At 67.6% G+C, this 40,825-nt stretch carries 50 protein-coding genes (1 of these 50 only partly in view); 23 read left to right on the forward strand and 27 right to left on the reverse strand.

Annotation, left to right across the window (positions count from 1 at the left end; translation table 11 throughout):
- The 8 genes from arfB to RMO01_RS08830 form a co-directional block, all read right to left on the reverse strand.
- Positions 1–350: the 5' portion of an alternative ribosome rescue aminoacyl-tRNA hydrolase ArfB gene (arfB, locus tag RMO01_RS08795; protein ID WP_309628668.1), read on the reverse strand. It extends 52 nt beyond the left edge of the window; only the first 350 of its 402 coding nucleotides appear in the window; the start codon lies at positions 348–350; the stop codon falls past the left edge of the window.
- Positions 347–808, reverse strand: a complete 462-nt coding sequence (locus RMO01_RS08800) for a YaiI/YqxD family protein (protein WP_309628669.1) — start codon at positions 806–808, stop codon at positions 347–349. The genes arfB and RMO01_RS08800 overlap by 4 nt, the downstream gene beginning before the upstream one ends.
- A gap of 476 nt (positions 809–1,284) precedes the next feature.
- On the reverse strand, positions 1,285–1,722 hold the full coding sequence (locus RMO01_RS08805; RefSeq protein WP_309628670.1) for a hypothetical protein: 438 nt from the start codon (positions 1,720–1,722) through the stop codon (positions 1,285–1,287).
- 201 nt (positions 1,723–1,923) lie between these two features.
- Positions 1,924–3,276: an amidohydrolase family protein gene (locus RMO01_RS08810; protein ID WP_309628671.1), complete on the reverse strand. Its 1,353-nt coding sequence runs from the start codon at positions 3,274–3,276 to the stop codon at positions 1,924–1,926.
- Positions 3,276–4,766 carry an amidohydrolase gene (locus RMO01_RS08815; protein WP_309628672.1) on the reverse strand — a complete coding sequence of 497 codons (1,491 nt, stop codon included), beginning with the start codon at positions 4,764–4,766 and terminating at the stop codon, positions 3,276–3,278. Before RMO01_RS08815 ends, RMO01_RS08810 begins: the two co-directional genes overlap by 1 nt.
- Positions 4,767–4,851: 85 nt before the next feature.
- Positions 4,852–5,130, reverse strand: coding sequence for a DUF167 family protein (locus RMO01_RS08820; protein WP_309628673.1), 279 nt, complete (start codon positions 5,128–5,130; stop codon positions 4,852–4,854).
- A gap of 9 nt (positions 5,131–5,139) precedes the next feature.
- Positions 5,140–5,517: an ammonium transporter gene (locus tag RMO01_RS08825; protein WP_309628674.1), complete on the reverse strand. Its 378-nt coding sequence runs from the start codon at positions 5,515–5,517 to the stop codon at positions 5,140–5,142.
- On the reverse strand, positions 5,514–5,810 hold the full coding sequence (locus RMO01_RS08830; RefSeq protein ID WP_309628675.1) for an autorepressor SdpR family transcription factor: 297 nt from the start codon (positions 5,808–5,810) through the stop codon (positions 5,514–5,516). Before RMO01_RS08830 ends, RMO01_RS08825 begins: the two co-directional genes overlap by 4 nt.
- 111 nt (positions 5,811–5,921) lie before the next feature.
- Between RMO01_RS08830 and RMO01_RS08835 the strand changes: the two genes are divergently transcribed.
- Both RMO01_RS08835 and RMO01_RS08840 read left to right on the forward strand, forming a co-directional pair.
- Entirely contained in the window at positions 5,922–6,272 is a 351-nt protein-coding gene (locus RMO01_RS08835; RefSeq protein ID WP_309628676.1) for a metalloregulator ArsR/SmtB family transcription factor, read from the forward strand.
- Positions 6,265–6,738 carry an SRPBCC family protein gene (locus tag RMO01_RS08840; RefSeq protein WP_309628677.1) on the forward strand — a complete coding sequence of 158 codons (474 nt, stop codon included), beginning with the start codon at positions 6,265–6,267 and terminating at the stop codon, positions 6,736–6,738. The genes RMO01_RS08835 and RMO01_RS08840 overlap by 8 nt, the downstream gene beginning before the upstream one ends.
- Before the next feature lie 81 nt (positions 6,739–6,819).
- On the opposite strand, the gene RMO01_RS08845 is transcribed toward RMO01_RS08840, so the two are convergent.
- Positions 6,820–7,749: an electron transfer flavoprotein subunit alpha/FixB family protein gene (locus RMO01_RS08845; RefSeq protein WP_309628678.1), complete on the reverse strand. Its 930-nt coding sequence runs from the start codon at positions 7,747–7,749 to the stop codon at positions 6,820–6,822.
- Positions 7,749–8,513 carry an electron transfer flavoprotein subunit beta/FixA family protein gene (locus RMO01_RS08850; RefSeq protein ID WP_309628679.1) on the reverse strand — a complete coding sequence of 255 codons (765 nt, stop codon included), beginning with the start codon at positions 8,511–8,513 and terminating at the stop codon, positions 7,749–7,751. The genes RMO01_RS08845 and RMO01_RS08850 overlap by 1 nt, the downstream gene beginning before the upstream one ends.
- 111 nt (positions 8,514–8,624) lie before the next feature.
- Here RMO01_RS08850 and RMO01_RS08855 point away from each other — a divergent pair, with 111 nt between their 5' ends.
- Positions 8,625–8,966: a hypothetical protein gene (locus RMO01_RS08855; RefSeq protein WP_309628680.1), complete on the forward strand. Its 342-nt coding sequence runs from the start codon at positions 8,625–8,627 to the stop codon at positions 8,964–8,966.
- Position 8,967: 1 nt separating this feature from the next.
- Here RMO01_RS08855 and RMO01_RS08860 read toward each other — a convergent pair whose 3' ends face one another.
- Together RMO01_RS08860 and RMO01_RS08865 are read right to left on the reverse strand one after the other, a co-directional pair.
- Complete coding sequence (locus tag RMO01_RS08860; protein WP_309628681.1) at positions 8,968–9,855, reverse strand: alpha/beta hydrolase; 888 nt, start codon at positions 9,853–9,855, stop codon at positions 8,968–8,970.
- A gap of 71 nt (positions 9,856–9,926) precedes the next feature.
- Positions 9,927–10,412 carry a transcriptional repressor gene (locus tag RMO01_RS08865; protein WP_309628682.1) on the reverse strand — a complete coding sequence of 162 codons (486 nt, stop codon included), beginning with the start codon at positions 10,410–10,412 and terminating at the stop codon, positions 9,927–9,929.
- 104 nt (positions 10,413–10,516) lie between these two features.
- Between RMO01_RS08865 and RMO01_RS08870 the strand changes: the two genes are divergently transcribed.
- Together RMO01_RS08870 and RMO01_RS08875 are read left to right on the forward strand one after the other, a co-directional pair.
- A complete protein-coding gene (locus RMO01_RS08870; protein WP_309628683.1) occupies positions 10,517–12,565 on the forward strand; it encodes a TonB-dependent receptor domain-containing protein in 2,049 nt (682 codons plus the stop codon).
- Positions 12,566–12,649: 84 nt separating this feature from the next.
- Entirely contained in the window at positions 12,650–13,450 is an 801-nt protein-coding gene (locus RMO01_RS08875; protein ID WP_309628684.1) for a SapC family protein, read from the forward strand.
- A gap of 69 nt (positions 13,451–13,519) precedes the next feature.
- Here the strand turns inward: RMO01_RS08875 and RMO01_RS08880 are convergent, their stop codons facing one another.
- Both RMO01_RS08880 and RMO01_RS08885 read right to left on the reverse strand, forming a co-directional pair.
- Entirely contained in the window at positions 13,520–13,927 is a 408-nt protein-coding gene (locus RMO01_RS08880; protein WP_309628685.1) for an acyl dehydratase, read from the reverse strand.
- 18 nt (positions 13,928–13,945) lie between these two features.
- On the reverse strand, positions 13,946–14,965 hold the full coding sequence (locus RMO01_RS08885; RefSeq protein WP_309628686.1) for an NADP-dependent oxidoreductase: 1,020 nt from the start codon (positions 14,963–14,965) through the stop codon (positions 13,946–13,948).
- Positions 14,966–15,416: 451 nt separating this feature from the next.
- Here RMO01_RS08885 and RMO01_RS08890 point away from each other — a divergent pair, with 451 nt between their 5' ends.
- A complete protein-coding gene (locus RMO01_RS08890) occupies positions 15,417–15,722 on the forward strand; it encodes a hypothetical protein (protein ID WP_309628687.1) in 306 nt (101 codons plus the stop codon).
- 72 nt (positions 15,723–15,794) lie between these two features.
- Here RMO01_RS08890 and RMO01_RS08895 read toward each other — a convergent pair whose 3' ends face one another.
- On the reverse strand, positions 15,795–16,589 hold the full coding sequence (locus RMO01_RS08895) for a response regulator (RefSeq protein WP_309628688.1): 795 nt from the start codon (positions 16,587–16,589) through the stop codon (positions 15,795–15,797).
- A 237-nt stretch (positions 16,590–16,826) separates the two neighbouring features.
- On the opposite strand from RMO01_RS08895, the gene RMO01_RS08900 reads away from it, so the two are divergent.
- From RMO01_RS08900 to RMO01_RS08930, 7 genes are all read left to right on the forward strand, one after another.
- Complete coding sequence (locus tag RMO01_RS08900; RefSeq protein ID WP_309628689.1) at positions 16,827–17,036, forward strand: NepR family anti-sigma factor; 210 nt, start codon at positions 16,827–16,829, stop codon at positions 17,034–17,036.
- Entirely contained in the window at positions 17,033–17,650 is a 618-nt protein-coding gene (locus RMO01_RS08905) for a sigma-70 family RNA polymerase sigma factor (RefSeq protein WP_309628690.1), read from the forward strand. Before RMO01_RS08900 ends, RMO01_RS08905 begins: the two co-directional genes overlap by 4 nt.
- Before the next feature lie 2 nt (positions 17,651–17,652).
- Entirely contained in the window at positions 17,653–19,494 is a 1,842-nt protein-coding gene (locus RMO01_RS08910) for a sensor histidine kinase (protein ID WP_309628691.1), read from the forward strand.
- Between the two features lie 50 nt (positions 19,495–19,544).
- Complete coding sequence (locus tag RMO01_RS08915; RefSeq protein WP_303696671.1) at positions 19,545–19,682, forward strand: entericidin A/B family lipoprotein; 138 nt, start codon at positions 19,545–19,547, stop codon at positions 19,680–19,682.
- Positions 19,683–19,907: 225 nt separating this feature from the next.
- Entirely contained in the window at positions 19,908–21,572 is a 1,665-nt protein-coding gene (locus RMO01_RS08920) for an MFS transporter (RefSeq protein ID WP_309628692.1), read from the forward strand.
- Between the two features lie 108 nt (positions 21,573–21,680).
- Entirely contained in the window at positions 21,681–23,135 is a 1,455-nt protein-coding gene (locus tag RMO01_RS08925) for an NAD-dependent succinate-semialdehyde dehydrogenase (protein ID WP_309628693.1), read from the forward strand.
- Positions 23,136–23,145: 10 nt separating this feature from the next.
- The gene (locus RMO01_RS08930; protein ID WP_309628694.1) at positions 23,146–23,358 is read left to right on the forward strand and encodes a hypothetical protein; all 213 of its coding nucleotides are present in this window, start codon (positions 23,146–23,148) and stop codon (positions 23,356–23,358) included.
- Here the strand turns inward: RMO01_RS08930 and RMO01_RS08935 are convergent.
- The 3 genes from RMO01_RS08935 to RMO01_RS08945 all read right to left on the reverse strand — a co-directional run bounded on the left by RMO01_RS08935 (position 23,355) and on the right by RMO01_RS08945 (position 24,390).
- Entirely contained in the window at positions 23,355–23,594 is a 240-nt protein-coding gene (locus RMO01_RS08935; protein WP_309628695.1) for a hypothetical protein, read from the reverse strand. The genes RMO01_RS08930 and RMO01_RS08935 overlap by 4 nt on opposite strands.
- Positions 23,591–23,767, reverse strand: coding sequence for a hypothetical protein (locus RMO01_RS08940; RefSeq protein ID WP_309628696.1), 177 nt, complete (start codon positions 23,765–23,767; stop codon positions 23,591–23,593). The genes RMO01_RS08935 and RMO01_RS08940 overlap by 4 nt, the downstream gene beginning before the upstream one ends.
- A gap of 146 nt (positions 23,768–23,913) precedes the next feature.
- Complete coding sequence (locus RMO01_RS08945) at positions 23,914–24,390, reverse strand: Lrp/AsnC family transcriptional regulator (RefSeq protein WP_309628697.1); 477 nt, start codon at positions 24,388–24,390, stop codon at positions 23,914–23,916.
- Between the two features lie 151 nt (positions 24,391–24,541).
- Here RMO01_RS08945 and ald point away from each other — a divergent pair, with 151 nt between their 5' ends.
- Positions 24,542–25,660, forward strand: coding sequence for an alanine dehydrogenase (gene ald, locus RMO01_RS08950; RefSeq protein WP_309628698.1), 1,119 nt, complete (start codon positions 24,542–24,544; stop codon positions 25,658–25,660).
- 34 nt (positions 25,661–25,694) lie between these two features.
- Here ald and RMO01_RS08955 read toward each other — a convergent pair whose 3' ends face one another.
- A complete protein-coding gene (locus RMO01_RS08955) occupies positions 25,695–26,477 on the reverse strand; it encodes a hypothetical protein (RefSeq protein ID WP_309628699.1) in 783 nt (260 codons plus the stop codon).
- Between the two features lie 172 nt (positions 26,478–26,649).
- Between RMO01_RS08955 and obgE the strand changes: the two genes are divergently transcribed.
- The 9 genes from obgE to RMO01_RS09000 all read left to right on the forward strand — a co-directional run bounded on the left by obgE (position 26,650) and on the right by RMO01_RS09000 (position 34,512).
- Complete coding sequence (gene obgE / locus RMO01_RS08960) at positions 26,650–27,702, forward strand: GTPase ObgE (protein WP_309628700.1); 1,053 nt, start codon at positions 26,650–26,652, stop codon at positions 27,700–27,702.
- A gap of 53 nt (positions 27,703–27,755) precedes the next feature.
- A complete protein-coding gene (locus RMO01_RS08965) occupies positions 27,756–27,950 on the forward strand; it encodes a hypothetical protein (protein ID WP_309628701.1) in 195 nt (64 codons plus the stop codon).
- 83 nt (positions 27,951–28,033) lie between these two features.
- Positions 28,034–28,687: a nicotinate-nucleotide adenylyltransferase gene (locus RMO01_RS08970; protein WP_309628702.1), complete on the forward strand. Its 654-nt coding sequence runs from the start codon at positions 28,034–28,036 to the stop codon at positions 28,685–28,687.
- Between the two features lie 145 nt (positions 28,688–28,832).
- Positions 28,833–29,318, forward strand: a complete 486-nt coding sequence (gene rsfS / locus RMO01_RS08975; RefSeq protein ID WP_309628703.1) for a ribosome silencing factor — start codon at positions 28,833–28,835, stop codon at positions 29,316–29,318.
- 61 nt (positions 29,319–29,379) lie between these two features.
- Positions 29,380–29,844 (forward strand): 23S rRNA (pseudouridine(1915)-N(3))-methyltransferase RlmH, encoded by a 465-nt coding sequence (gene rlmH / locus RMO01_RS08980; protein ID WP_309628704.1) that lies wholly within the window; start codon positions 29,380–29,382, stop codon positions 29,842–29,844.
- Positions 29,844–30,905: a peptidoglycan DD-metalloendopeptidase family protein gene (locus tag RMO01_RS08985; RefSeq protein WP_309628705.1), complete on the forward strand. Its 1,062-nt coding sequence runs from the start codon at positions 29,844–29,846 to the stop codon at positions 30,903–30,905. The genes rlmH and RMO01_RS08985 overlap by 1 nt, the downstream gene beginning before the upstream one ends.
- Positions 30,906–31,053: 148 nt before the next feature.
- Positions 31,054–32,415: a S41 family peptidase gene (locus RMO01_RS08990; protein ID WP_309628706.1), complete on the forward strand. Its 1,362-nt coding sequence runs from the start codon at positions 31,054–31,056 to the stop codon at positions 32,413–32,415.
- A gap of 302 nt (positions 32,416–32,717) precedes the next feature.
- On the forward strand, positions 32,718–33,917 hold the full coding sequence (locus RMO01_RS08995; RefSeq protein WP_309628707.1) for a divergent polysaccharide deacetylase family protein: 1,200 nt from the start codon (positions 32,718–32,720) through the stop codon (positions 33,915–33,917).
- 100 nt (positions 33,918–34,017) lie between these two features.
- Positions 34,018–34,512 (forward strand): RNA pyrophosphohydrolase, encoded by a 495-nt coding sequence (locus tag RMO01_RS09000; RefSeq protein ID WP_309628708.1) that lies wholly within the window; start codon positions 34,018–34,020, stop codon positions 34,510–34,512.
- 78 nt (positions 34,513–34,590) lie between these two features.
- Here RMO01_RS09000 and RMO01_RS09005 read toward each other — a convergent pair whose 3' ends face one another.
- The 8 genes from RMO01_RS09005 to atpA form a co-directional block, all read right to left on the reverse strand.
- On the reverse strand, positions 34,591–35,151 hold the full coding sequence (locus RMO01_RS09005) for a hypothetical protein (protein WP_309628709.1): 561 nt from the start codon (positions 35,149–35,151) through the stop codon (positions 34,591–34,593).
- Positions 35,152–35,241: 90 nt separating this feature from the next.
- On the reverse strand, positions 35,242–35,808 hold the full coding sequence (locus RMO01_RS09010; RefSeq protein ID WP_309628710.1) for a hypothetical protein: 567 nt from the start codon (positions 35,806–35,808) through the stop codon (positions 35,242–35,244).
- A gap of 91 nt (positions 35,809–35,899) precedes the next feature.
- Positions 35,900–36,136: a DUF1272 domain-containing protein gene (locus RMO01_RS09015; protein ID WP_309628711.1), complete on the reverse strand. Its 237-nt coding sequence runs from the start codon at positions 36,134–36,136 to the stop codon at positions 35,900–35,902.
- Between the two features lie 19 nt (positions 36,137–36,155).
- Positions 36,156–36,485, reverse strand: coding sequence for a DMT family transporter (locus RMO01_RS09020; protein WP_409013058.1), 330 nt, complete (start codon positions 36,483–36,485; stop codon positions 36,156–36,158).
- 292 nt (positions 36,486–36,777) lie between these two features.
- On the reverse strand, positions 36,778–37,047 hold the full coding sequence (locus RMO01_RS09025) for an ATP synthase F1 subunit epsilon (protein WP_309628713.1): 270 nt from the start codon (positions 37,045–37,047) through the stop codon (positions 36,778–36,780).
- Positions 37,048–38,586 (reverse strand): F0F1 ATP synthase subunit beta, encoded by a 1,539-nt coding sequence (gene atpD, locus RMO01_RS09030; RefSeq protein WP_309628714.1) that lies wholly within the window; start codon positions 38,584–38,586, stop codon positions 37,048–37,050.
- Between the two features lie 43 nt (positions 38,587–38,629).
- The gene (locus RMO01_RS09035; protein ID WP_309628715.1) at positions 38,630–39,508 is read right to left on the reverse strand and encodes a F0F1 ATP synthase subunit gamma; all 879 of its coding nucleotides are present in this window, start codon (positions 39,506–39,508) and stop codon (positions 38,630–38,632) included.
- Between the two features lie 33 nt (positions 39,509–39,541).
- Positions 39,542–40,825 (reverse strand): F0F1 ATP synthase subunit alpha (gene atpA / locus RMO01_RS09040; RefSeq protein WP_309628716.1); only part of this gene is annotated, 1,284 nt, incomplete at its 5' end.

Consider the following 40,825-nt stretch of genomic DNA (forward strand, 5'->3'; position numbering starts at 1 on the left):
TTGGCCTGGAGGCGGCGTTCCTTCGATGCCCGGGTCGGGCGGGTGGGCACGCGGTAGGTCGGGGCGATCGAGGCCTTGTCGACCAGCTCCTGCAGCCGTTCGATGGCGTCGGCGCGGTTGCGTTCCTGGGTCCTGTGGCGGACGGCGGTGATCAGGATGACGCCGTCGAGCGTCAGCCGGCTGCCCGCCAGCTTCATCAGCCGCTCGCGCACGGGCTCGCGCAGCGACGGCGAGTTCTTCGCGTCGAACCGCATCTGGACGGCGGTCGAGACCTTGTTGACGTTCTGACCGCCCGGCCCGCCGGCGCGGTAGAAATGGAACTCCAGCTCGCTCTCGGGGATAGTCGTCATTGAGGCACGCGCTTCGCCCGCACGACCGCTTGATCCAGCGCCTGGAGGAAGGCGGAGCGATCCTTCGGGCCGAACGGCGGCGGGCCGGACGTGGCCACGCCCATGGACCGCAGATGCTCGCCCACCATCCGGCCGGCCAGGGCGGAGCCGATCGAGTCCGCCGTGAACGGCTGGCCGTTCGACTTCAACGCCTGGGCCCCGGACTTCAGACAGCGGTCGGCCAGCGGGATGTCGGCGGTGACGACAATGTCGCCCGGTCCCGCACGCTCGGCGATCCAGTCGTCGGCGATGTCGGGGCCCGCATCGACGACGATCTGTTCGATCCACTTTTCGCGCGGCGTGTTGATCCAGCTGTTGGAGACCACGAACACATGCAGGCCGTAGCGGGCCGCCACGCGATAGACCTCGTCCTTCACCGGACAGGCGTCGGCGTCGATGAAGATGCGGGGGGCGGACATAACGGGATCATAGCGCGTGCGCGGGCGGCCGCGAAGGATAGGCCAACTTGATAAAAAAGCCTCCCAACAGGGAGGCCTTTTGGATCGTTGGCGCTAACTCGTCTACTGCAGCGCCGGGGCGAAACCGTTTGGTTGCGACATAGGAAGGTCGCACGCGGGACCTGTGGCTTCGACCGGGGGATTCGTGATGTCGTAGAAAGGAACAAAATTCTCAGCATCGGCGATCGGAACCGCGACGAACGCCGTGCAGTGTTCCGCCCCTCGGCGGCATGCGGAATTCATGACGCGGTAAGACCGCTGCCTCGCCCCGTGGTTCATACAGACGGCGATATGCTCTCCGACGTTTTGACTCGACGTCAAGACCGGCAGGACAACGACGTCCGCAGGCGTGGGGGTCCAGGGCCAACCTTCGTCAGAAAGCCCGGCCGTCGTGAGTAGGAGGATGCTCGCTCCCCCGATCACTAGAGCAGTGTTTCTTACAACACCCATTCGGATGCTCTATCAGGGATGCCAAAATCAGCGATACCGAGCGCCATGCTTTCGAGATTTGGGCCAAAATTATCTAGAGCAGTTTGAGAATCAGCATCTCCGTCCGTAGAAACACTTGCGATGACAACATCATCGATTCCGGCAGAAAACTCTTCCTTGGCACCGCGCGGGTAGACAGTTTCCATTACCTCCCCGTTGGCATTTTTCCACTGAAATCCGTCGAATGTCCACCATTCTCCGAAGCCAACATCTAGGCGTCCGTAGTCAAACCATCCATCACCGTCAGTATCGAACCAGAAATAATCTGGATTACTGTCATAATTTCTGTACGAACCGTTCCCAAATTGAGAATCCGTATACGATCCGCTGAAGTTCTCGTTAACGTAACCAGTAACGACCCATTCGGTAGTTGAAACGTCCGGCATCTCGCCCTCCACGTGTTAAATTCGCGTGATGTTATCTAGTTTCTGCAGCCGGTCAATTCGATTGTGCAGTCCGCCTTTCACCCTCTAAGATTGTTTAACTTTAGGCTTCGGGTGATGCACGCACCCAATCCTCTCCGGACCAAATGTCTCCAGAAACCCACAGCCGATTCTGGTTCGGACCCCAAGCGGCTCGCCCGACGTTTATCGGGAATACGCCACCGGCATCCCCCCGGCCTGACGTCCGCCATTGCGATAGCGGTCGCGCAGCAGGATCTGGCGGCTGGTCAGGGACTGTTCCTGGCCGTTGATGAACTCGGCCGTCACCGAGGACAGGGGCTCCAGCGGGTCGCCGGACCAGACGACCACATCGGCCGCCGCGCCCGCACGAAGCTCGCCGAACTGGCCGGCCATGCCGAAGATGCGCGCCGGATTGACCGTCAGGGCCGCGATCGCCGCCTCGAACGGCAGGCCGTGCGAGACGGCGTTTCCGGCGTTGTAGCGGGCCTCGCGGGCCCGATGGACCGAACCCTCATTGCCCTTGATGGCGATGACCACCCCGGCCGCGTTGAGGGCCGCCGCGTTTTCCATCCGCGCGGCCCGGGTCTCGAGACTGCCTGGCAGGTTGGAGATGGGGTTCAGCAGCACCGGCACATCGGCTGCGGCGATGTCGGCTGCGACCAGCCAGCCTTCCTCGGCGCCGTCGAGGATCAGCTTGACCCCCTCTTCGCGGCCGAGGCGCAGGACCTGCTGGATGTCGGCCGCGCGGTGGACGGTGACGATCAGGGGCATGGTCCCGTTGGCGACGGGGATCAGGGCCTCCAGATCGGCGCGCGACAGGCTGAGGTCACGCAGGGCCGCGCGGTCGTAGGCGGCCTTGTTGCGGGCATAGAGGCGGACCTCGGCCAGGGTTTCCCTGAACTGGGTGAACTGGGCGCCGCGCGCGCCGCCGGCGACGCCCGCTCCGGCCTCGCCGAAGGGCGCGACCATGGCCACCCGCGGCCGGACCAGGATGTCGGTCCCGGCCGCCAGATGGATCACCGAGGCGGTCCCGGCGAACAGGCCGGGCGTCTGGAACCCGCCTTCGCCGGCGCCGGCGAAGTCACTGTCGTCCTGATGCTGATGACCGCCCGAGCCGCCCGCATGGTTCGGCACGACGATGGCCCGGGTGATGCCGCCCAAACGCGCCACCGGGATGGCGATCGACCACGGATCGAGGCCGTAGCTGACATCGAACGAGGCCGAGATGGTGTTGGCCGCGTTGGACTGGTCGTCGGACCCGTCGACGGAGGAGATCTCGGTCAGGCCGAGGCCGCTGTCGACCGCAACGAAGCCCGGCGTGATGACCTTGCCCCGCGCGTCGATGACGCGGGCGCCGGCCGGGGCCGCGCCGGTTCCGACCGACACGATCCGGCCCCCGTCGATGACGACGGTGCCGTTTTCGATCACCGACGTTCCGGTCAGGACGCGCCCGCCGGTGATCGCGGTCACCTGGGCCAGGACGGGCATGGCCGACAGAGCCAGAGCGGTCAGGGAAATGAGGGCAAGACGGCGCATCAGCGAGCTCCCGGAGCAATGTTGGCGGCGGCGATGCCGTAGCCGGGCTGGCCCAGCTCATAGTCGGAGACCGGCTGGTAGCGCGGATCCATGCGGTCGAAGGTCAGGGCGCCGTCGATGAAGACCTGATCGGCGCGGGCGTAGACCGAGAACGGATTGGCGCTCCAGATCACCACGTCGCCCCGCTTGCCGGCTTCCAGCGAACCGGTCTCGGCGCCGATGCCGATCGAACGGGCGGCGTTGGAGGTGATCCAGCTGATCGCATGTTCTTCACTGATGTTCAGTCCGGCGCGACGGCCGGCGGCCAGGGCGGCCGCGACCTCCTGGTTCAGGCGCTGGGTCAGCTGGGCGTCGTCGGAATGGATGACGGCGCAGCCACCCTCGGCGGCGTCGACCAGGGCGGCGTTCTCCTCGACCGCGTCGAGAGCCTCCATCTTGAAGCCCCACCAGCCGGTCCACATGTCGGCGCAGACGCCGGCGGCGGCCAGTTGCGGCGCGATCTTGTAGGCCTCGATGGCGTGGTGGAAGGCGGTGACGCGGTAGCCGAACTCATCGGCGATATCGAGCATCACCATCATTTCGTCAGCGCGGTAGCAGTGGTTCTGGACCAGGATCGAACCGTCCAGCACGCCCGCAAGGGTCTCGTTCTGCAGGTTGCGGGTCGGGGGCGAGCCCTCGCCCGTCTCGCGCCACTTGTCCCATTTCGAGCGGTATTCCTGGGCAGCGATGAAGGCGGCCCGATAGCCGGCGACATTGCCCATGCCGGTCGCCGGCGACTGGTTGCGGCCGCCATAGACACGGCTCGGGTTCTCGCCGCAGGCCATCTTCACCCCATAGGGGGCGCCGGGGAATTTCATCCCCTGCATGGTGATCGACGGGATGTTGCGCACCGTCACCGAGCGGCCGCCGAACAGGTTGGCCGAGCCGGGCAGGATCTGGAGGGTGGTGACGCCGCCGGCCCGGGCGGTGTTAAAGCCCGGGTCCTGGGGCCAGATCGAATGTTCGGCCCAGACCTGGGCCGTGTTCGGGCTGGTCGCCTCGTTGCCGTCGCTCATGCCGCTGACGCCGGGCGAGGGATAGACGCCGAGGTGGGAGTGCACGTCGATGATCCCGGGCGTCACGAATCTGCCGCGCGCGTCGACGACGCGGTAGCCGGCGGGTACGGGCGTCGAGGCCGGACCGACCGTTTCCACCTTGCCGTCCGACATCAGGACGATGCCGTTCTCGATCCTCTGGTCAGTCCCGGTCAGGACCGTGCCGCCGACGATGGCGACATTGTCGCGTGGCAGGGGCTGGTAGGTCGAGGGATAGGGATCGAGGTTGGCCGCCTGGTCGAGGCCTCGCGCCATGGTCCGGTCGGTGTCCGCTCCGCCGCTGTTCGACCCGTCATCCGACGGCGCACCTGGCCCGTCGGTCGTGGCGCAACTGGCCAGCGCGAGCGCGCAGGCGACGACGGCGAGGCTGGGCCCCCGCAAGGCGTGACGGATCATGGATGGACGCTCCCCTGTCGCGCCGACGGCGCGGAACGGGGCGGATTACAAAAGCGTCGCAAGCCGTCCGTCAAAGGCGGAAACATTACATTCCTGTAAGGCGAGCTCGCAGAACCTCGTCATCGATTCCCTCGATCACGATCATCTTCAGCCGGGACTGCCCTCCCCGCGCCAGGGACACCGACGAGCGCGACACACCGAGCGATTTCGAGAGGACCAGGATCAGGGCGGCGTTGGCCTCGCCCTCGACCGGGCGGGCGCGAACCCGGACCTTGAGGACGGGCCGACCATCGGCGTCCACATCCCAGCCGTCGATACGGTCGGCCGACGCGCCGGGCGTCAGCTTGACGGGGAGCCGCGCCACGCCCCCGCCTCAGGCCGCCGTCGTCCGGTCCCGCAGAGACAGGCAGTAGCCGAAGGTCACCGCCATCCCGGTGAGGATCGCACCGCACCCGATCACGATCGCGGTCATCATCGTCGGCGCCAGCACGAACGCCCCGGCATAGACGAGACCGCTGAGCACCATGGACCAGGCCGTCACGCGCTGGGCCTTGCGGGCGCAGGCGCTGGGTGCGAATTTCTTCGGAATGCGATTGCCGAACGAGGCGATCATCAGGCCTGTGGCGCCGAGCACGATCCGGAGCGTCGTCTCCTGTTCGAGATAGCCGAGGCTGCGGGCGAGACTGCAGGCCAGGGCCAGGGCGACGATGCCGCCGCCCCAGGCGAGACTCTGGATCATATCCTTGTTCATTTCGCAGGCTCCTCTGTGGACGTCGACGGCTCTGCGTCGAGGCCGAATGAATGGACGAAGCCCAACAGGGCCTCTTCGAGCACCGAGAGCTTCAGGTGATAGATGACGGACTTTCCGGCCTTCTCGGCGTGGACCAGGTCAGCCTCCTTCAGCACCGCAAAATGCGCCGACATGGTCGGTTTGGAGACGTCAAACCGGTCGCTGAGGTCGCCGGCGCTCATCGGCCCCTGACGCAGGAGTTGCAGCACCCGGCGGCGGGTCGGATCGGAAAGGGCCTTGAACACGGAGCTCATGAATCGACAATTAGCTAAACGTCGAAATGAATCAAGTCGAGAACGGCGGCGAGGCGCAGAGTTCAGGCATGCTCTTGCCAGCCGTGCACCTGCAGGCTAACACTGCACCATATGGTTCAGTATTCTTCCTCCCGTCTCAGCGACTCCTTCGCCGCCCTGTCCGACGTGACCCGTCGCGGGGTGCTGGAGCAGCTCGGGCGATCGGATGCCTCGATCACCGAGCTCGCCGACCGCTTCCACATGACCCTGACGGGCATGAAGAAACATGTCGGCGTCCTCGAACAGGCCGGGCTGGTGAAGACAGAGAAAGTCGGGCGCGTGCGAAGATGCAGCCTGGGTCTTCGTCGGTTGGAAGACGAGGCCGCCTGGATCGAGACCTATCGCCAGCTCTGGGCGGCGCGATTCATCGCGCTGGATCAGGTGGTCGAAGATTTGCAACGTAGGGAACAAAACAATGAGTAACCCCACGAAGATCGAACGGACGTCCGACCGCGAGCTCGTCGTCACCCGAACCTTCAATGCCCCGGCCCACGTCGTGTTCGAGGCCTGGACGAAGCCCGAGATGATGAAGCGGTGGTGGGCGCCGGCATCGATGCCCGTGCCGCTGCGGTCGCTGGAGATGGATGTGCGCGTCGGCGGGACCTACCGCCTCGTGTTCGGGCACAGTGACGCCGATGCCATGGCCTTCGTCGGGAAATACCTCGAGGTGCAGCCGCCGTCGCGCCTCGTCTGGACGAACGAGGAAGAGCCGGACGGTGCGGTGACCACGGTGACCTTCGAGGACAGGGACGGCCAGACGCTGCTGACCGTGTCCGAACTCTATCCGTCCAGGGAAGCCCTCGAAGCCGGCCGTGGGGCGGAGGAAGGGATGCCCGAACAGTTCGAACAGCTGGATGCAGTGCTGGTCGATCTGGCAGCGGAGGCCTGAATCCCCCAAGCCCGCTCTCGAAAAAGAAAAAGGGCGCGGAGCTCGCGGCGCCGCGCCCTCATTCGAAGTGCGTCGAACGTCTTAGCCCAGAGCGGCCATCAGCGCCGGCACGATGGTCTTGTAGTCGCCGACGATGCCGTAGTCCGCGACCTGGAAGATCGGGGCGTCGGCGTCCTTGTTGATGGCGACGATGATCTTGGAGTCCTTCATCCCGGCGAGGTGCTGGATGGCGCCCGAGATGCCGACGGCGATGTAGAGGGCCGGAGCCACCACCTTGCCGGTCTGGCCGACCTGATAGTCGTTGGGGGCGTAGCCGGCGTCGACGGCCGCGCGCGAGGCGCCGACGGCGGCGCCCAGCCTGTCGGCCAGGGGCTCGATCACCGCGTGGAATTCCTCGGCCGAGCCAAGGGCGCGACCGCCGGAGACGACGATCTTGGCGGCGCCCAGTTCGGGGCGATCCGATTTGACCATCTCCTCGCCGACGAACGAGGCCTTGCCGGCGTCAGAACCGGCGACGGTCTCGACCGGGGCCGAGCCGCCGTCGGCCGCAGGGGCGAAGGCGGTCGGGCGGACGGTGATGACCTTTTTGGCGTCCGAGGACTGGACGGTCTCCAGCGCGTTGCCGGCGTAGATCGGACGCACGAAGGTGTCGGCCGAGACGACCTCGACGATGTCGGAGATCGGGGCGACGTCCAGCTTGGCGGCGATGCGCGGCATGAAGTTCTTGCCGTCCATCGAGGCGGGCGACAGGAGGGCGTCATAGCCGCCGGCCAGACCCACAACGGTCGCGGTGACCGCCTCGGCCAGCTGGTGACCCAGCTCGCCGCTCTCGGCCAGCAGGACCTTGCGGACGCCGGCGATCTTCGCGGCCGAGTCGGCGGCGGCCTTGGAGCCGGAGCCCACGACCAGGACGTCGACGTCGGACGACAGGGCGAGGGCCGCGGTCACGGTCTTGTTGGTGCTGTCGCGGACGGTCGAACCGTCGTGGTCGGCGATGACGAGGACGGCCATTACAGGGCTCCCGCAGTCTTGAGTTTGGACACCAGTTCGGCGGCGTCGGCCACCTTGATCCCGGCCGAGCGGGTCGGCGGGGCCGTGACCTTGACCACCGTCAGGCGGTTGGCCGTATCGACGCCGTAGTCGGCGACCGCCTTCATGGCGATCTCCTTCTTCTTGGCCTTCATGATGTTGGGCAGGGAGGCGTAGCGCGGCGTGTTGAGGCGCAGGTCCACGGTGACCACGGCCGGAAGGGGGGCGGACAGGGTCTGGTTGCCGCCATCGACCTCACGGGTGACCTTGGCCGAGCCGCCGGCGATCTCGATCTTCGCGGCGAAGGTGGCCTGGGGCCAGTCGAGCAGGGCGGCCAGCATCTGGCCCACCGCATTGTTGTCGCCGTCGATGGACTGTTTGCCCATCAGGACCAGGTCCGGCTTCTCTTCAGCCACGACCGCCGCCAGCAGCTTGGCGACGGCCAGGGGCTCCAGGTCCGCGTCGGACTGGATCAGGATGCCGCGATCCGCGCCCATGGCCAGGGCGGTGCGGATGGTTTCCTGGGCCTGGGTCACGCCGATGGAGACGACCACGATCTCGGTCGCTGTTCCGGCGGCATGGTGTTCCTTGCCCTCTTTCAGGCGAACCGCCTCTTCGACGGCGATTTCGTCGAACGGATTCATGCTCATCTTGACGTTGGCCAGATCGACGCCGGTCTGGTCCGCCTTGACGCGGGCCTTGACGTTGTAGTCGATCACCCGTTTGACGGGGACGAGAACCTTCATGTTTGACTGTCCATAGGATCGCCGGAATGTTGCGGCAGGGAATGGAACGGGCGAAGGAGCCTGTCAACGTAACGCGACGTGAACTTGGGACGTCGCCGGGATGAGATTTCGATGAACCGCTTCCTGACCATGCGCCGCCTGTCGATCCTGTTCTTCGGACTGTTCGCCGTCTGCGTCGCCGGAGCCTTCGCCTTCCAGCGCTTCTATGTCGCGCCCGCCGACGCCTGCGAGCGGACGGGTCGCTGGTGGTACGAGGAAGGACGCGAGTGCGTCCAGCCGATCTACCTGCCAGACATCACGGGCCGTCCGGCAGGCGTGTCGCGGGCCGAGGCGTCGGATGAGCAGAACCGCGAACTGCTGGCCATCGAGGAGCGTCTTGCCGCCGAGAAGGCCGCCCGGGCCGCCGCCACCGAACGCGACCGCGCCGACTACGCCGCCAAGATCGGCAAATGATCTAGACGGCGGCGTCGAACAGGGCGTCGCGGGCGATATCGGGGCGCAGCATCGGGAAGAAATGCGTGCCGCCGGCCACCGTCTCGACCGAGACCAGCGGCAGGCCGCGCGGCGAGGCCTCGACCGCGCAAGTCGAGTGGGTCTCCGCCTTCAGGAGCCGGATCGGCCGCCCGCAGTCGCGCATCGCCTTCCACGGATCGTGCCCCTGGGCGGAATAGTTGGAGGCTTCCCACGTGGGAGGACAGGTCAGGCTGTACCCGTCGCCGTCCTCCGTCAGGCCGGCTCCGAGATAGTCGACCAGCATGATGTCGGACCAGCCCTTGAAGGCGCCCCGGCCGCGATAGGCCGCCAGCGCCTGTTCCCGGCTGTCGAACCGCGCACGACGCCTGAGCGCGCCCTTCACCAGCGGGATATGGCCGGGCAGCCGGTTCAGAAGCGGCAGATGCAGCATCGCCACCATCCAGCGCTTCCAGACGACCGGATCGAGGGCGACCACCTGGGACACCCTCTCCGGTCGTTCGGCCGTCGCGAGGATGGCGCTGGTCGCACCCATCGAATGGCCGGCCATGACCACCGGCGGTCCGTCCAGACTGTCGAGCAGGGAGACGAGGTCATCGCGGTGATCCTGCCAGCCCCTCCGGCCGGTCGTGACCGGCAGGGTGGTCGCCCCGTGCCCCCGCAGGTCAGGCGCAAGGATTCGCAGCGACGAGGCCAGCGGCGCCAGGATCGAGCGATAGGTGGCCGCATTGAACCCGTTCGCATGGCAGAAGATCAGATCCACCGGCCGCTTCGGATCGCCGAAATCGAGCACCGACAGATCTCCGTCGCCCCATCGATTGGCGACAGGCACGGTCAGGCGGCGGGGCGGGGAGAGCCGGGCAGCGTCCATATCGGGAAACTAGGGAGCCGGGGACCCCGGCGCCAGCATCTATTCGCCCATGCGGCGACGCGACGTCCCGGTTAAGCCGCTACACGGCAGGCCGGACAGCGGCCGTGGCCCTCGATCGTGGTCCGCTCCAGCGCATAGCCCGAAGCGATCGCGGCCTGATGCAGGGCCTCGCCCTCTGGCGGGGTGACCTCCTCGGTCGCGCCGCAGCAGTCGCAGATCAGGAAGGCGGCGGCGTGGGCCCGGTCGCCGACCGAACAGGCGACATAGGCGCTGATCGAGGCGATGCGGTGCGCCATCCCTGTCTTTTCGAGGAATTCCAGCGCGCGATAGACGGTCGGCGGCTTGGCCGCGACGCCGTCCACGCCGTAGCGGGCGATCAGGTCATAGGCCTTCACCGCCTCGCCGGCCTGCAGCAGCAGTTCCAGCACCCGACGACGGGGCGCGGTCATCCGCTCCCCCTGCTGGACGCACCGCGCCTCGGCCGAGGCCAGGGCGCGGCCGATCTCTCCGGCGTCGAGGCCGGTCTCATGGTGATCGTGGTCGCAGTGGGACGCCATGACCCAGAGCTAAGCCGCCTCGCTGCCCATCGCAACCGCGACCGCTTGACTATGCGTGATGTTATCTCATAACACTTGATCTCTTCCGTCCCCGAGAGATCGTTATGCGTCCTGCGTCCGTCACCCGTTCCGTCCTTCTCGCCGCCGTCTCGGCCGTCGCCCTGACCGGCACGGCCCATGCGCAGAGCGCGCCGCCGTCGCCCCAGGCGGACGAGGTGGACGACATCGTGGTGACAGGCCGGCCCTTCGGCGTCAGCGAGCGCGCCAGCCTGCTGGCCACCGACGTGATTGACGAGGCGGCCCTGACGGTCGCCCCCGCCGCCACGCTCGGCGATCTGGTCGCCGGCATCCCGGGCGTGCGCAGTTCCGCCTTCGCGCCGGGCGCGAGCCGCCCGGTAATCCGCGGCCTGTCGGGCCCGCGCGTCCAGGTCCTGACCAACGGGCTCGGGCAGATCGACGCCAGCTCGGTGTCGCCGGACCACCAGGTCGCGTCCGACCCCGCCGAGGCCCGTCGCATCGAGGTCGTGCGCGGCCCCTCGACCCTGGTCTTCGGCGGCTCGGCCATCGGCGGCGTGGTGAACATCATCGATGACCGGATCGCCTCGGAGCATCCCGAGGGCGGCATCGACGGCCACATCGGCGCCCAGGCCTCCAGTGTGGACGACGGGCGCAGCCTGGGCGGGCGCCTCGCCATGGATGTCGGTCCGCTGGTCGTCACCGTCGACGGCTTCACCCGCAGGTCCGAAGACTATGACGTCCCCGTCTTCCCGGAGTCCGCCCGCCAGCTGGCCGAAGAGGGCGAAGAGCCCGGCGAGGAACGGACGGTCGAGAACACCTTCGCCGAGATCGACCAGTACGGCGCGGGCCTGAGCTGGATCGGATCGCGCGGATTCCTGGGTCTATCGGTCAAGAAGCATGAGACCACCTACGGCGTGCCCGGCCACGAACATGGCGAGGAGGATCACGACCACGAGGAAGGCGAAGAGCACGAAGAGGCCGGCGTCTCCATCGGTCTGGAGCAGACCCGCTGGGACCTGCGCGGCGAACTGACGTTTGGGCATGGCCTGTTCGAACGCCTGAAGGGCTCGGCCGGCTGGGCCGACTATCAACACACGGAGTTCGAGGGCGACGAGGTCGGCACCCGGTTCTTCTCCGAGGGGTATGAGGCGCGCGCCGAACTGATCCAGCGCCAGAACGGCGGCCATCAGGGCGTGGTCGGCCTCCAGATTCTGGACCGCGACTTCGACGCCCAGGGCGACGAGGCCTATGTTCCGAGGACCAGTATCCAGGAGCAGGGCGTCTATACCGTCCAACGTTTCGACCTTGATCGCGTGGGCTTCGAAGCCGGCCTGCGCCTCGACAACCGCACGCTGGACAGTGCCCTGGCCGAGCGCGAGTTCACCAGCGTCTCCGGTTCGCTGGCCGGGTTCGTCCGTCCCTCGACCGAGACCTTCCTCGGCCTGAGCCTTTCGCGCACCTCCCGCGCGCCGTCCGAAGTCGAACTGTTCGCGCAAGGAGCCCACGCAGCGACGGGCGCTTTCGAACAGGGCGACGTCGATCTGGACAGTGAGTCCGTCTGGACGCTTGAGGGCACGGCCCACTATTCCCGCGGGGCCTTCAGCGCCGACCTTCACGCCTACGCCGCCCGCTACGACGGCTTCATCGACCTGCGTCCCACGGGCGACGAAGAGGATGGATTCCCGGTCTTCACCTATGTCCAGACGGACGCCGACTTCCATGGCTTCGAGGCCGAGGCGGATTACGATCTGTGGAGCGACGGGGACCGTACCCTGACGCTGACGGGCGCGGCCGATTTCGTGCGCGCCGAGACCGACCTCGGCCCTGCAGCGCGCATCCCGCCCTGGTCGGCGACGCTCGGTCTGGACTGGACCTCGACGCGGTTCGACGCCGGATTGAAGGTGCGCACCGTCGGCGAGCAGGACCGCACCGCCGGGTTCGAACTGCCCACGGACGGCTACACGACGATCGGCCTGACGGCCGCATGGCGTCCTCTGCAGGACCGGAACGTCACTGTTTTCGCCGCAGCGGACAATTTGACGGACGAGGAGGTTCGCGAACACGCCTCCTTCCAGAAGGACATCGCGCCCCAGCCCGGACGAAACCTGCGCGTCGGGGTCGCCTACCGCTTTTAAGCGTTACAGGAGCGTCGGTTTGCGGCGGCGGGCCGGTTCCGCTAGAAGGCCCGCCTTTCCGTCATTCCCAGAGCTCTCGCGTTCATGACCGACACCACCGCACCCCAAGACGCCGGCCTCGACGGCAACGTCCTGTTCTACGGCAAGCCCGAGCCGCTCTCGAGCGACCTTCACGGCAAGCTGGGCGTCAACCCGGTCGACAAGCCCTACGCCTTCGTCGCCGCCTCGCACGTCGTGCCGCTGACCGTGACCGAGTTCGCCCCGGCCGCTCTCAGCTACCCGGTCGTCTTCCTCGGCGATTCCAAGCAGCCCGTCGCCGTCATGGGCCTGCGCCAGTCCGAAAACCTCTATGTGACCGCCAAGGGCGACTTCCGCCCCGAGGCCTACATCCCGGCCTATGTCCGTCGCTATCCGTTCGTCTTCGCCAACGACCCGCAGAACCAGCGCCTGATCCTGTGCATCGACCGCGACGCCCCCTTCATCGTCGAAGGCGGCCAGGCTCCCCTGTTCAACGACGGCAAGCCCTCGGACTACGTCAACCAGGCCATGGAGTTCTGCAACAACTTCGAGCAGGAGCGCCAGCGCACCGACAGCTTCGTCAAACTGCTGACGGACCTGGATCTGTTCGACGTGCGTGAAGCCGTCTTCACCCCACGCAACGAGCGCGGCGAGCCGGGTCAGCCCCAGAAGCTGGCTGATTACTTCGCCGTTTCGGAAGAGAAGCTGAAGCTCCTGCCGGCCGAGAAGCTGGCCGAACTGCGCGACAATGGCGCTCTCGGCCAGATCTACGCCCACCTGGTGTCGCTGCTCGGCTGGGACCGCCTGATCGCCCTGGCCTTCCAGCGCGCGAACGACAGCGGCGAACTGGTCGCGGGCAACGCCTAGGCAGTGATTGGGGCTGGTGGCTGGTGGTCAGGGTTCGCCCAGCCACCAGTCACGAGCCGCCAGCCACCTCTACCGTCTGACGAACACGCCCCGCGTCAGGCATGAAAAGACAAGCCGGCCGCCCTCGTCGAGCAGGTCGTGCTGGGCGATGACGATGCCCTTGTCATCGCCCACGGGGTCCTTGCCCATCACCGTCATCCGCCCGCGCAGCAGTTCGCCCGCCGGCGGATTGCGCATGAAGCGCAGGCCGTCGACGGCCAGGACCTTGGACTGGGCCCAGCCGGCGGCCTTGTCGGTCGCAAGCCGGCTCCACAGCGCATAGACGAGCGCATCGGGCGCGCCGTAGGACGGGTCCCAGCCGGGCGCGAAATGCTCCACGAACAGGGTGATCGCCGCCTCGTCCACGGCGCAGGCGCCGAGCTGCAGCACCTGACCGTTCTCGATGTCCTCGAAGTGAACGTGCAGCGGATCGCTCATGGTGTCCCCTTGTTCCGGTCAGGCTGGCTCTTCGGACACCCGTACCAGAAGCTTGCCGTCGTGGTCGCCTGTGAACAGGCGGTTCAGCGAGGTGACCGCGCCTTCCAGGCCGTTGTCGACGTGGACCTTCCACTGGACCTTGCCCGAGGCCAGCCACGGCCCGACCTCGGCGATGAACTCCTTCGCGCGCGGCGAATAGTCCATGACCAGGAAGCCCTGCATCGTCATCCGGTGGGTGATCAGACGGCTGAGATCCGGCGAGGGCGGGCGTTTGGTGGCGTTGTAGGCCGAGACCATGCCGCAGACGGCCATCCGGGCGTGGATGTTGAGCCGGTTCCACACCGCGACCATGATGTCGCCGCCGACGTTCTCGAAATTCAGGTCGACGCCGTTGGGGGCCAGCCGGTCCAGCGCCTCGCCGACGTCCTCGTTCTTGTAGTCGATGGCCGCGTCGAACCCGAGGTCCCCGGTCAGCCAGCGGCATTTCTCGGGCCCGCCGGCGATGCCGATGACATGGGCGCCCTTCTGTTTGGCGATCTGGCCCGCGATCGAGCCGACAGCGCCGGCGGCGGCCGAGATGACCATGACCTGGCCGGGCTCGGGCTTGAGCACCTGGGTCACGCCCGCCCAGGCCGTCAGTCCGGTCATGCCGAGCACCGACATGTTCGCCGTCAGGGGCATGCCGGGGAACTGGTGCACCCGGCTGACTCCCGTATCCGGCACCACGCCGTAGTCGCTCCAGCCGCCCATGGCCGTGGTGACCAGGTCGCCTTCCCGGAACTTTTCGGACTTCGACTGCTCGATCACGCCCAGGGTCAGGCCGCGCATGACGTCGCCGAGGCCCACCGGCGGCAGATAGCCGACCGCGTCGTTCATCCAGGTCCGGTTGGTCGGGTCCAGCGACAGATAGATGGTGCGGATCAGCACCTCCCCGTCCTTCAGTTCCGGTACGACGTTTTCGACCAGCTCCAGGTCATCGTCCTTGATCAGACCCTGCGGCCGCTGGCGCAGCACCCACTGGCGGTTTTTGAGGCCCATGATCGTCATCTCCGGGTTGGTTTCTTTTGCAGACCCATCATGAAGCACACGCCGCGGGCAGAGCAAAGAAAAAGGCGACCCCTGCGGGATCGCCCAGACCGCCAAGAAAAAAGGCGGTCCCTTCGGACCGCCTTGAAGTGGCATCATCGAGAATGAGGCGCGGAGGCGGCAGGACCAGCTGTGGCCGGTCCAGGTCGGGGGGGCGTCGCCGCCTCCGCACATCAAGAACGGCGGCGTCTGACAACCGTTCCCCGTTCAGCGAACTTTTTCGTGTTTCGCCTGGACCAGGATCGTTTCCGGCGGGCCGCTTCGCGGGTCCGCCATGAAGCGTGAATCATGCTCTCGCTTGAATCTGAAGCGGTGAATCACGCGCTAGGGCCGCCCTGACGGAACGGCCACGCTGGCCGAAGCGTTGTCGAGGCCTGAGATTTCATCGTCGGAAGGACGCACCATGACCCACCACGACCCCCATTCCGAAGCGGCCGACGCGGTCCATGAGGGCCGCCCTGTGGATGCCCAGTATGTTCGGGGCGCCCGGCCAGGCAAACGCATCCTGCTGCTGCTGATCGTCTCGGCTGGCGCGGCGGCGATCCTGCTGCTGGGCATGTGGTTCGTATCCAATGGCGGCTTCGCGACCACCAACGCCAACACCGGCGATCAGGCCGTCGATACCGCGGCGTTCGACAACTCGGGGCCGCCGACGCCCACCGCCCCCACAGACTCCACCGGCCAGCCGCCGGCTCAGCCGGCCAACTGACCGCCAGACAAAAAGAGCCCCGCAGGATCACTCCGGCGGGGCTTTTAATTGGCCGTTGGAAGCCGCCTGGAATCAGGCGGCTTCCTTCTGGCGCGTGGGGTGGAAGAACAGGGCCTGGCTGATCGCCGCCTTCACCGTTTCCGGCTGGAAGGGCTTGGTGATCAGGAAGGTCGGTTCCGGACGCTCGCCGGTCAGCAGGCGCTCCGGGAAGGCCGTGATGAAGATCACCGGCACGTCGAACTTCTTGAGGATGTCCTTGACCGCGTCGATGCCGGACGAGCCGTCGGCCAGCTGGATGTCGGCCAGGACCAGACCCGGACGGTGACGGGCGACCGCGTCCACGGCCTCGTCATGGGTGGTGGCGGTGCCGGTGACGTTGTGGCCGAGCTCGCGAACCAGGCTCTCGATATCGGCAGAGATGATGGCCTCGTCTTCGATGATCAGGACGTCGGTGGCCAGTTCGGCGTCGATCTCGGCCTGGGCGTCTCCGATCAGCCGCTCGACCGAATGGGCGTCGGCCGACAGGATCTGCGCCGCTTCGGACGGGGTGAACCCCTCCAGGGCGGTCAGCAGGAAGGCCTGGCGCGAGCGCGGGGCGATCCGCATCAGGCGGCTGGAGGCGTCGTTCTGGCCATCGAGGCCGCTGGCGTCTTCCAGCTGGGCGCCGGTCGTGGACCAGATGGTGTGGAACACATGATAAAGCGCCACGCGCGGCGTCATATCGGGCGACAGCTGGCGCTCGCCTGCGGCCAGGGCTTCGAGCGCCACGCGCACATAGTTGTCGCCCGTCGCCTGATCCCCGGTGAGGGCTCGCGCGTAGCGGCGGACGTAGGGCAGGTGCGGCGCGAGTCTGGCCAGTAGGCTCATCTAGGTATTCCCCGACAAATTTCGACAGTGCGCGCCGTCCATGGCGGCTCGCTTGGCGGATCGAACGTACCACTACCGCCACGGTTCCCGACCCTTCCGATTTAGCTTCACCATAAAATGAGCTAGCCACGGAACTCGCGTCCGTCAGCGACGTTGACCGGGCTGAACAATCAAGCCCGGCGCGTGGAGCCGGCCCAGACGCGTGAATGAGATCAACGATTGGCGGCGCAGACATACATGATCGACTCTTCGGACTCCGGGCGTAAGTCCAACCCCGCCCGACCGGGCGCCGAGCCGCCGCTTGAAGAAGCGCGCCTGCGTCAGCAGGCCATCGGCGTGAAGCTGCGGCACATGTTCGACGAGGTCGTCAACGAACCCGTCCCGGACGAGTTTCTGGAAATCCTGCGCCGCGGCGACCAGCGCAAGGTCGATGAGGACAAGGCGTGAGCGCCTCCGGTCGTTCGACTGCGCCCAAGCCTCCCTCCGCCGACGACGAAGGATTCAAGCGCGAACTCGTCCAGCTTATCCCGCACCTGCGCGCCTTTGCGCGCACCCTGACGGGCGATCCGACGGCCGCCGATGACCTGGCGCAGGACGCCATGATGAAGGCCTGGGACGCCCGCGCGTCCTATCAGATGGGCACCAACATGAAGGCCTGGACCTTCATGATCCTGCGCAACCAGTTCTATTCGGAGAAGCGCCGTTCGTGGCGTTCGTCGCAGCTCGATCAGGAAGCCGCCGAACGCACCCTGGTCGCCGTCGATGATCCCGAGGCGCCCGTCGCCCTGGATGAACTGCGTCAGGCCCTGAACACCCTGCCCGAGGAACAGCGCGAAGCGCTGATCCTCGTCGGAGCGGGCGGCTTCGCCTACGAGGAGGCCGCCGAGATCTGCCAGTGCGCCGTCGGCACGGTGAAGAGCCGCGTCAGCCGCGCCCGCAAGGCCCTGCAGGCCACGCTGGAGCGGGGCGGCTACGGCCGTGACGGCCGAGCGGCCGGCGACGCCATGCGCTCCATCCTCGCCGACGCCGACCGTCTGAGCGGCGCGCGACAACAAGGCTGATCGTGGTTCCGAACGGGCCCGCGCGGGGCCGCATCGCCCGGCGCGCCGCCTCCTCCTTTGGACGGTTCTGGGCGTGCGGGGCCGGCAAGCCGCGAGTGCAGGGCATCCGCTTCCGTCTGGGCCTGGCCATGGCCATCGCCCTGTTGCCGATCCTCCTGCTCGGCGCCTTCGAGGCCCAGGTCGAGTTCCGGCGTCAGGCCGACGATCGCCGCAACGACCTCCAGTTCGCCGCTGAACGCACGGCTGAGGCGGCCCAGTCCCGGCTGGATTCCGTCAGCGTACTGCTCGGCGCCATAGCTCCGGAAGCGAGCGGGCCGGCCTGTGGCCCGCGGCTGGCGGCCCTGGTCCAGCGGCTCGACGGCTACGACTCCCTCTATCGCGTCGGCATGGGCGGCCAGACGATCTGCGATTCGAAAGGTGCGCCAAGGGTCGGTCAGGCCGTATCCTTCGCCGGCCACCCCTGGTTTCAGCGCCTTCGGCAGGGTGAAAGCGTCACGCTGGCCCGGGCCTCGGCAGATCTGAGCCATACCCCGGCCCTTGTTATCGGGGCGCGATGGGAAAGGCCGCGGGGCGTTTTCGCCGGAGCCATGGCTGCAGTTCTGCCCCTGTCCGAACTGCAGCCCGACATCACCGATCCGTCACTGCCCGCTGACACCCAGGCCGCCCTGACAGACGCCGACGGTCGGGTCCTTGTCGCCACGGACATTCGAGACTTCACCTTCGCCGAGGGCCCTGGCCTTCTCGGCTGGGTCGAGAGAGCACGCGAGGGCGGGGCGTCGGTATTCGAAGCCGACGACGCCAGCGGCGAACATCGCGACTACGCCGGGGCTGCCCTGGCCGGTCGCGACGTCTATCTGGTCATCTCCGCCCCCTCGCCGGGTCTCCTCTCCTGGGCGCGGCTGAACCCTATCGGCGTTCTCATTCTGCCGCTGGCCGCCTGGCTCACCGCCTTTTCGGCGGTCATGCTGGTGTCCGAGCGGATCGTGGTGCGCTGGCTCGACTATCTGGAGCGGATCGCCGCCCTCTACGCCCGCGGCCGCTATTCCGTCCGCCCGGTCCAGGCCGCTCACGCACCCGCCGAAATCCGGCTTCTGGCCCGGACGCTCGACGAGCTGGCCGAGGCGATCGCCGCCCGCGACCGCTCCCTCAATGAGAGTCTGTCGGAGAAGGACGCGCTGATGCGCGAGATCCACCACCGGGTGAAGAACAACCTTCAGATCATCTCGTCCCTGCTGTCGATGCAACAGCGGGCGCTGAAGGATGAACCGGCCAAGGCGGCGCTGGGCGATACCCGCCAGCGCATCTCGGCCCTCGCCCTGATCTACCGCACCCTCTACCAGTCAGACGACATCCGCCACGCCGATGCGCGGGAGTTCATGACCGAACTGGTCGGCCAGATGGTGGCCTCGGAATCCGGGCGCGGGTTCACAGTCACCTCGTCGATCGACGCCGACAGTCTGGTCGTCGATCCCGACAAGCTCGCGCCCCTCGCCCTCTGGCTCGTCGAGGCTATCACCAATGCACAGAAGCATGCTTTTGCGGGTCGCGGCGGGGCGCTTCAGGTTCGCTTCCGGGTCCATGGGGACACCTCGACCCTGGAGGTCCAGGACGACGGTCCGGGCTCATCCGACGAAGCCGTCCGCAGCGGAGTCGGCCGCACACTGATGGGCGCCTTCGCAAAACAGCTGCGCGGCGAGGCTGAACTTGTGCCCGCTCCGGGGGGCGGCACGATCGCGCGCATGGTCTTCGCAACGCCCGAGGCTGTCGTCCCGACCAACCCCGACGATCTGAAGCCCAGCGACGCCAGGGTGACGCCCGGAACCCTCAGCCGCACATCGCGTTGATCTCTCACTGGGCGGGCCTCATCTCCGCCCGCGAGTTTCAGGAGTCTCCCATGCGCAAGATTTTCGTACTGATCGCCGCCGCCGCCGCCCTGACCACCGCCGCCTGCAACACCATCTCGGGCGTGGGCCGCGACACCTCGGCCGCAGGCCAGGCCGTCACAGGCGCTGCGGAAGAAGCCAAGAACTGATCCTGTTTCCTGACCGCGTCCCGTTGGATGCGGAACGGTGAAGAAGGCCCGCTGGCCCCCCGTCCAGCGGGCTTTCGCTTGTCCGGCGACGGGCGATTACCTCCCTGTCAGCCGACGCGGCGCGTGACGGCGCGGCTGTTGCCCGCTTGCCCTGACGCAAACCGCCGCTAGGCTGACAGTGAGGCGTCCGCCAGACGACGCCCGGGCTCACAGGCGGGGAAGACGATGACAACTGCGACCACCGAACACGACGCGGGCGAACCGGGTCTGAAGACCGTCGTCGCGGCCTCCGCCGCCGGCACGGCGTTCGAGTGGTACGACTTCTTTATCTTCGGTTCGCTGACGACCATCATCGCCCGCCATTTCTATGCCGATGTCGGCGAGGCCACGGCCTACATCCTGGCCCTCCTGACCTTCGGCGTCGGCTTCGTCGTTCGGCCGCTCGGCGCCCTGGTCTTCGGCTGGTTCGGCGACAAGACCGGGCGCAAGACGACTTTCCTCGTCACCATCTCCCTGATGGGGGTCGCCACCGTCGCTATCGGCCTGCTGCCCGACTATGACCAGATCGGCATCATCGCGCCGATCCTGCTGTTGACCATGCGGGTGCTGCAGGGGTTCGCCCTGGGCGGTGAATACGGCGGCGCCGCGATCTATGTCGCCGAACACGCCCCGGCGAGGAAGCGCGGCTTCCTCACGGGCTGGATCCAGACCACGGCCGCGATCGGACTGATCATGGCGCTGAGCGTGATCCTGATCACCCGCTGGATTCTGGGCGCCGAGGCCTTCGACGCCTGGGGCTGGCGCATCCCCTTCCTGCTGTCCTTCTTCCTGCTCGTGATCAGCCTGTGGATCCGGCTGAAGCTGCACGAGAGCCCCGCCTTCAAGCGGATGGTGGAGGAGAGCACGGAGCGGCAGGCGCCCTTCCGCGAAAGCTTCGGCGCCTGGAAGGTCGGCAAGTTCGTGCTGATCGCCCTGGTCGGCATCATGTTCGCCCAGGGCGCCGTCTGGTACGCGGGCTATTTCTACACCCGCTTCTTCATGGAGCGGGTGCTGAAGGTCGAGGTGGCGACGGTCGATCAGCTGATCCTGTCCATCACCGTGGCCTCGGCCTTCCTCTATGTCTTCTTCGGCTGGCTGTCGGACCGGGTGGGCCGCAAGCCCGTCATGATCGGCGGTATGGTTCTGTTCCTCGTCGCCATCTTCCCCGGCTTCCACGCCCTGACCAACGCCGCCAACCCCGCCCTGGCCCAGGCCCAGGCCTCGGCGCCCGTCACCGTCATCGCCGATCCCGCCACCTGCGCGGTCCAGTTCGATCCAGTCGGCAAGACCGCCTTCGCCTCATCCTGCGATCTGGCCAAGAACGTCCTGTCCAACGCAGGCGTCAGTTACGACAACCTCGCCGCCGCCCCGGGTTCGCTCGCCGCCGTCCGCGTCGGTACGGTCGAGATCGCCTCGGTCGAGGCCGCCGGCCTCGACCCCGCCGCCCTGAAGACCGCCCGCACGGACGTCGAGACCCGCGTCAAGGCGGCCCTGACCGAGGCCGGCTATCCGGCGAAGGCCGATCCCGCCCGGATCAACCTTCTGGCCGTCTTTGGCATCCTGATGGTCTTCATGGTCGCGGCGACTGCCGTCTACGGCCCCCAGGCCGCGGCCCTGGTCGAGCTGTTCCCGACGCGCGTGCGCTATACGGCCATGAGCCTGCCCTACAATGTCGGCACCGGCTGGGTCGGAGGCCTGCTCCCCGCCGCCAGCTTCGCCCTGGTGGCCTGGTCGGGGAACATCTATTTCGGCCTCTGGTACTCCGTCGGCTTCACCGCCGTCGCTGCGGTGGTGGCCCTGCTGTTCCTGCCGGAGACGAAGGGCCGCGACCTGCATACGATCGGCGATTGAGGCCCAAGCTGGACTGACGCGACGGAACGCAGCCAAATCGCCGGGCGGGGCTTTCAAGACGGGTCCCGCCGCGCCATCTGATGGCGGTCGAACTCCGGAGCGCTCCCCATGAACACCGCCGCCCGCAACGCCGGCCTCAAGCTCCTGCGCGAGCACGCCTTCATCGCGGGCGAGGCGATCCCGGCCGGCGCCAACGGCATCGCCGTCGACGACCCGGCGACCGGCGAGATCATCGGCCATATCCCCGACCTCGGCGCACCGGAGACCGAACGCGCCATCCAGGCGGCGCACGACGCCTTCCCCGACTGGTCGCGCTCCGACCCGCACAAACGCGCGAAATTCCTGCGCGACTGGGCCGCCCTGATCGACGAGAACACCGAGGGGCTCGGCGCCCTCATGGCCATCGAAAACGGCAAGCCGTTCGAGGAGGCGAAGGGCGAGGTGACCTACGCCAACGGCTTCATCAAATGGTTCGCCAGCGAGGCTGAACGTATCCTCGGCGAGACCCATGACAGCCCGCTGGGCCACGTCATCCTGACCTTCCGCGAAGCCGTCGGCCCCTGCGCCCTGATCACCCCGTGGAACTTCCCGGCCGCCATGCTGACGAGGAAGCTCGGCCCCGCCTTCGCCGCCGGCTGCACCGCCGTGGTCAAGCCCGCCAGCCAGACCCCGTTCACCGCCATCGCGCTTGCTGAACTGGCCTATCAGGCCGGCCTGCCCAAGGGGGCGCTCAGCGTCATAACCGGCGACGCGGCGACCATCGGCGGCGTCCTGACCGCCTCGCCCCTGATCCGCAAACTGTCCTTCACCGGATCTACGCCCGTGGGTCGCAAGCTGGCCGAACAGTGCGCCCTGACCCTGAAGCGGGTGTCGATGGAGCTGGGCGGCGCCGCCCCCTTGATGGTGTTCGAGGACGCCGATCTCGACCTCGCCGTCGCCGAGACCATCAAGGGCAAGTTCCGCAACTCGGGCCAGACCTGCGTCTGTCCCAACCGCGTCTATGTCCAGGCCTCCGTCGCCGAGGCCTATGCGACCAAACTCGCCACCGAGGTCGCGAAGATCCCCGTCGGCCCGGCCTTCGAGGACGGCGTCAAGGTCGGCCCCCTGATCGAGGACAAGGCCATGGCCAAGGTCGAGGACCACCTGAAGCGGGTCCAGGCCTCGGGCGGCAAGGTCCTGACCGGCGGCGCGCGCCATGCGCTGGGCGGCCGCTTCTTCCAGCCGACGGTGACCCTGGGCGGCGACGACGAACTGTTCCGCCATGAGGAGACCTTCGGCCCGCTGATCCCCGTCTTCCCGTTCGACACGGAGGACGAGGTCCTGGGCAAAGCCAACGACAGCGAGTTCGGCCTCGCCTCCTATCTGTTCACCCGCGACCTCGACCGCGCCATGCGCATCGGCCGCCGGATCGAGGCGGGCATGATCGGGATCAACACCGGCCTGATCTCCACCGCCGTCGCCCCGTTCGGCGGGGTCAAACAGTCCGGCTACGGCCGCGAAGGCTCGACCCACGGCATCGAGGAATATGTCGACATCAAACAGGTCACCCTTGCTCTGAAGTAGGGGCGCTGAAATGAACCGCCGACGCCTCAAGCCGCTGGTCTGGCCGGTCGCCCTGCTGATCGCGGGCGGACTGACGGCGCTTCTGGCCGAGGCGACGACGCGGTCGGTCGAGACGGTGACGCTCTATGGGATGGTGAAGCTGGTCAGCGATCTGGTGCTGCTGATCGGGGCGGTGTGGCTCATCTTCGGGCTGGTCCGCGTCGCCAGGCTCGCGAAACGCTAGACCTTCTTCAGGTCAGCAATGAAGGCTTGAACCTGATCGTTCATGAGATCGTTGCCGGCCCACCAGAAGCGGCTCAGCGCCTCCTGATTGAGCCCTACCCACTCCATCACGAGCGGGGCCATTCTTGCGAATGTCTTCGAGTCGAATCCCTCTGATCGGCCCACGATCCGCGGCTCGGACGCGATCGTAACGGAAAAGCTCGGCTGGTGGCGGCCCGGCTTGATCAAGTACTTCAACCTCGGTCCGTGTTGCCCATGATCGTGGAGATCATGATCACGCCCGGAACACCCGTCTCCTTCTCCCCGAGATTGGCCATGTCGAAGATGTCCTCGCCGTCGAGCGCATTGATCTCTTCGTCGAGCGTGGGCTCGCGATCGATCCAGCCGGCGATGTTGTCGCTAACTCCCATGGCGCGGATAGAACGCGCGCCCAGGACCGTGAGTCAAGGCGAGACACAATCATAGAGAGAAATATCAACCGATAATGGGGGATCCTCAGGGCTGGCGCGAGGTATACACGTCAAGGTTACCGGCGAGACCTGGGGTATAAGCCCCATCAAACCGGCAGGGCGCCCCGCTTGACCACCGTCCGCATCGCCACGCTGGACGAGACCCGCGTCACCCCGGGAATGGTCGTCAGCGCCTTGGCGTGGACCCGCTCCAGATCGTCGACGTCGCGCACCACCAGCCGCAGCAGATAGTCCGAACCGCCGGTCATCAGATAGCATTCCACGACTTCCGGCACCCCCGTAATGGCCGTCTCGAACGCGGTCAGGGCGCTCTCGGCCTGGGACGACAGGGTCACGGTGACGAACACGCTGATCGGCAGGCCCACGGCCCGTTCGTTGATGATGGCGGCGTAGCGGCTGATCACCCCCGCCCCCTCAAGCGCCCTCAACCGGCGCAGACAGGCGCTCTCGGACAAGGCGACTGTCCTGGCCAGTTCGGTATTGGTCATCCGTCCGTCCGTCTGCAGGGCACGGAGCATCTTTCTGTCGGTCGCATCGAGAGCGACGGCGGAAACGGTCTTCATGGTGACGTCCAGCGCAAGTTTCTGCGACTTTATGCCGATCACTTGCTGAAAAGAAGAGGAACCTGCACTGCGCGGATCGCTAGAAGATGCAGCCATCGCCCGCGCCGGCCGTTGGCCTCGCGGGGTCCATCGTCTGAACCGGAGAGATCTGATGCACGTCGGCGTTCCCAAGGAAATCAAGAAGAACGAACACCGGGTCGGCCTGACCCCCACGGCCGTGCGCGAGTACGTCGCGCACGGCCACACGGTCTCGGTCCAGGCGGGCGCGGGCCTCGGCGCCGGCTTCACCGACGACGCCTTCGTCAAGGCGGGCGCCGGGATCGTCGCCGACGCCGCGACCATCTTCGCCACCGCCGACATGATCGTGAAGGTGAAGGAGCCCCAGAAGGTCGAGTGGGAAATGCTGCGCGAGGACCAGATCCTCTACACCTACCTGCACCTGGCTCCCGATCCCGAACAGACCAAGGGCCTGCTGGCCTCCAAATGCGCCGCCATCGCCTATGAGACCGTCACCGACGCGCGCGGCGGCCTGCCGCTGCTGGCGCCGATGTCAGAGGTCGCCGGCCGCATCGCCGTCTTCTCGGCCGCCGAGACCCTGCTCAAGCACAACGGCGGCATGGGCCTGCTGTTCTGCGGCGTGCCGGGCGTGGCCCCGGCCCGCGTCCTGGTCCTGGGCGGCGGGGTCGTCGGCCTCAACGCCGCGCGCATGGCCATGGGTCTGGGGGCCGAGGTCGTGGTGCTCGAACGCTCGATCCCGCGCATGGCCTATATCGACGAGGTCACCAACGGCCGCGTCATCACCCGCTATTCCTCGATCGGCGCGATCGATGAAGAGGTGGTCAAGGCCGACGTCGTCATCGGCGCGGTCCTGGTCCCCGGCGCCGAGGCGCCCAAGCTGATCAAGAAGTCGCACCTGAAGGCGATGAAGCCGGGCAGCGTCCTCGTCGACGTCGCCATCGACCAGGGCGGCTGTTTCGAGACCAGCCACGCCACGACCCACGAGGACCCGACCTACACTGTCGACGGCGTCGTCCACTACTGCGTCGCCAACATGCCGGGCGCGGCCCCGCGCACCTCTTCGGAAGCCCTCAACAACGCCACCCTGCCCTTCGGCCTCGCCCTGGCCGACCACGGTCTCGAGGCCCTGAGGAAGGACCCTCACCTGGCGCGCGGCCTCAACGTCCTCAAGGGCGAGATCACCTATCCGGCGGTCGCCGAGGCCATGGGACTCAGCTGGAGCGATCCGTTCGGCGTCTGGGCCAAGGGGTAAGGCTTCTGTCTCCCTCTCCCCTTGCGGGAGAGGGCTACGCCTGAACTGAGGCCCCGCTCGACGCCAGCTCCGGCGCCCCGGTCGGGGCCATGTCGATCGCCTTCTCGAGCTCGGCCATCTCCTTGTCGGCGGCCTTCCAGTCGTCCTTGTCCGGCGACTTCGGATGGGCCCAGTTGGCCTTGATCTTGTCGCGCGCCTCCTTGAGCTCGGCGACCGCCATCTTCACCTGCTCGAAAAAGCCCCGGTCGACCAGGGCCGCGCCGAGCACGGCCTCGGCGCGGTCGGCCGTCTCGTCGCGCCCGTCGGCGATCTCGAAGGCGGCGGCATAGGCGGCCTGGGCCCGCTTCATCTCCGCATCGACGGTCGCGGTTTCCGCCCCGGCCTCCGCCTCGACGGCCTCGTCCCCGGTGTCCTTGGGTTCCGCCGGCAGGCCTTTCAGCGCCGTATCGGCGGCTTCGCGGGCGTCCTTCGCGTCGCGGCGCATCATCGCCATCTCGCCGTCGGTGACGTTCTTGCCGCCGGCCTCGACATAGTCCTTCACCGCCGACCTGAGTTCTTTCGCCAGCTCGGCGGTCATCTTCAGCCCCGCCTTCGGGTCGATCTTCACCATCAGCTTGAGCGCATCCATGCGTTCGCGCACAGCCTGAACCTTTTTGGCGGCCATCTCCTTTTTCATCGACTTCTGCGCGTCGCGCATGTCGGACAGGGACGGCAGGCCGAAGCCCGGCGAGGCCTCCCCGGCGGACGCGGACTTCCCCTGCAGAGGGGTGCGCCAGAACGGCAGCGGCTGGGTCGAGGCGGGCGCCAGCGAGATCATTCTGATCTCTCCATCAATGTTCCCGGACACCCTGCACCGGCCACGCTTTCGATCCGCTTAAGCCCGACAGACCGCCTTCGCCTGTAAATCGCCGCTCTCTTGGCCTATAGGGCGCGGTCAAGCAGCGCACGACCGCGTCGCGAGCGTTCGCGCCCTCTCTTAGAAATCCCCGATGAAGTTCCTCGACCAGGCCAAGATCTACATTCGCTCCGGCAACGGCGGCGCGGGCTCCGTCTCGTTCCGGCGCGAGAAATTCATCCCCAACGGCGGGCCGGACGGCGGCGACGGCGGCAATGGGGGCAACGTCTGGGTTGAGGCGGTCGACGGGCTGAACACCCTGATCGACTACCGCTACCAGCAGCATTTCAAGGCCCCGACCGGCACCCACGGCATGGGCCGCCAGATGCACGGCGCCAAGGGCGAGGATGTGGTCCTCAAGGTTCCGGTCGGCACCCAGGTGCTGGCCGAGGACAAGGAGACGGTCGTGCTCGACATGGTCGAGGTCGGCCAGAAGGAGCTGCTGCTGTCCGGCGGCAACGGCGGCTGGGGCAATGTCCGCTTCAAGGGCCCGCAGAACCAGGCCCCCCGCCACGCCAACCCCGGCCAGGAAGGCCAGGAACGCTGGATCTGGCTGCGGCTGAAGCTGATCGCCGACATCGGTCTGGCCGGCCTGCCCAACGCCGGCAAATCGACCTTCCTCGCCGCAGCCTCCGCCGCGCGGCCCAAGATCGCGGACTATCCGTTCACGACCCTGGCCCCCAACCTCGGCATGGTCGACCTGTCCCCGGGCGAGCGATTCGTGATCGCCGACATCCCCGGTTTGATCGAGGGCGCCAGCGAAGGCGCCGGTCTGGGCACGCGATTCCTCGGCCACGTCGAGCGCTCGGCCTCCCTGATCCACCTGATCGACGGCACCCAGGACGATGTGGCCGAGGCCTACCGGATCATCCGGGGCGAGCTCGACGCCTATGGCGAGGGTCTCGGCGACAAGCAGGAGATCCTGGCCCTCAACAAGATCGACGCCCTGACCCCCGAGGCCCGCGAGGAGAAGGCCGCCGAGCTGGAGGCCGTCGCCGGTCGCCGCCCCATGCTGGTCTCCGGCGTCTCCGGCGAAGGTGTGCCCGAACTGCTCCGCGCCGCCTGGGCCGAAGTCCGCAAGACGCGCGGCGAGATCGATGAAGAGGGCGACGAGATCGAGACCTACGAAGCCGGCTGGACGCCCTGAGCCGAGGGAACCCTTGTCGCCCCCGGTCACTCTAGGTTTGCAGAGGAGCCGGGATGACAGATCGCGATCAGAGCAAGGGCCGGGAAAAGAACGGCGCCAGCCCCGGCGGCAAGCCGGATGCCTCCACGTCCGACGCCGCCGTGAAACGGACCGGCGAGCGTTCGCGGGTCGCCGCCGGTCCGGACGGCCCGGACGCGGGCGTCATCGGCGAGACGTTCAAAAACTCGGGCAAGAAGACCGGCGGCTGAACGCGACAAGCCGACCGCCGTCGTGTTAGCTGCGCTTCCGTTTGCTCATCCGTGAGCATAAGTCCGACGCGAGCCCGCCCGCCTTGTCCTTCTTCCTCGCCGGTCCCGCGCCCCAGGCGAACGGTCCCCGATCCGGGGCGCTGAGGGACGGCCTGAAACTGACCGCGGGAATGAAGGTCGGTCTGTTCGGCGGCTCCTTCAATCCGGCCCACGACGGCCACGCCCATGTGGCGGAGACGGCCGTCCAGCGGATGGACCTGGACCGTGTGATCTGGCTGGTCTCGCCCCAGAACCCGCTCAAGGACACGCGCCAGACCGCGCCGCTCTCCGACCGCATGGCCTCGGCCGGGACCTTCGCCCGCGGCCCGCACATGGTGGTTTCGGACTTCGAGACCCGCATCGGCACGACCTGGACCGTCGACACCCTGCGCGCGCTCAAGCGGCGGCATCCGGCGGTGCATTTCGTCTGGTTGATGGGCTCGGACAATCTGGAGAATTTCCACCGCTGGCGCGGCTGGACCGACATCATGCGGATGATGCCTGTGGCCGTGATCGCCCGGCCGGGAAGCCTGCTGGAAAGCCGCGCCGCCCCCGCCGCCAGGCGGTTCGCCGGCCATCGGGTCTCGTCCAACGAGGCGCGCCTGTTGCCGACCATGGCGGCCCCCGCCTGGACCTATCTGACGGCGCCCCTGAACCCCAGTTCCTCGACCGCATTGCGTGCCCAGAAATCGCCTTGAGGCCGTAAGTCGACGTTTCGGGCCATCCGTGATAGAGGACGTCTTTAGTGAACCCTCCCGGAGCCCTCCGCTGACCCCCTCGCCCGCGCACGACGCGCAAGACACTCCTCTCAAAGAGGGGGCCGTTTCGAACACGGCCCATGAGATGGAGCCGATCGAGCCCATCCATTCCGAAGACGGTCAAGACGAAGACCTTTCCGACGATACCGCCGAAGACTTCCCGCTGTTCAGCGCGGACGACGGCGAAGATAATGCAAGCTTCGACCGCCAGGGCGTCGTCCCGACCGGCACGACCCCGCTTGAGATCGCCCTGCTGTCCAAGCTGGACGACGACAAGGCCCAGGACATCGTCCTGATCGACCTCCGCGGCAAGTCGCCCATGGCCGACAGCATGATCGTGGCCTCCGGCCGTTCTCACCGCCACGTGGGCGCGCTCGCCGACCACCTGCTGCGCACGCTGAAGGAACAGGGTCTGGGCCGCGCCAAGGTCGAGGGCCTGCCGCACTGCGACTGGGTCCTGATCGACGCCGGCGACGTCATCGTCCACCTGTTCCGGCCCGAAGTGCGGATGTTCTACAACATCGAGAAGATCTGGGCCGTCGACAGCGCCCACCGCACCGCCCAAGCCTGAGCGTGCGCGAGCCGCCCTCAAGTCGCCGCGCTCCGCGAGCGCGGCATAGGGCCTACGTGAAGTGAAGCTCGCCATCGCCGCCATCGGCAAGCCGGGTCGCGGACCCGAGGCGACGCTCGCCTCGGACTATGCGGCCCGGGCCACGGCGGCCGGGCGGGCCCTCGGCCTCGGCCCCCTCGATCTGATCGATCTGGAACCCCGCAAGACCGGCAAGGCGCCCGAGGCCGAACTGCTGCTGGCGGCCGCGGAGGGCGCGTACCTGATCGCCTGCGACGAGCGCGGCAAGACGTATTCCAGCCGGGCCTTCGCCGACCATATCTCGACCCTGCGCGACCGGGGCGAGCGTCGGCTGGTCTTCGTCATCGGCGGGGCGGACGGACTGGACACGAGCGTGCTCGCCGCCGCCGGATCGACCCTCGCCTTCGGACCCCAGACCTGGCCCCATGCGCTCGCCAGGGCGATGCTGGCCGAACAGCTCTATCGCGCCGTGACGATCCTGGCCGGATCACCCTATCATCGCGACTGATGAACCGCGCCGCCGTCCTCAGCCTGCTGATCGCCCTCGCCGGCCTGCCTGCCGCAGCCCCCGCCTCGTCGGCGTTTCAGGACGACCTCGAACAGCTCCAGGCCCAGTACCGCGACGAACAGGTCCGCGCACGCCGTCTGCGCGCCGACGCCCGCGACGCCCAGATCGAGATCACCGCCCTGGATCGCGAACTGGCCACCCTTCGTACCGACCAGACCGCCGACGACATGCAGCTGTCGGCCCAGCGTCAGCGTCTGCGTGACCTCAGCCGGCGCGAGGCCGCCATCGTCGCCGACCTGGCCCGGGCCCGGGACGGACAGGGCCGCCTTTTGTCCGCCCTGCAGATGATGAGCCGTAAGCCACCGCCACCCCTGCTGGTTCCCGCCGACCGGGCCGTGGACACGGTGCGGGCCGCCATCCTGATGAAGGCCATGGCCCCGGGGATGCAGCAGCGGGCTGCCGCCTTCGCCGCTCGTCAGGCCGAGGTCGCCCGCATCCGCCGCCTCGCCGTCCTGTCCTCGGAACGCCTGCTGACCACCGAAAGCGCCCAGGGCGACCGCCGGGCGGAGATCGAGGGCCTGTCCGCCCGCCGCACCGCCCTTCTGGCCGTTCTCCGCGCCGACGCCGCCCGCGCCGAACGCGCCGCGGCGGCGCTGGAGACCCGCATCCGCAACCTCGGCGGACGTCCAGCCTCGGTCACCGACGCGCCCACACCCTCCACCCGCCTGCCCGGCGGCCGCGCCAGGCTGACGTCCCCGGTCAGTGGCGCGCCGACGAAGTCGGGACAGGGCGTGCGCTGGACCGCCCCGGCCGGCCCGGTCGCCTCACCCGCCGGCGGACGCGTCGACCATGCCGGGCCGCTCAGCGGCTGGGGCGAGGTCGTGATCCTCGATCTCGGCGGCGGCTGGCGCGCCGTCATCGCCGGTCTCGACGCTGTCTCCGTCGAAACGGGCGAGAGGGTCGCGGACGGCCAGGGTCTCGGATCCGCCGGCCGGGGCGGCGAGGTCTATTTCGAACTCCGCCGCGACGATCGCGCCGTCGATCCGGCGCCCTATCTTTGAAGCGAGGCTTCCCTTCAGCCGAAACTGCTTCCCAAGCCCTCATGACGCTGATTTTATCCAGCGGACGCGGGGGCGCCACGATTTCATCGTGAGGTCCCGCGCCTGACCTCCCGCCTCGCCGCCTTCCGGCGGCCCCGAAAGAGACCGAATGCGTAAACTGCTCATCGCCGGCGCCGCCGTCGCGGCCCTTGGTCTCAGCGGCATGACTGTGGCGTCCCAGACGCCGCGCAACGAAACCTTCCGCATGCTGCAGCTGTTCGGCGACGTCCTGGCGGTGGTCGAACAGGCCTATGTCGTCCCAGTCGACAACAAGAAGCTGATCGAGGCGGCGCTCGCGGGCATGATGACCGCGCTGGACCCCCACTCCAACTACCTCCCGCCCCTGGGGTTCGAGGACCTGCAGGAGCGGACCTCCGGCGAATATTCGGGCGTCGGCCTGACCATCACGGCCGAAGGTGGTCTGGTGAAGGTCATCTCGCCGATGGACGACAGTCCTGCGGCCAAGGCAGGCGTCCAGGCCGGCGACGTCATCTCGGCCATCGAGGGCCAGAACGCGTCAGGCATGACCGTGACCCAGGTCTCGGAAAAACTGCGCGGCGCCATGGGCACCTCGGTCACCGTCACCTTCCTGCGTGACGGCGAGGAGCCGCGCGAGGTGACCCTCGTGCGCGAGGTCATCAAGGTCGAATCCGTGACCAGCCGGATGGAGGGCGATTTCGGCTATCTGCGCATCTCGACCTTCAATGAGAACACCGGCCGGGAGCTGACCACCGCGATCGAGAAGATCCGGCGCGACCATCCCGACGTGAAGGGCTTCGTCCTCGACCTGCGCAACAACGGCGGCGGCCTGCTGACGGCGGCTATCGACGTCTCCGACGCCTTCCTCGAGCGCGGCGAGATCGTCAGCCAGCGCGGCAGGAAGCCCGACCAGATCGAGCGCTACGCGGCTCGCCCGGGCGACCTGACCGGCGGCCTGCCTCTGGTCGTGCTGATCAACTACGGCTCCGCCTCTGCGTCGGAGATCGTCGCCGGCGCCCTGAAGGATCAGGAGCGGGCCACGCTGGTCGGCCTGACCACCTTCGGCAAGGGTTCGGTCCAGACGGTCATTCCGCTGGGCGGCGGCCGCGACGGCGCCCTGTCGATCACGACGGCGCGCTACTACACTCCGTCCGGCGCCTCGATCCAGAAGATCGGCATCGAGCCGGATCTCGAGGTCGCCCGCACCGAGGCCGAGGCGCGGATCGTGTCCCGCTCCAGCTTCATCTACTCCGAGGCCGCCTATGCGACCGCGCTGGACGCCTCGATCGGCGCCGAGCGCAAGGGCGCCCACACCCCGCGCGAAGCGCCGGGCGCGGACTATGACAAGGACGCCGACTACCAGCTGCAGCGCGCCCTCGACGTCCTGCGCGCCGGCGGCGACCTGACCCGCCTCGCCGCCGCGCCGGAAGGCATTGTGATCAGCGACGGGACCGTCGAGGTCGCCGCTCTGGAATCGACCGAAGAAGAGTAGCGCCCCGCGTCTCCTCCCTGTCGCCGAATGGCGATGGGGAGGTGGCTCGAAGCGATCCGCTTCGAGACGGAGGGGGCGACACCGTGGCTCCGGCGAGTCGCCGACCCCAATTTCAACCGTTACCTCGCCCCCTCCGTCTCATCGCTGGGCGCGATGAGCCACCTCCCCACGCCTGCGGCGCAGGGAGGAGAACATGGCTAACGCGCCGTTAGGCTTTCTTAACCGCCGCCCGTTCATAGTCGCAGGCGATGATCGTCGTCCGGAATCCGTCCGGTCGCCAGCTTCCAGAGCGTTCGCCGTCCATGTTCGCCAAGCGTCAGTCCGCCCTCGCCGCCACGGCCGGAGCCGCCCCCGCGGGCCGGCTGCCGAAGTTCGACCTGAAGTCCGCACTCGTGGTGTTCAAAAAGCCGCCGGTCGCCGTGGGCGCAGCTGGCCTCTTGCTGCTCGGCACGGTGGCCCTGTTTCTGACCGTGCTCGGCGATCCGCGCGCCGGAACGCCCACCGCCCGCGTCGCCCTGAAGCGCGAGGCCCCGGTCGAGGGTCCCGCCCCCACCGGTCTTGAAGCCTTTTCCATGGGCGGGTTCTCCGCCTGGCAGGGACTCGGCGGCGATCCGATGGGCGACCCCTCCGGCGCGGCCGGCGGCGACGCCCTGATCACCCTGCCCGACGGCGCCACCGTCGCCGGCGGCTCGGCCATCGCCGCCCCCGCCCTGCCCGCCTCGCCCCTGCCCGAGGCCCCCATCGCCGGTCTCAGCCAGCCGGGTCCGCAGGGCGCGCTCCCCGTTATCGCCACCGACGGCCGCGTCCCGGCCCAGGCCTATGCCCGTCCCTTCCAGTCGAACGGCAAGCCGCGCGTCGCCCTGATCGTCGGCGGCCTCGGCCTCAACGCCGTTACGACCCGCGCCGCCATCGAACGCCTTCCGGCCGATGTGACCCTCTCCTTCGTGCCCTACGCCCAGGGGCTCCAGGGCTGGATCGACCTGGCCCGAGCCCAGGGCCACGAGGTCATGATCGAGATCCCGATGGAGCCGACCGGCTATCCCAACAACGATCCCGGCCCCTACACCCTGCTCGCCAACGCCACCCCCGACGACGTCACGGCCCGGATGAACTGGCTTCTGGGCCGCGCCACCGGCTATTTCGGCGTCACCAACTATCTCGGCGACCGGTTCGTCACCTCGGACACCGGCATGGCCGCCTTCCTCGGCGTCCTGCGCCAGCGCGGCGTCGCCTTCCTCGACGACGGCATGGCGCGTCGCCGCCCGGGCGCCTGGGCCCGCGCCAGCGCCGACACCATCATCGACGAGACCCAGACCCCCGCTGCCATCATCGGCCGCCTGAACACCCTCGAGGCCGCCGCCAAGACGCGCGGCGCGGCCCTGGGGACCGGGTTCGCCTATCCGGTCACAGTCGAGGCCGCCGCCCGCTGGACCGCAGGTCTGGACGCGCGCGGGCTGCAACTGGCGCCGGCGTCGGCGATGACGCAGCGGCCGGGAAGATAAGGGATGAGGAGCTAGGGATTAGGGACTAGGGGAAGATCGAGCCCTCCTCTGCGCCTCGTCCCGGATCCCCAGTCCCTAGTCCCTAGTCCCTAGTGCCTCCATGTCCGACTTCCCCACCCATCGCCCCAACGTCGGCGTCGTCCTGTTCAACAGCGCAGGCCAGGTCTGGTACGGCCGTCGCGCGGGCATGAGCGAGGGGCCGGCCTGGCAATTCCCCCAAGGCGGGGTCGACAAGGGTGAGGACATCGAGGCCGCCGCCCGGCGCGAACTGGAGGAAGAGACCGGCGTCACCTCCGCTGACCTGATCGGCCGCACCGAGGGCTGGATCGTCTACGACTTCCCCGAGGTCCTGAAGGCCCGGCACCGCGCCGACGGCCGAAAGCCCTGGGACGGCCAGAAGCAGGTCTGGTTCGCCTTCCGCTTCACCGGCGACGAGGCCGAGATCGATCTCGGCAAACACGCCGAGATCGAGTTCGACGCCTGGCGCTGGGGCGACCTGTCGGAGGCCTGCGACCTCATCGTGCCGTTCAAGCGTCAGGCCTACGAACAGGTCGTGGCGGCATTCTCGACTTTCGCGGCGCCTGCGCCCAAATAGCGACCGACTGCGTCGGGAGTGATGCGCCCCAGGACAGCGCTCAAATAGCGAGCGACCGCGTCGCGAGTGTTAGCGCCCCTAGGACCCCGCGGCCGGGTTCATCACCGTGGCCATGATGCCCGCCTTGCCCCAGTGGGATCCGGCCGGCGGAGTGACGATTTCGATCATCGCCGATTCCGGGCCGATCGTGCCGCTGAAGGTCGCAGATCCGGCCGCGGCGTCGGCCGCGATCTCGTTCCAGTCGCCCCCGGCGGCCCGCAGGGCGGCGGTGATGGCCGTGACGTCGGCGGCCGCAACATTGACCGCGGCGACGCGACAGCTGCCCGCCTCGTCGGCGCCGATGATGATCTGGCCGCTGGCCGAGGCCACGGCGCCGTAATCGATGGTCGCCGGCATGTCGTGGAAGGCGCCCCGCGTGTCCGGATCGCTGCCGCCGTCGACCAGATCGACATGGGCGGCCGTCAGCGCCGCCGAGGGCGGATTCAGAGGCAGGTCACCCATGGCGTTCTTGGCGCACACCTGTTGCACCGCATAAAGGAAGGCCTCGGCGGGCGTCGCGGTCGCCGTCTGGGCCTGGGCGGAGGACGCCCCGAGGAGGCTGAGGGTCGCCGCCAGGGCGAGGGGGCGGAAGGTCGTCATTTCATTCTCCTGTCCTGATGCCGCAGACTAGACCCGCTTCCGGCCGGGCCGCGAGTCGAGAATCGCTGTTTTCCGAAAACCAGGAAGACCTCACTCCTCCTGGGCCGCCGGATTCATCACCGTGACGATCAGACCTGCTGCCGGGCCATATCCCGATGCGACAGCCGGATCGGCGACGCGGACGAAGACCACGTCACCGTCCAGGGTGGCCAGATACTGGGTCACGCCCGGCGCCACCTGACCCGTCTCGGACCAGTCGTCGAGGGTCCGGAGGCCAGTCTTCATGGCCTCGACATCCGACGGGGTGACCTCCAGCGCGGCCACACGGCACCAGGCCAGGGTCTCATCGACGCCGATGTTGATCCGGCCGGTGTCCGAGACGACGAAGCCGAACGCCACCCGATCCGTCTCCATGTCGTGGAAGGCGGCAAGGGTGGCGGGATCGCCGGAGGCGTCAGCCAGGGTGACCCGAGGTCCGTTCAGGTCGGCGTTCATGATGTCGAACGGCAGCCGTCCGGCGACATTGGGCCCGCAGACGTTGCGCACCGCATGCAGCATCGCTTCAGCCGGTGTCGCGACGTTCGTCTGTGCGACGACAGGCGGAGCGGCCATGCAGGCCAGGGCGAGAACGAAGGCGATCAGCCGAGGGCGCGTCATGTCGGGTCCCTTGAAGACCGGGAAAGCTTAGCCATTGAGGCGAGACGGAGCCAGAGGATGGGACCTCAGCCGGCTCTTCCGTCTGGAACCGTCAGGGACAGGTCGCTCGCGTGACCCGCCTGCCGCTCGCGGGAAAGCGCGCCAGCTTTCCCGCAGGCCGAATCGGACGCGGCGCGAAGTTCCCGCCGCAGTTGGGACAGACGCCCTTCAGCGGCCCGTCCACGCAGGGCCTGCAGAAGGTGCATTCGAAGGTGCAGATCCGGGCGTCCGTGCTCTCCGGCGGCAGGTCCCGGTCGCAGCATTCGCAGTTGGGTCGAAGCTCCAGCATCCGCACCTCCTGATGGGCGTCAGTGCGATGAGCCGCCCGGCGCCAGACGGAAGATGACCAGCCCCGTCACGACGAGCAAGGCCGCCACCACGCGCATCACCGTCAGGCTCTCACCCAGCAGCACCACTCCGACGACGAAGGCCCCGACCGCGCCGATCCCGGTCCAGATCACATAGGCCGTGCCCATCGGCAGCGACTTCATCGCCAGGGACAACAGGGCGAAGCTGACGGCCATGAAGCCGAGCGTCAGCACACTGGGCCACAGCCGGGTGAACCCCTCGGACTGTTTCATGAAATAGGCCCAGACGATCTCGAACAGGCCGGCGATGAGAAGATAGACCCAGGCCATTGGATACGGCCCTCCTTGCGAAAGGCCGGGCCGTCCCGGGCTTGGCCCGACACCGTCGGGGCGAGGACGTGGCCTCGTCTTGCGGGGGTTATCTAGGGCGGTTTCGGCCCTGATCAAGCCGATTGGCCAGGTTGTCGAGATTGGCGTCGGCGCCTGGTCGGTTTGGCGACGAAAATTGGCGACCGTCCCCCCGCCCGCGTCGGACAGGCGCGGAACGCGAAACAGCCGGCGATTTCCGCGCCGGCTGTCAGAAGATGGATCAGGGCGGTCATCGATCGCCCTTCGTCGAGACCTAGGCCGCCGCGATCTCGGTCGCCGCCTCGGCCAGGATGGTCAGGCCGGCGGGGGTCACGTCGGCGAAGCCGCCCTTGACCTCGAAGGTCCGTTTCGACGAGCCGTCGAACACCACGACCGGGCCTTCGCGCAGGGCGGTCATGAAGGGCGCGTGGTCGGCGAGGACGCCGAAGTCGCCCTCGACGCCCGGCGCGTCGACCTGATCGACGAGGCCGTTGAAGACCTCGCGCTCAGGCGACACCAGCGAGAAGCTGAGCTTGCCGGCCATTTACGAGGCGTCCGCGGCCAGCTTGGCGGCCTTTTCGACGGCCTCTTCGATCGCGCCGACCATGTAGAAGGCGGCTTCCGGCAGGTGGTCGTATTCACCGGCGACGATGCCCTTGAACGAGCGGATCGTGTCTTCCAGCGAGACGAACTTGCCGGGCGAGTTGGTGAACTGTTCGGCCACGAAGAAGGGCTGCGACAGGAAGCGCGAGATCTTGCGGGCGCGCGAGACGACCAGCTTGTCCTCTTCCGACAGCTCGTCCATCCCCAGGATGGCGATGATGTCTTTCAGCGCCTTGTACTGCTGCAGGACTTCCTGGACCGAACGGGCGACGCGGTAGTGTTCCTCGCCGATGACCAGCGGGTCCATGATGCGCGAGGTCGAGTCGAGCGGGTCCACGGCCGGGAAGATGGCCTGGGCGGCGATGTCACGGTTCAGCACGGTCGTCGCGTCAAGGTGGGCGAACGAGGCGGCGGGCGCGGGGTCGGTCAGGTCGTCGGCGGGAACGTAGATGGCCTGGATCGAGGTGATCGAGCCCTTCTTGGTGGAAGTGATGCGTTCCTGCAGGTTGCCCATCTCGGTGGCCAGGGTCGGCTGATAGCCCACGGCCGACGGGATACGACCCAGCAGGGCGGACATTTCCGAACCGGCCTGGGTGAAGCGGAAGATGTTGTCGATGAAGAGCAGCACGTCCTTGCCCTCTTCGTCGCGGAAATACTCGGCCTGGGCCAGGCCGGTCAGGGCCACGCGGGCGCGGGCTCCGGGAGGCTCGTTCATCTGGCCGTAGACCAGGGCGCATTTCGAGCCTTCGCCGCCGCCGGCGACGTTCACGTTGGACTCGATCATCTCGTGATACAGGTCGTTGCCCTCGCGGGTGCGCTCACCCACGCCGGCCAGCACCGAATAGCCGCCGTAGGCCTTGGCGATGTTGTTGATCAGTTCCTGCATGGTCACGGTCTTGCCCACGCCGGCGCCGCCGAACAGGCCGGTCTTGCCGCCCTTGGTGTAGGGGCAGATCAGGTCGATGACCTTGATGCCGGTGACCAGGATTTCCGACGAAGTCGACTGCTCTTCGAAGGTCGGGGCCTCGCGGTGGATCGGGCGGAACATCGTGGTCTGGATCGGACCGGCTTCGTCGATCGGCGCGCCGACGACGTTCATGATGCGACCGAGCGTACCCGGGCCGACCGGCGCCAGGATCGAGGTGCCGGTATCCGTGACGGGCTGACCGCGCGTGAGGCCCTCGGTCGTGTCCATGGCGATCGTGCGGACCATGTTCTCACCCAGGTGCTGGGCGACTTCCAGGACCAGGGTGAAGGGCTCGCCCGTCTTCTGGTCGACGTTCTGTGTCTGCAGGGCGTTCAGGATCGCCGGCAGTTGGCCCGCGAATTCGACGTCCACGACGGCGCCGATGACCTGGGCGATCTTGCCCACCCCGGTGCCGGCGGTGACGACGGCGTTGCCCGTGGCGGAGGCTGCGGTCGGGGCGGCGGGAGCCTTGGGCTTCCGGGCGGCGGGTTTCTTGGCGACGGTGTCGGTCATCGGGAGGGGTCCGTTTCGGTCTGTATCTGTCAGGATCGGAGGATCAGAGCGCTTCCGCGCCGGCGATGATCTCGATCAGTTCTGTGGTGATCTGGGCCTGACGCTTGCGGTTGTACTGCAGCGTCAGAGAGTTGATGAGGTCGCCCGCGTTGCGGGTGGCGTTGTCCATGGCGCCCATCTGGGCCCCGAAGAAGCTGGCCTGGTTCTCGTACAGCGCAGCCAGCACCTGGGTGGTGATATTGCGCGGCAGGACGACGTCGAGGATTTCCTCTTCCGAGGGCTCGTAGTCATAGACGGCGCCGTTCAGGTCGATCGGGGCGGCGTCGCCGTCAACGACGGCGGGGATCAGCTGTTTCGGCGTCGGCACCTGGGAGATGACCGACTGGAAGCGGCTGTAGAACAGCGTCACGACGTCGGCGTTGCCGGCCTCGAACTCCGAGGCGATCAGTTCGGCGATCGGCTCGGCGGCGCCCATGCCGATGACCTTGTGCTCCGACAGCTCGAAGGTGCGCACGATGCGGCTGCCGAACTGGCGGGTCAGGCCGTCGCGGACCTTGCGGCCCACGGCGATGATCCGCACGTCCTTGCCGGCGGCGATCAGGGTGTTGATCCGGTCCCTGGCGGCGCGGATGACGTTGGTGTTGAAACCACCCGCCAGTCCCTTGTCGCCCGTCGCCACGACCAGCAGGTGCTTCTGGTCCTTGCCGGTGCCGGCCAGGAGCTTGGGCGCGCCGTCGCCGGAGACGCCGGCCGCCAGGTTGGCGATCACGGCGGCCATCTTGCGGGCATAGGGACGGGCGCTCTCGGCCTGGTCCTGGGCGCGCTTCAGCTTGGCCGCGGCGACCATGTTCAGGGCTTTCGTGATCTTCTGCGTCGACTTGACGCTTCCGATCCGATTCCGCATTTCCTTAAGGCTGGCCATCGGGCGCTACTCTTTCAGCTTACCGGGTCAGACTTAGGCGAAGGTCTTGGCGAAGGCTTCGATCGCGGCCTTCAGCTCGGCTTCCAGCTCCTTGGACAGGGCCTTGGTCGACTTGATGGCGGCCAGCGTCGAGGCGTGCGCGGAGTGCATGCGGGCCAGCAGTTCCGATTCGAAGCGCGCGATGTCGGCCACGGCGATCTTGTCGAGATAGCCGCGCGTGCCGGCGTAGATCGACACCACCTGCTCCTCGACCGTCAGCGGCGAATACTGGGGCTGCTTCAGGAGTTCCGTCAGGCGCGCGCCGCGGGCCAGCAGGTTCTGGGTCGAGACGTCCAGGTCCGAACCGAACTTGGCGAAGGCGGCCATCTCGCGATACTGGGCCAACTCGCCCTTGATCGAACCGGCGACCTGTTTCATCGCCTTGATCTGGGCCGAAGAGCCCACGCGCGACACCGAGATGCCGACGTTCACGGCCGGGCGGATACCCTGGTAGAACAGGTCGGATTCCAGGAAGATCTGGCCGTCGGTGATCGAGATCACGTTGGTGGGAATGTAGGCCGAGACGTCATTGGCCTGGGTCTCGATCAGCGGCAGGGCGGTCATCGAGCCCGAACCGTTGTCCTCGTTCAGCTTGGCCGAACGCTCCAGCAGGCGGCTGTGCAGATAGAAGACGTCGCCCGGATAGGCTTCGCGGCCCGGCGGGCGGCGCAGCAGCAGGGACATCTGGCGATACGCGACGGCCTGTTTCGACAGATCGTCATAGACGATCAGGGCGTGCATGCCGTTGTCGCGGAAGAACTCGCCCATGGCCGTGCCCGAGAACGGGGCCAGGAACTGCAGCGGGGCCGGCTCGGACGCCGTGGCGGCGACGACGATGGTGTAGTCCAAGGCGCCGCGCTCCTCGAGCGTCTTGACGATCTGGGCCACGGTCGAGCGCTTCTGGCCGATGGCGACGTAGATGCAGTAGAGCTTCTCGCCTTCCGACGCGCCCTCAACGTTGATCGACTTCTGGTTCAGGATGGTGTCGATCGCCACGGCGGTCTTGCCGACCTGACGGTCACCGATGATCAGCTCGCGCTGGCCGCGGCCGACGGGGATCAGGGTGTCGATGGCCTTCAGGCCGGTCTGCATCGGCTCGTGAACGGACTTGCGGGGGATGATGCCGGGAGCCTTCACATCCACGCGGCGACGCTCGGTGAACTGGATCGGGCCCTTGCCGTCGATCGGCTCGCCCAGCGGGTTGACGACGCGGCCCAGCAGGCCCTTGCCGACCGGAACGTCCACGATCTCGCCCAGACGGCGGACTTCGTCGCCCTC

This window comes from Brevundimonas sp. (assembly GCF_031412435.1).
In the GTDB taxonomy this organism is placed as follows: domain Bacteria; phylum Pseudomonadota; class Alphaproteobacteria; order Caulobacterales; family Caulobacteraceae; genus Brevundimonas.

Bases quoted from the DNA above. Each gene is read 5' to 3' on its own strand.
- RMO01_RS08800 (WP_309628669.1), bottom strand. From the start codon at position 808: ATGTCCGCCCCCCGCATCTTCATCGACGCCGACGCCTGTCCGGTGAAG.
- RMO01_RS08805 (WP_309628670.1), bottom strand. From the start codon at position 1,722: ATGCCGGACGTTTCAACTACCGAATGGGTCGTTACTGGTTACGTTAAC.
- RMO01_RS08810 (WP_309628671.1), bottom strand. From the start codon at position 3,276: ATGCGCCGTCTTGCCCTCATTTCCCTGACCGCTCTGGCTCTGTCGGCC.
- RMO01_RS08815 (WP_309628672.1), bottom strand. From the start codon at position 4,766: ATGATCCGTCACGCCTTGCGGGGGCCCAGCCTCGCCGTCGTCGCCTGC.
- RMO01_RS08825 (WP_309628674.1), bottom strand. From the start codon at position 5,517: ATGAACAAGGATATGATCCAGAGTCTCGCCTGGGGCGGCGGCATCGTC.
- RMO01_RS08830 (WP_309628675.1), bottom strand. From the start codon at position 5,810: ATGAGCTCCGTGTTCAAGGCCCTTTCCGATCCGACCCGCCGCCGGGTG.
- RMO01_RS08835 (WP_309628676.1), top strand. From the start codon at position 5,922: ATGGTTCAGTATTCTTCCTCCCGTCTCAGCGACTCCTTCGCCGCCCTG.
- RMO01_RS08840 (WP_309628677.1), top strand. From the start codon at position 6,265: ATGAGTAACCCCACGAAGATCGAACGGACGTCCGACCGCGAGCTCGTC.
- RMO01_RS08845 (WP_309628678.1), bottom strand. From the start codon at position 7,749: ATGGCCGTCCTCGTCATCGCCGACCACGACGGTTCGACCGTCCGCGAC.
- RMO01_RS08850 (WP_309628679.1), bottom strand. From the start codon at position 8,513: ATGAAGGTTCTCGTCCCCGTCAAACGGGTGATCGACTACAACGTCAAG.
- RMO01_RS08855 (WP_309628680.1), top strand. From the start codon at position 8,625: ATGAACCGCTTCCTGACCATGCGCCGCCTGTCGATCCTGTTCTTCGGA.
- RMO01_RS08860 (WP_309628681.1), bottom strand. From the start codon at position 9,855: ATGGACGCTGCCCGGCTCTCCCCGCCCCGCCGCCTGACCGTGCCTGTC.
- RMO01_RS08865 (WP_309628682.1), bottom strand. From the start codon at position 10,412: ATGGCGTCCCACTGCGACCACGATCACCATGAGACCGGCCTCGACGCC.
- RMO01_RS08870 (WP_309628683.1), top strand. From the start codon at position 10,517: ATGCGTCCTGCGTCCGTCACCCGTTCCGTCCTTCTCGCCGCCGTCTCG.
- RMO01_RS08875 (WP_309628684.1), top strand. From the start codon at position 12,650: ATGACCGACACCACCGCACCCCAAGACGCCGGCCTCGACGGCAACGTC.
- RMO01_RS08880 (WP_309628685.1), bottom strand. From the start codon at position 13,927: ATGAGCGATCCGCTGCACGTTCACTTCGAGGACATCGAGAACGGTCAG.
- RMO01_RS08885 (WP_309628686.1), bottom strand. From the start codon at position 14,965: ATGGGCCTCAAAAACCGCCAGTGGGTGCTGCGCCAGCGGCCGCAGGGT.
- RMO01_RS08890 (WP_309628687.1), top strand. From the start codon at position 15,417: ATGACCCACCACGACCCCCATTCCGAAGCGGCCGACGCGGTCCATGAG.
- RMO01_RS08895 (WP_309628688.1), bottom strand. From the start codon at position 16,589: ATGAGCCTACTGGCCAGACTCGCGCCGCACCTGCCCTACGTCCGCCGC.
- RMO01_RS08900 (WP_309628689.1), top strand. From the start codon at position 16,827: ATGATCGACTCTTCGGACTCCGGGCGTAAGTCCAACCCCGCCCGACCG.
- RMO01_RS08915 (WP_303696671.1), top strand. From the start codon at position 19,545: ATGCGCAAGATTTTCGTACTGATCGCCGCCGCCGCCGCCCTGACCACC.
- RMO01_RS08920 (WP_309628692.1), top strand. From the start codon at position 19,908: ATGACAACTGCGACCACCGAACACGACGCGGGCGAACCGGGTCTGAAG.
- RMO01_RS08925 (WP_309628693.1), top strand. From the start codon at position 21,681: ATGAACACCGCCGCCCGCAACGCCGGCCTCAAGCTCCTGCGCGAGCAC.
- RMO01_RS08930 (WP_309628694.1), top strand. From the start codon at position 23,146: ATGAACCGCCGACGCCTCAAGCCGCTGGTCTGGCCGGTCGCCCTGCTG.
- RMO01_RS08940 (WP_309628696.1), bottom strand. From the start codon at position 23,767: ATGGGAGTTAGCGACAACATCGCCGGCTGGATCGATCGCGAGCCCACG.
- RMO01_RS08945 (WP_309628697.1), bottom strand. From the start codon at position 24,390: ATGAAGACCGTTTCCGCCGTCGCTCTCGATGCGACCGACAGAAAGATG.
- ald (WP_309628698.1), top strand. From the start codon at position 24,542: ATGCACGTCGGCGTTCCCAAGGAAATCAAGAAGAACGAACACCGGGTC.
- RMO01_RS08955 (WP_309628699.1), bottom strand. From the start codon at position 26,477: ATGATCTCGCTGGCGCCCGCCTCGACCCAGCCGCTGCCGTTCTGGCGC.
- obgE (WP_309628700.1), top strand. From the start codon at position 26,650: ATGAAGTTCCTCGACCAGGCCAAGATCTACATTCGCTCCGGCAACGGC.
- RMO01_RS08965 (WP_309628701.1), top strand. From the start codon at position 27,756: ATGACAGATCGCGATCAGAGCAAGGGCCGGGAAAAGAACGGCGCCAGC.
- rsfS (WP_309628703.1), top strand. From the start codon at position 28,833: ATGGAGCCGATCGAGCCCATCCATTCCGAAGACGGTCAAGACGAAGAC.
- RMO01_RS08985 (WP_309628705.1), top strand. From the start codon at position 29,844: ATGAACCGCGCCGCCGTCCTCAGCCTGCTGATCGCCCTCGCCGGCCTG.
- RMO01_RS08990 (WP_309628706.1), top strand. From the start codon at position 31,054: ATGCGTAAACTGCTCATCGCCGGCGCCGCCGTCGCGGCCCTTGGTCTC.
- RMO01_RS08995 (WP_309628707.1), top strand. From the start codon at position 32,718: ATGTTCGCCAAGCGTCAGTCCGCCCTCGCCGCCACGGCCGGAGCCGCC.
- RMO01_RS09000 (WP_309628708.1), top strand. From the start codon at position 34,018: ATGTCCGACTTCCCCACCCATCGCCCCAACGTCGGCGTCGTCCTGTTC.
- RMO01_RS09005 (WP_309628709.1), bottom strand. From the start codon at position 35,151: ATGACGACCTTCCGCCCCCTCGCCCTGGCGGCGACCCTCAGCCTCCTC.
- RMO01_RS09010 (WP_309628710.1), bottom strand. From the start codon at position 35,808: ATGACGCGCCCTCGGCTGATCGCCTTCGTTCTCGCCCTGGCCTGCATG.
- RMO01_RS09015 (WP_309628711.1), bottom strand. From the start codon at position 36,136: ATGCTGGAGCTTCGACCCAACTGCGAATGCTGCGACCGGGACCTGCCG.
- RMO01_RS09020 (WP_409013058.1), bottom strand. From the start codon at position 36,485: ATGGCCTGGGTCTATCTTCTCATCGCCGGCCTGTTCGAGATCGTCTGG.
- RMO01_RS09025 (WP_309628713.1), bottom strand. From the start codon at position 37,047: ATGGCCGGCAAGCTCAGCTTCTCGCTGGTGTCGCCTGAGCGCGAGGTC.
- atpD (WP_309628714.1), bottom strand. From the start codon at position 38,586: ATGACCGACACCGTCGCCAAGAAACCCGCCGCCCGGAAGCCCAAGGCT.
- RMO01_RS09035 (WP_309628715.1), bottom strand. From the start codon at position 39,508: ATGGCCAGCCTTAAGGAAATGCGGAATCGGATCGGAAGCGTCAAGTCG.